The organism is Nocardia elegans NBRC 108235 (assembly GCF_001612845.1).
Taxonomy (GTDB): domain Bacteria; phylum Actinomycetota; class Actinomycetes; order Mycobacteriales; family Mycobacteriaceae; genus Nocardia; species Nocardia nova.
This window is the reverse complement of sequence record NZ_BDBF01000051.1, coordinates 1-55,336: the sequence shown is the minus strand read 5'-3', so window position 1 is coordinate 55,336 and position 55,336 is coordinate 1. Positions and strand designations below refer to the sequence as shown.

At 67.3% G+C, this 55,336-nt stretch carries 56 protein-coding genes and 2 pseudogenes (1 of these 58 cut by a window edge); 28 read left to right on the top strand and 30 right to left on the bottom strand.

Annotated features, from left to right (window positions below; translation table 11 throughout):
- Positions 1–663, bottom strand: the 5' portion of a protein-coding gene (locus tag NE2_RS28830) for a transglycosylase domain-containing protein (RefSeq protein WP_063031159.1). 1,635 nt of this gene lie to the left of the window's left edge; the window shows 663 of its 2,298 coding nt (coding positions 1–663); it begins with the start codon at positions 661–663; its stop codon lies beyond the left edge, outside the window.
- Between the two features lie 520 nt (positions 664–1,183).
- Here NE2_RS28830 and NE2_RS28825 point away from each other — a divergent pair.
- Together NE2_RS28825 and NE2_RS28820 are read left to right on the top strand one after the other, a co-directional pair.
- Complete coding sequence (locus NE2_RS28825; RefSeq protein ID WP_218018685.1) at positions 1,184–2,362, top strand: MFS transporter; 1,179 nt, start codon at positions 1,184–1,186, stop codon at positions 2,360–2,362.
- Complete coding sequence (locus NE2_RS28820) at positions 2,356–3,012, top strand: HAD family hydrolase (RefSeq protein ID WP_233429902.1); 657 nt, start codon at positions 2,356–2,358, stop codon at positions 3,010–3,012. The genes NE2_RS28825 and NE2_RS28820 overlap by 7 nt, the downstream gene beginning before the upstream one ends.
- On the opposite strand, the gene NE2_RS28815 is transcribed toward NE2_RS28820, so the two are convergent.
- The 3 genes from NE2_RS28815 to NE2_RS28805 form a co-directional block, all read right to left on the bottom strand.
- Positions 3,002–3,853, bottom strand: coding sequence for a carbohydrate ABC transporter permease (locus NE2_RS28815; protein ID WP_063031157.1), 852 nt, complete (start codon positions 3,851–3,853; stop codon positions 3,002–3,004). The genes NE2_RS28820 and NE2_RS28815 overlap by 11 nt on opposite strands.
- Positions 3,853–4,836, bottom strand: a complete 984-nt coding sequence (locus NE2_RS28810) for a carbohydrate ABC transporter permease (protein ID WP_051043442.1) — start codon at positions 4,834–4,836, stop codon at positions 3,853–3,855. Before NE2_RS28810 ends, NE2_RS28815 begins: the two co-directional genes overlap by 1 nt.
- Before the next feature lie 86 nt (positions 4,837–4,922).
- On the bottom strand, positions 4,923–6,185 hold the full coding sequence (locus NE2_RS28805) for an ABC transporter substrate-binding protein (RefSeq protein ID WP_373862288.1): 1,263 nt from the start codon (positions 6,183–6,185) through the stop codon (positions 4,923–4,925).
- A 357-nt stretch (positions 6,186–6,542) separates the two neighbouring features.
- Here NE2_RS28805 and NE2_RS28800 point away from each other — a divergent pair, with 357 nt between their 5' ends.
- Both NE2_RS28800 and NE2_RS28795 read left to right on the top strand, forming a co-directional pair.
- Positions 6,543–7,382 (top strand): DUF2786 domain-containing protein, encoded by an 840-nt coding sequence (locus NE2_RS28800; protein ID WP_063031179.1) that lies wholly within the window; start codon positions 6,543–6,545, stop codon positions 7,380–7,382.
- A gap of 64 nt (positions 7,383–7,446) precedes the next feature.
- Positions 7,447–7,959 carry a TIGR04338 family metallohydrolase gene (locus NE2_RS28795; protein ID WP_063031153.1) on the top strand — a complete coding sequence of 171 codons (513 nt, stop codon included), beginning with the start codon at positions 7,447–7,449 and terminating at the stop codon, positions 7,957–7,959.
- A 42-nt stretch (positions 7,960–8,001) separates the two neighbouring features.
- On the opposite strand, the gene NE2_RS28790 is transcribed toward NE2_RS28795, so the two are convergent.
- Together NE2_RS28790 and NE2_RS28785 are read right to left on the bottom strand one after the other, a co-directional pair.
- The gene (locus NE2_RS28790; protein ID WP_063031150.1) at positions 8,002–8,799 is read right to left on the bottom strand and encodes a VOC family protein; all 798 of its coding nucleotides are present in this window, start codon (positions 8,797–8,799) and stop codon (positions 8,002–8,004) included.
- Positions 8,800–8,921: 122 nt separating this feature from the next.
- The gene (locus NE2_RS28785; RefSeq protein WP_063031148.1) at positions 8,922–9,893 is read right to left on the bottom strand and encodes an o-succinylbenzoate synthase; all 972 of its coding nucleotides are present in this window, start codon (positions 9,891–9,893) and stop codon (positions 8,922–8,924) included.
- Positions 9,894–9,986: 93 nt separating this feature from the next.
- Between NE2_RS28785 and NE2_RS28780 the strand changes: the two genes are divergently transcribed.
- Complete coding sequence (locus tag NE2_RS28780; RefSeq protein WP_063031146.1) at positions 9,987–10,331, top strand: hypothetical protein; 345 nt, start codon at positions 9,987–9,989, stop codon at positions 10,329–10,331.
- A gap of 3 nt (positions 10,332–10,334) precedes the next feature.
- Here NE2_RS28780 and NE2_RS28775 read toward each other — a convergent pair whose 3' ends face one another.
- Positions 10,335–11,504, bottom strand: a complete 1,170-nt coding sequence (locus NE2_RS28775) for a thiolase family protein (protein ID WP_063031177.1) — start codon at positions 11,502–11,504, stop codon at positions 10,335–10,337.
- 108 nt (positions 11,505–11,612) lie between these two features.
- On the opposite strand from NE2_RS28775, the gene NE2_RS28770 reads away from it, so the two are divergent.
- Complete coding sequence (locus NE2_RS28770; RefSeq protein ID WP_063031175.1) at positions 11,613–12,131, top strand: winged helix-turn-helix transcriptional regulator; 519 nt, start codon at positions 11,613–11,615, stop codon at positions 12,129–12,131.
- A gap of 97 nt (positions 12,132–12,228) precedes the next feature.
- Here the strand turns inward: NE2_RS28770 and NE2_RS28765 are convergent, their stop codons facing one another.
- Positions 12,229–13,308 (bottom strand): ABC transporter ATP-binding protein, encoded by a 1,080-nt coding sequence (locus NE2_RS28765; protein ID WP_063031144.1) that lies wholly within the window; start codon positions 13,306–13,308, stop codon positions 12,229–12,231.
- Positions 13,309–14,114: 806 nt separating this feature from the next.
- On the opposite strand from NE2_RS28765, the gene NE2_RS28755 reads away from it, so the two are divergent.
- Both NE2_RS28755 and NE2_RS28750 read left to right on the top strand, forming a co-directional pair.
- Complete coding sequence (locus tag NE2_RS28755; RefSeq protein ID WP_146165230.1) at positions 14,115–15,569, top strand: deaminase domain-containing protein; 1,455 nt, start codon at positions 14,115–14,117, stop codon at positions 15,567–15,569.
- Positions 15,559–16,053 carry an SMI1/KNR4 family protein gene (locus tag NE2_RS28750; protein WP_084494396.1) on the top strand — a complete coding sequence of 165 codons (495 nt, stop codon included), beginning with the start codon at positions 15,559–15,561 and terminating at the stop codon, positions 16,051–16,053. The genes NE2_RS28755 and NE2_RS28750 overlap by 11 nt, the downstream gene beginning before the upstream one ends.
- 9 nt (positions 16,054–16,062) lie before the next feature.
- Here the strand turns inward: NE2_RS28750 and NE2_RS28745 are convergent, their stop codons facing one another.
- Together NE2_RS28745 and NE2_RS28740 are read right to left on the bottom strand one after the other, a co-directional pair.
- Positions 16,063–16,365 (bottom strand): WXG100 family type VII secretion target, encoded by a 303-nt coding sequence (locus NE2_RS28745; RefSeq protein WP_063031136.1) that lies wholly within the window; start codon positions 16,363–16,365, stop codon positions 16,063–16,065.
- Positions 16,365–16,703: a WXG100 family type VII secretion target gene (locus NE2_RS28740; RefSeq protein ID WP_167356793.1), complete on the bottom strand. Its 339-nt coding sequence runs from the start codon at positions 16,701–16,703 to the stop codon at positions 16,365–16,367. The genes NE2_RS28745 and NE2_RS28740 overlap by 1 nt, the downstream gene beginning before the upstream one ends.
- A 245-nt stretch (positions 16,704–16,948) precedes the next feature.
- Here NE2_RS28740 and NE2_RS28735 point away from each other — a divergent pair, with 245 nt between their 5' ends.
- The 3 genes from NE2_RS28735 to NE2_RS28725 all read left to right on the top strand — a co-directional run bounded on the left by NE2_RS28735 (position 16,949) and on the right by NE2_RS28725 (position 20,454).
- Positions 16,949–17,743 carry an LLM class F420-dependent oxidoreductase gene (locus NE2_RS28735; RefSeq protein ID WP_063031132.1) on the top strand — a complete coding sequence of 265 codons (795 nt, stop codon included), beginning with the start codon at positions 16,949–16,951 and terminating at the stop codon, positions 17,741–17,743.
- Between the two features lie 138 nt (positions 17,744–17,881).
- The gene (locus NE2_RS28730; RefSeq protein WP_063031130.1) at positions 17,882–19,678 is read left to right on the top strand and encodes an ABC transporter substrate-binding protein/permease; all 1,797 of its coding nucleotides are present in this window, start codon (positions 17,882–17,884) and stop codon (positions 19,676–19,678) included.
- A 44-nt stretch (positions 19,679–19,722) separates the two neighbouring features.
- Positions 19,723–20,454 carry an amino acid ABC transporter ATP-binding protein gene (locus tag NE2_RS28725; RefSeq protein WP_106958503.1) on the top strand — a complete coding sequence of 244 codons (732 nt, stop codon included), beginning with the start codon at positions 19,723–19,725 and terminating at the stop codon, positions 20,452–20,454.
- Here NE2_RS28725 and NE2_RS28720 read toward each other — a convergent pair.
- Together NE2_RS28720 and ggh are read right to left on the bottom strand one after the other, a co-directional pair.
- Complete coding sequence (locus NE2_RS28720) at positions 20,451–21,209, bottom strand: glycoside hydrolase family 25 protein (protein WP_030514185.1); 759 nt, start codon at positions 21,207–21,209, stop codon at positions 20,451–20,453. The two genes, NE2_RS28725 and NE2_RS28720, sit on opposite strands and share 4 nt — an antisense overlap.
- Before the next feature lie 51 nt (positions 21,210–21,260).
- Entirely contained in the window at positions 21,261–22,595 is a 1,335-nt protein-coding gene (gene ggh, locus NE2_RS28715) for a glucosylglycerate hydrolase (protein ID WP_030514186.1), read from the bottom strand.
- Positions 22,596–22,929: 334 nt separating this feature from the next.
- On the opposite strand from ggh, the gene NE2_RS28710 reads away from it, so the two are divergent.
- Together NE2_RS28710 and NE2_RS28705 are read left to right on the top strand one after the other, a co-directional pair.
- A complete protein-coding gene (locus NE2_RS28710; protein ID WP_063031128.1) occupies positions 22,930–23,640 on the top strand; it encodes an SDR family oxidoreductase in 711 nt (236 codons plus the stop codon).
- 134 nt (positions 23,641–23,774) lie between these two features.
- Entirely contained in the window at positions 23,775–24,596 is an 822-nt protein-coding gene (locus NE2_RS28705; protein WP_063031126.1) for a polysaccharide deacetylase family protein, read from the top strand.
- A 21-nt stretch (positions 24,597–24,617) separates the two neighbouring features.
- On the opposite strand, the gene leuS is transcribed toward NE2_RS28705, so the two are convergent.
- On the bottom strand, positions 24,618–27,521 hold the full coding sequence (leuS, locus tag NE2_RS28700; RefSeq protein ID WP_063031171.1) for a leucine--tRNA ligase: 2,904 nt from the start codon (positions 27,519–27,521) through the stop codon (positions 24,618–24,620).
- Positions 27,522–27,758: 237 nt separating this feature from the next.
- Here leuS and NE2_RS28695 point away from each other — a divergent pair, with 237 nt between their 5' ends.
- Positions 27,759–28,163: an SdpI family protein gene (locus NE2_RS28695; RefSeq protein WP_063031124.1), complete on the top strand. Its 405-nt coding sequence runs from the start codon at positions 27,759–27,761 to the stop codon at positions 28,161–28,163.
- 25 nt (positions 28,164–28,188) lie between these two features.
- A complete protein-coding gene (locus NE2_RS28690) occupies positions 28,189–28,800 on the top strand; it encodes an HAD family hydrolase (protein ID WP_063031122.1) in 612 nt (203 codons plus the stop codon).
- Positions 28,801–28,819: 19 nt separating this feature from the next.
- Here the strand turns inward: NE2_RS28690 and NE2_RS28685 are convergent, their stop codons facing one another.
- From NE2_RS28685 to NE2_RS28665, 5 genes are all read right to left on the bottom strand, one after another.
- Positions 28,820–29,209 (bottom strand): cupin domain-containing protein, encoded by a 390-nt coding sequence (locus tag NE2_RS28685; protein WP_063031119.1) that lies wholly within the window; start codon positions 29,207–29,209, stop codon positions 28,820–28,822.
- A 55-nt stretch (positions 29,210–29,264) separates the two neighbouring features.
- Positions 29,265–30,614 (bottom strand): NADP-specific glutamate dehydrogenase, encoded by a 1,350-nt coding sequence (gene gdhA / locus NE2_RS28680; RefSeq protein ID WP_063031117.1) that lies wholly within the window; start codon positions 30,612–30,614, stop codon positions 29,265–29,267.
- Positions 30,615–30,757: 143 nt separating this feature from the next.
- On the bottom strand, positions 30,758–31,522 hold the full coding sequence (locus tag NE2_RS28675; RefSeq protein WP_030514194.1) for an ABC transporter permease: 765 nt from the start codon (positions 31,520–31,522) through the stop codon (positions 30,758–30,760).
- A complete protein-coding gene (locus NE2_RS28670) occupies positions 31,519–32,457 on the bottom strand; it encodes an ATP-binding cassette domain-containing protein (protein ID WP_063031115.1) in 939 nt (312 codons plus the stop codon). The genes NE2_RS28675 and NE2_RS28670 overlap by 4 nt, the downstream gene beginning before the upstream one ends.
- A 132-nt stretch (positions 32,458–32,589) precedes the next feature.
- The gene (locus NE2_RS28665; RefSeq protein ID WP_030514196.1) at positions 32,590–33,105 is read right to left on the bottom strand and encodes an EXLDI protein; all 516 of its coding nucleotides are present in this window, start codon (positions 33,103–33,105) and stop codon (positions 32,590–32,592) included.
- Positions 33,106–33,264: 159 nt separating this feature from the next.
- On the opposite strand from NE2_RS28665, the gene NE2_RS28660 reads away from it, so the two are divergent.
- From NE2_RS28660 to NE2_RS28640, 5 genes are all read left to right on the top strand, one after another.
- Positions 33,265–34,947, top strand: a complete 1,683-nt coding sequence (locus NE2_RS28660; protein WP_063031113.1) for a thiamine pyrophosphate-binding protein — start codon at positions 33,265–33,267, stop codon at positions 34,945–34,947.
- Positions 34,944–35,612 carry a hypothetical protein gene (locus NE2_RS28655; protein WP_063031111.1) on the top strand — a complete coding sequence of 223 codons (669 nt, stop codon included), beginning with the start codon at positions 34,944–34,946 and terminating at the stop codon, positions 35,610–35,612. The genes NE2_RS28660 and NE2_RS28655 overlap by 4 nt, the downstream gene beginning before the upstream one ends.
- Before the next feature lie 12 nt (positions 35,613–35,624).
- Positions 35,625–36,662 carry a 3-oxoacyl-ACP synthase III family protein gene (locus NE2_RS28650; RefSeq protein WP_051755528.1) on the top strand — a complete coding sequence of 346 codons (1,038 nt, stop codon included), beginning with the start codon at positions 35,625–35,627 and terminating at the stop codon, positions 36,660–36,662.
- Complete coding sequence (locus NE2_RS28645) at positions 36,662–37,762, top strand: aminotransferase class I/II-fold pyridoxal phosphate-dependent enzyme (RefSeq protein ID WP_063031109.1); 1,101 nt, start codon at positions 36,662–36,664, stop codon at positions 37,760–37,762. Before NE2_RS28650 ends, NE2_RS28645 begins: the two co-directional genes overlap by 1 nt.
- An 88-nt stretch (positions 37,763–37,850) precedes the next feature.
- A complete protein-coding gene (locus tag NE2_RS28640) occupies positions 37,851–38,327 on the top strand; it encodes a hypothetical protein (RefSeq protein WP_063031107.1) in 477 nt (158 codons plus the stop codon).
- A 364-nt stretch (positions 38,328–38,691) separates the two neighbouring features.
- Here NE2_RS28640 and NE2_RS36775 read toward each other — a convergent pair whose 3' ends face one another.
- The 4 genes from NE2_RS36775 to NE2_RS28620 all read right to left on the bottom strand — a co-directional run bounded on the left by NE2_RS36775 (position 38,692) and on the right by NE2_RS28620 (position 41,246).
- Entirely contained in the window at positions 38,692–39,600 is a 909-nt protein-coding gene (locus NE2_RS36775; RefSeq protein ID WP_063031105.1) for an anti-sigma factor family protein, read from the bottom strand.
- Positions 39,597–40,133 carry a sigma-70 family RNA polymerase sigma factor gene (locus NE2_RS28630; RefSeq protein ID WP_063031103.1) on the bottom strand — a complete coding sequence of 179 codons (537 nt, stop codon included), beginning with the start codon at positions 40,131–40,133 and terminating at the stop codon, positions 39,597–39,599. The genes NE2_RS36775 and NE2_RS28630 overlap by 4 nt, the downstream gene beginning before the upstream one ends.
- 72 nt (positions 40,134–40,205) lie before the next feature.
- The gene (locus NE2_RS28625) at positions 40,206–40,829 is read right to left on the bottom strand and encodes a YqgE/AlgH family protein (protein WP_081879338.1); all 624 of its coding nucleotides are present in this window, start codon (positions 40,827–40,829) and stop codon (positions 40,206–40,208) included.
- Positions 40,830–40,916: 87 nt separating this feature from the next.
- The gene (locus NE2_RS28620; protein WP_063031101.1) at positions 40,917–41,246 is read right to left on the bottom strand and encodes a GNAT family N-acetyltransferase; all 330 of its coding nucleotides are present in this window, start codon (positions 41,244–41,246) and stop codon (positions 40,917–40,919) included.
- A gap of 200 nt (positions 41,247–41,446) precedes the next feature.
- Between NE2_RS28620 and NE2_RS28615 the strand changes: the two genes are divergently transcribed.
- Together NE2_RS28615 and NE2_RS28610 are read left to right on the top strand one after the other, a co-directional pair.
- Positions 41,447–42,985, top strand: a complete 1,539-nt coding sequence (locus tag NE2_RS28615) for an alpha/beta hydrolase (protein ID WP_233429901.1) — start codon at positions 41,447–41,449, stop codon at positions 42,983–42,985.
- A 98-nt stretch (positions 42,986–43,083) separates the two neighbouring features.
- Entirely contained in the window at positions 43,084–44,235 is a 1,152-nt protein-coding gene (locus NE2_RS28610) for a glycerate kinase (RefSeq protein WP_063031099.1), read from the top strand.
- Positions 44,236–44,242: 7 nt separating this feature from the next.
- Here NE2_RS28610 and NE2_RS28605 read toward each other — a convergent pair whose 3' ends face one another.
- Positions 44,243–44,590, bottom strand: a complete 348-nt coding sequence (locus NE2_RS28605; protein ID WP_063031097.1) for a winged helix-turn-helix transcriptional regulator — start codon at positions 44,588–44,590, stop codon at positions 44,243–44,245.
- A 92-nt stretch (positions 44,591–44,682) separates the two neighbouring features.
- Between NE2_RS28605 and NE2_RS28600 the strand changes: the two genes are divergently transcribed.
- A complete protein-coding gene (locus tag NE2_RS28600) occupies positions 44,683–45,585 on the top strand; it encodes an NAD(P)-dependent oxidoreductase (protein WP_267888198.1) in 903 nt (300 codons plus the stop codon).
- An 8-nt stretch (positions 45,586–45,593) separates the two neighbouring features.
- Here the strand turns inward: NE2_RS28600 and aroQ are convergent, their stop codons facing one another.
- On the bottom strand, positions 45,594–46,022 hold the full coding sequence (aroQ, locus tag NE2_RS28595) for a type II 3-dehydroquinate dehydratase (RefSeq protein ID WP_062966518.1): 429 nt from the start codon (positions 46,020–46,022) through the stop codon (positions 45,594–45,596).
- Positions 46,023–46,041: 19 nt separating this feature from the next.
- A complete protein-coding gene (gene abmR, locus NE2_RS28590) occupies positions 46,042–46,626 on the bottom strand; it encodes an ATP-binding transcription factor AbmR (protein ID WP_030514211.1) in 585 nt (194 codons plus the stop codon).
- Positions 46,627–46,895: 269 nt separating this feature from the next.
- On the opposite strand from abmR, the gene NE2_RS28585 reads away from it, so the two are divergent.
- Positions 46,896–48,578 (top strand): NTF2-like N-terminal transpeptidase domain-containing protein, encoded by a 1,683-nt coding sequence (locus tag NE2_RS28585; protein WP_063031167.1) that lies wholly within the window; start codon positions 46,896–46,898, stop codon positions 48,576–48,578.
- 12 nt (positions 48,579–48,590) lie between these two features.
- Here NE2_RS28585 and NE2_RS28580 read toward each other — a convergent pair whose 3' ends face one another.
- From NE2_RS28580 to NE2_RS28570, 3 genes are read right to left on the bottom strand one after another with little or no spacing between them, the layout of a single operon-like run.
- Positions 48,591–49,001, bottom strand: a complete 411-nt coding sequence (locus tag NE2_RS28580; protein WP_063031095.1) for a DUF3054 domain-containing protein — start codon at positions 48,999–49,001, stop codon at positions 48,591–48,593.
- Positions 49,002–49,049: 48 nt separating this feature from the next.
- Complete coding sequence (locus tag NE2_RS28575; protein WP_063031093.1) at positions 49,050–50,222, bottom strand: lysylphosphatidylglycerol synthase transmembrane domain-containing protein; 1,173 nt, start codon at positions 50,220–50,222, stop codon at positions 49,050–49,052.
- 42 nt (positions 50,223–50,264) lie between these two features.
- The gene (locus NE2_RS28570; protein WP_063031165.1) at positions 50,265–51,740 is read right to left on the bottom strand and encodes an adenylate/guanylate cyclase domain-containing protein; all 1,476 of its coding nucleotides are present in this window, start codon (positions 51,738–51,740) and stop codon (positions 50,265–50,267) included.
- Between the two features lie 244 nt (positions 51,741–51,984).
- Here NE2_RS28570 and NE2_RS28565 point away from each other — a divergent pair, with 244 nt between their 5' ends.
- The 4 genes and pseudogenes from NE2_RS28565 (at position 51,985) to NE2_RS28550 (ending at position 54,518) form a co-directional block, all read left to right on the top strand.
- Positions 51,985–53,154 carry an AI-2E family transporter gene (locus tag NE2_RS28565; protein WP_063031163.1) on the top strand — a complete coding sequence of 390 codons (1,170 nt, stop codon included), beginning with the start codon at positions 51,985–51,987 and terminating at the stop codon, positions 53,152–53,154.
- Entirely contained in the window at positions 53,123–53,440 is a 318-nt protein-coding gene (locus NE2_RS37570; RefSeq protein WP_063031091.1) for a DUF5931 domain-containing protein, read from the top strand. Before NE2_RS28565 ends, NE2_RS37570 begins: the two co-directional genes overlap by 32 nt.
- 81 nt (positions 53,441–53,521) lie before the next feature.
- Positions 53,522–53,763: pseudogene (locus NE2_RS28555) on the top strand (response regulator transcription factor); the annotation flags it as partial.
- 110 nt (positions 53,764–53,873) lie between these two features.
- Entirely contained in the window at positions 53,874–54,518 is a 645-nt protein-coding gene (locus NE2_RS28550; protein ID WP_106958489.1) for a DUF1707 SHOCT-like domain-containing protein, read from the top strand.
- A 3-nt stretch (positions 54,519–54,521) separates the two neighbouring features.
- Here NE2_RS28550 and NE2_RS28545 read toward each other — a convergent pair whose 3' ends face one another.
- Positions 54,522–54,665, bottom strand: a complete 144-nt coding sequence (locus tag NE2_RS28545; protein WP_218018683.1) for a hypothetical protein — start codon at positions 54,663–54,665, stop codon at positions 54,522–54,524.
- Between the two features lie 114 nt (positions 54,666–54,779).
- Positions 54,780–55,336: pseudogene (locus tag NE2_RS28540) on the bottom strand (hypothetical protein); the annotation flags it as partial.

Sequence of the window (55,336 nt, the reverse complement as noted above, 5' to 3'; positions counted from 1 at the left end):
GGTGTTGAGATATGCCGCGAGAATGTCGTCCTTACTCCACTGCCGCGCCATCTTCGCCGAGATCACCAGCTCCCGCATCTTGCGCGACAGGGTGCGCTCCGAGCTGAGGAAGGCGTTCTTGACGTACTGCTGGGTGATGGTGGATCCACCGCCCGCGTCGTCGCGGCCGAGCAGATTGTCGCGCGCCGCGCGCAGGAAGGCCGGCGCCGAGAATCCGGGATTGCGGTAGAAGTCGCGATCCTCGGCCGAAAGCATGGCGTCGCGCATGGTCTGCGGCACCTCCGACAGCGGCACCGGCGTGCGATTGCCTTCGGGGGGAATGATTTTCGCCAGGACGGTCGTTCCGTCGGCGGCGGTGACGGTGGCTATCTGATTGGTCTGCACGGCACTCGGATCGGGTATCTCGGCGCTCCAGTACGCGAGCACCAACAGCAACGACGGAATCGCGACGAAGATCAGGAACAGGGCCAGCAGCAGACGCCGAATCCGCTGACCGCGTGTGCGCGGCGGGCGTTCGCGGGCGCCGGCCGGTTTCTCGCGGCGGCGGGGCCTCCCGGTGTTCGGCCGGGACACACCGTCGAGCTGCTTCCACCCGGCAATCGAGGCATAAGGCGCCGTTTCCGGGCGGCCGCGCCGCGGTTTGCGGGTCGAGCTCACGATCATCTCCTCCCGGAGCGTCGGCGAACCAGCGAGAAACAACGATCCCGTCCAGCCTACGGGGCCGGTCGGTCGTCAACCAGAACAGCTAATACCCAGTAAATCGTGATCTCATTCGAAAACCGGTCACGACCGGCCGACGGCGCATCGGTGTGAGCCGAATAACCACGTCGGCAACCGGACTCACCGCCATGAAGCAGAGGCGGAACGCAACGGATATCCGACGCCGTGTCGACCGCCCGGTTGCCCGGACCGAAACGGATGAATTAGACATCCGACATGGATTTTGTGAAGTGAGGCACGAGCGGTCGTTCCGAATGGTAGCTCGACAAACTGCCTGGTAGCTTCCGTTTTGCCCACGTGCAACGTCGCGCATCGCATTCGATCTCTCACTCGCCGAACGTCTTTCTCCCGCCGTCCGTGTGCCTCTGCCCTGGCACGAGGCGGGAATCGTCATATCCGTCCACCGCCGATCGCGCGGGTCGTCGTCGACCCCGAAATCGGTGGCGGCACTGATGGAGCCTTCATGACACGCACCATCGCGATGCCTCCGAATCGCGTACTCGACATACCCGACGACGTCGTCCGGAGCCGTGGCCTGCTGACGGGTTACTTCGCCGGTCTCGGCGTGGTGATGGCCGTCTGGGGAACGCGGATCCCCGCGGTCCAGGAATCCGCCGGACTCGGCACCGCCGGGCTGGCCGGGGTCCTGCTCGCCGCCGCGGTCGGCATGGTCGCCGGCCTCCAGGTCGGCGGTCGCCTCGCCCGGCCTGCTCGATTGCCCCAGCTGTTGACCGTCGGCGGAGTCGGTCTGGCCCTGTGTCTCGCGCTGGTCGGCAGCTGCCGGATGCCGATCGCGCTCGTCGCCGCGGCGCTGTGCTTCGGCGCCGCGCACGGGGTACTCGACGTCGCGGCGAATGCCGCCGCAGTACGCTGCCAGAACGCCTACGGCCGGCCGATCATGTCCGGCCTGCACGCGGCCTACAGCCTCGGCGCGCTGGGCGGAGCGGTGATAGCCGTTGTCGCCGCGCATATTTCGCACACTTACGTCTTCGGTCTCACCGCGGCCGCGGTCGTCCTCGCGACGATCGCCGCGGCGCCCGCCACGCGCTGTGTCGGCTCGCCGGTTGCCTACCCGGGGGCAGTGGTTGGTGAGCGTGCGCCCGGACTGTCGCGGTCCCGGATCTGGTTGCTGGGCGGACTGGCCGCGGCGTGTCTGCTCGGCGAGGGCGCGGCGGCCGATTGGTCGGCGGTCCACCTGACCGGCCTGCACGCCTCGGCCGCGGTCGGCGCCGGCGCATACGCCGCGTACAGCGCCGCGATGGCGGCCGGACGTCTCGTCGGCGATCGGCTCACCGCTCGCTTCGGAGCGCCGAAAGTCGTTCGGGCAGGCGCGATTCTGGCGTCGGCCGGACTTCTCACCGGTGTGTCGGTCAACGATGTGCCCTTCGCGTTGGCCGGCTGGGCCGTCTTCGGCCTCGGCCTAGCCGTCACGATTCCTTCCCTGTTCAGCACGGCCGGCACGGGAGGTCCGCGCGCCGTCGCCGCCGTGGCCGTCGCCGGATATCTCGGACTACTCGCGGGACCGGCCCTCATCGGGGCCGTGGCCACCGTCACGACCCTGCCCGTCGCCCTCGTGCTGCCCGCCTTGCTCGCCGCGGGCGTGGCCGCTCTGTCTCATCGAGCATTGGAGAACCAGTGGTAAGCGCTCTGTCTCACTCATCCACGGACCTCGACGCGGTCATCTTCGACTACAACGGCGTCATCGGCCTGCAGCCGACCACTCCCATGTGGAGCGGTCTCGCCGAACTCGCCGGATGGCGCACCGAGGACCTCACTCACTTCCAGACCGCCTTCTGGAGCGCTCGCGAACCCTACGATTCCGGCGAGTTCGACGACACGGACTTCTGGACCGCGGTGCTCGGCCGCCGGCCCGAACCGGCATTGCTCACCCGCTTACGTGCCGTCGACACCGCGTTGTGGACGCGGACCGATCACCGCGTCGTCAGCCTCCTGCACCAGGCCCGCCAGGCGGATCTGCCGATGGTGTTGCTGTCCAACGCGCCCCACCCGGTCGGCGACGCGCTCGACGCCTCCGACTGGCGCGGCCTGATGACCGATGCCCTCTACTCGGCCCGGCTCGGCATGAACAAACCGCACCTCGACACCTACCGAAATGCCTTGGCCGCCACCGGAGTCGGTGATCCGGGTCGTGTGATGTTCATCGACGACCGACCCGACAACTGCGAAGCGGCGGCACGACTCGGCCTGCGAACCCTCCACTACACCGGCTCACCCGCCGATATCGAAAGGCAGCTCGGGACGAAATCGGCCGCCGCCTGCCCTAGCTCTTGACGCCGCCCGCGGTGAGGCCGGAGATGATGCGGCGCTGGAACAGCAACACCATGATCACCAGCGGCACGGTGACGATGATGCCCGCCGCCATGATCGCCGCATACGGCTGCACCAGCGGATCGTTACCGGAGAACCGCGCGATCGCGACCGTCACGGGTTCTGTCCGGTCGACCGAGAGCAGACTGGCCAGCAGGTACTCGTTCACCGCGGCGATGAACGCGAGGATCGCCGTGGTGAACACCGCGGGCGCGGCCAGCGGCAGCATCACCAGCCGGAACGCCTGGAACCGGCTCGCGCCGTCGATCCGGGCCGCTTCCTCGAGCTCCCAGGGCAGCTCGCCGAAGAACGAGGCCAGGACGTAGACCGTCATCGGCAGCACGAACGAGATGTTCGGGATGATCATCGCCTGGTAGTGCCCGATCCAGCCGATGTTGGTGAACAGCTGGAACAGCGGCGTCACCAGGACGACCACCGGGAACATCGAGGCGCTCAGGATCAAGCCGGCCACGAGGGTCTTACCGCGAAAGGCCATGCGCGCCAAGGCGTAGGCGGCCATCATGCCGATCAGCAGTGCGATCACGGTGGTGGCCGCGCCGATGACGACGCTGTTGGTCAGCGCCCGCCCGAAGTCGTTGCCGCGGCTGGTGTCGAACGCGTTGCGGAAGTTCTCGAAGGTCAGGTGGGTGGGCCACGGGGTGTTGTCGAAGGTGTAGTCCGGATCGCGGAAGGCGGTCACCGCCATCCAGTAGAACGGGGCCAGGCCCCAGATCAGCACGATCAACGCACCGACGTACACCCGCGCGGACCGCCACGGTTTGCGCCCAGAGGTAGCAGTGGTCATCAATGTGCCTTCCGCTGTTCTTCCTGCGTCGCCACCGCATTGGCGCCCAGTATCTTCACCAGCACGAATGCCACCGCGAAAATCATCAGGAAGGTGAGCACCGACAGCGCGGCCGCGCTGTTGGAGCCCTGCCGCACCTGATCGACCACGAGGATCGAAATGGTCCGGGTCGCCGGGTTGCCCTGCATCATGATGGCCGGCAGGTCGTAGAGGCGCAGCGCGTCCATGGTCCGGAACAGCACCGCGACCAGCAGCGCCGGCTTCAGCAGCGGCAGCGTGATGTGGGTGAAGCGCTGCCACGCCGAGGCGCCGTCGACCTTGGCCGCCTCGTACACGTCGTTCGGGATCACCTGCAGTCCGGCGAGAATCAGCAACGCCATGAACGGGGTGGTCTTCCAGACGTCGGCGATGATCACCGCGAATCGCGACCACCACGGATCGGTCTGCCACAGGATGTGCGTGTGCAGCACCCGGTTGACCACGCCGTTGTACTGGAACATGAACTCCCACAACCGGGCGGTCACCGCGGTCGGGATGGCCCAGGGGATCAGCACCGCGGCACGCAGCAGCGCGCGGCCGCGGAAGGTCTTGCCCATCACGGTCGCCATGCCGAGGCCGATGGTCGCCTCCAGCGTCACGGTGATCACCGTGAACAGCAGGGTGATCCCGATGGCCGCCCAGAACTGCGACCCCAGGTTGCCGGTGGGGCACGGCTCGGTTCCGCCGCCGGGCAGGGTGCACTGCTGCAGCAGCCAGTGCGTGTAGTTGCTGAACCCGGCGCTGCCGCCCTCGACGAACATGCCGGTGGCGGGGTCGAGCCCGGCGTCCTTCTGGAACGACATCCACACCGCGCGCACCACCGGATAGCCGATGACGACCGCGAGCGCCACCAGCACCGGTGCGACGAACAACCACGCGCGCCCCGACCCCTGCGGGAGCCGTAAGCCCCGGGAGTTACTGTCGCGCTTCGGTTTCGGGCTCACCGGCAGATCGTCGGGTGGCGCGAGATCGGTCGCACCCGAAGGACTCGACACGTTCAACTCTCCTACGGGGCAGACTGCGGACAGGGTCAGGAGCCGGCGGCTTCGATGCCCTTCTGCATGCCGATGATCGCGTCATCGACTGATTTCTTACCGGTCAACGCAGCATATGCGTTGTCCTGGATGGCCTTCGACACCGCCGGGTAGAAGGGGGTCACCGGGCGCGGCACAGCGCTGGCGATCGAATCCTTCAGCGCGGGCAGATACGGGAACTTCGCGATCAGCGCCGGATCGTCGTACATCGACGACCGGACCGACGGGAACGCGCCCTCGGCGACGATGCGCTGGGCATCCTCGCTGATCAGGAAGCGCAGGAAGTCCAGCGCGGTGGCCTTGTGCTTGGAGTAGGCGCTGATGGCGGCGTTGTAACCACCGAGCGTGGAGGCGCCGATGCCGTCCTTACCGGGCAGCGGGGAGACGCCGAAATTGCCCTTCACCGCGGAGGAGTCGGCCTGGGCCACACCGTAGAAGTTGGGCCAGGTGCGCAGGAACAGCAGCTTGCCCGAGGCGAAGGCGTTCTGGCTCTCCGGCTCCTTGAAGGAGATGGCCTCCTTGGGGATGTCGCCGTTCTTGTAGGCGTCGGTGAGCACCTGCAGGCCGGCGCGCGACTGCGGGGAGTTCACGGTCGCGGTCTTGCCGTCCGGGCCGACGAACGAGCCGCCGTAGGCGTTGATCACCTCGGCCGCGTTCACGGTCAGACCTTCGTAGGGCGCGAACTGCCCTGCGTAGCAGCCGATTCCGTGATCACGCGCGATATTGCAGTCGGCCAGCAGTTCCGGCCAGGTCTTCGGCGGATTCGGTACCAGATCCTTGCGGTAGTACAGCAGGCCGCCGTTGGTGTTGCGCGGCGCGGCGTAGAGGGTGCCCTGGTAGGTCGCGCTGGCGACGGTCGGCGAGAGCAGCGTGGAGGTGTCGAGGGCGAAGGAGTCCTTCAGCGGCTGAATCCAGCCCTTGGCCGCGAACTCGGCGGTCCACGGCACGTCCAGCGCCATCACGTCGTAGTCGGACTGTTTGGCCCGCATGTGCTGGGCCAGGTCGTCGTACTGCTGGGACGCGTCGTTGGACTGCTCTTTGAACGTCACCTGCTCGTTCGGATGGGCGGCGTTCCACCGGTCGATGAGCTGCTTGACCGCACCCGTCTCGGTGGTGTCCTTACCCTCGACATAGGTGATCGGACCGCGCCCGCCCAGGTTCTGGCCAGTCGGGTTGCTGCCGTCGCCGCTCGAACAGGCGCTCGTCAACCCGGCGGTGAGCAGTGCCACCGACGCGGTGGCCAGTGCGGCGCGGGACACGAGGGACGAGCGTCGTGACGCGGCGCGCGCGCGAACCTTACGCGCCTTGTTCGAGGACGCCTTGTTCAAAGCCATCGATACTCCAGGGTCGTAACGAACACAGGTGCCAGGCGTGAGCGCCCGCACACTGCGCCGGTTGCACAAGGCAAGATACATTGTTCGGCTGCTCCGTGGGATTCGGCGTCCGCCCCCGCCCTCCGTGGTTACGCGAGCTGCCGCCTCCGGGCGGGTGCTACCTCCGGGTGGGATTCGGCGTCCGCCCCCGCCCTCCGTGGTTACGCGAGCTGCCGCCTTCCCCCGGCGATCGTATGGGGATGTCGGTGCGTTCTCGTATCCTGGCGCTCGATGTCGACCCAGATGCCCCAGGACAAGTTGCTCACCCGGATCGGTGGGCTGTTGCGTCAGGCCGAGTCGACCGACAACGAGCACGAGGCCGAGGCGTTCATGGCGGCTGCCCAGCGCCTGGCGACCCGTTCGTCGATCGACCTGGCGGTGGCCCGTGCCCATATCGCCGGCCGCGAACGCCGCCCGACACCGATGCAGAAGGTCGTCCCGATCGGCGAGGCGGGGAAGAAAGGGCTGCGCACCTACGTGCAGTTGTTCGTGGCGATCGCCGCGGCCAACGATGTGCGCTGCGATGTGACCCGCACGTCCACGCAGGTGTACGCCTACGGCTTCGACACCGATATCGCGACCTGCGAGGCGCTGTACACGAGCCTGCTGGTGCAGATGGTGCGGGCGTCGGACCACTACATCAAATCCGGCGCCTACAAATCGGCGACCGTGGAGAAGGTCGTGGTGGAGACGCGCTGGGGTCGCAGGGTGCAGCGTCGCATACAGGCCCCTGTCGCAGCGGTGACGGCTCGGCTGAATTTCCAGATGGCCTTCGCCGACCGGATCGGCCGCCGGCTCGCGCAGGTGAAGGCGGATGTGGAGGCCGAGGCGGTGCGCGACGATCCCGGCTCCGCGGAATCGGCCGCGGGCACCGCGCTGGCCCTGCGCAACAAGGACCTCGAGCTCACCGATTTCTACTCCCGCACCTCCGACGCCCGCGGCACCTGGCGCGGCCCGCAGGAATCCACGGGGTACTCGCCGGCCGCGCGACGTGCCGGGGATCGTGCCGGCCGAAGCGCACGGCTGGGTTTATCCCCCGAATTGTCCACCGGGCGAGGGCGTCTCGAAGCGCCCGGAGCATGAGCCGCACGAGAGCGGCGCAGTGCGGCGCCGTCCTGATGTGCCCGTCGCACCGCGAGCCGCAGTTGTGACGAAGCGAGATTCGCAGCGCAGCCGCGTTTACGATGCCGAGGGTCTGGTGCGGCGGATGTTCGAACGAGCCGAGGAATTCGGGGCTCGCACGGTCGACTTGCACGGCTCGCAGCTCACGCTGCCGATCGAGCGGAAGTTCGCCTCGGTCGAGTCGGTCCAGAGCTATGTGGACCGGATACTGGCATTGAATTGGGTACGCGCGCAATGGCTTCGGGCCGATATGCCGCTCGCGGTGCGTGCCCGCGCGGGCACCGCCGCGGCGCACTACGAAACCGGCCGCGCCGTCCTTGCCGTCCCCCTACACACCGGCGGAACCGCGTGGGCGCTGCGCGAACTGGTCATACTCCACGAAATCGCCCACCACTTGGAGCCGCCCGGCGCCGACCTCGCCCCGCACGGCCCGGAATTCTGTACGCGCTACCTCGAGTTGGTCGACGGGATCATCGGCCCGGAAGCCGCCCTTCTTCTGCGCGCCACTCTGCACGACTGTGGCGCCCGAGTGGGATGAACCGATGTCCCGGGCCGTACCGCACGGCCCGGGACACGAGCGCTACTGCCCGGGCGCCTGCGCCCGCACCGTAGGGTCGATGAGGCCGAAGATCTCGCCCTGCGGAGCCTGGACGACGGCGGAGCGGCCGAACGGCGTGTCGTCCGGTCCCATCAGTGCCGTGGCACCGAGTTCGGTTGCGCGGGAGAGTCTTTCGTCCGTCCCGGCGACCTGGAACCAGGTGAGCCAGTAGGGCGGGTTGTCGCCGGGTGCGCTGCCGGCGTCCATGACGCCGCCGGCGACGTCCGCGCCGGGCGGGGAGAAGGTGGAATAGACGAAGTTCTCACCGTCGCCGATTTCGTCGAAGGTCCAGCCGAAGACGCGGCGGTAGAACTCCTGTGCGGTGGCGTAGTCGCCGGTGTGCAGTTCGTTCCAGCAATAGGAGCCGGGTTCGTTGTAAATACCGGCGCCGGTGTGGGCTTTGGCCTGCCAGACGCCGAAGATGCCGCCGGTCGGGTCGGAGGCCACGCACATGCGGCCCACGTCCATGACATCGAAGGGCGGGACGAACACGGTTCCCCCGGCCGCGCCGATGGCCTCGGCGACCGCGTCGACGTCGTCGGCGGCGAGGTAGGTGGTCCACACCGAGGGCATCGGCGCCTCGCCCATCTTGGGGCCGATTCCGGCGGCCGGTTTACCGTTCAGCATCGCCATCAGATATCCCCCGGCCTCGGGCGGGCTGTCCATGATCTCCCACCCCAGCAAACCGGAGTAGAAGTCGCGGGCAGCCTGCGGATTGTCGACCGAACAGTCGATCCAGCAGGGCGTACCCTGCGGCCACGCAGAATCACGAGTGGGCATTGCGGAACTCCTATCGTGTGTTCGAGCACGTGAGAACTGCCGATGGCACACGATCAGCTAATCACAGACGGGCGGATGGGAAAACCCTCGTCCCGCACCCGCCGAGGCGTGAGAGGCCGCGATCAATCCAGGAGCCGCAGCACCCGCTCCAGCCGGCTTCGCCACCACGCCGTGCGCTCCGGATCGGGATGGCGGAAGCGTTCCAGCAGTGCGGGATCCGGGATGGGCGGGGTGCGCGGAACGCTCAGATATCCGTCGACGGGGCGTAGTGACTCCGCGACCACGTCGCCGGTGAACAGGTCGACGGTGCCCAGCCCGCAGGCGTGGTCGAGTTCCGGCAGGGCGCCGGCCAGCGCGAGCTGGGCCGACAGTCCGACGCTCGTCTCCAGTGCCGAGGAGATCACGCACGGCAGTCCCGCCGCCTGCGCCACCCGCAGTGCCCGCCGCACCCCGCCGAGCGGCGTGCATTTCAGTACGGCGATATCGGCCGCTCCCGCCACCGCGACCCGCAGCGGATCCTCGGCACGCCGGATGGATTCGTCCGCGGCGACGGGAATGTCGACCCGCCGCCGCACCGCCGCCAGCTCCTCGATTGTCCGGCACGGTTGCTCGGCGTATTCCAAACCCTGTGCGGCACGGTCGATCTGACGCAAGTTGGTGACCGCGGTATCGACATCCCAGACCGCGTTGGCATCGACCCGGACGGCGCCGTCGCGGCCCAGCGCATCGCGGACGGCCGCCACCCGCTCGATATCCTCGGCGAGCGAGTCGGGATGATCGGCGATCTTGACTTTCGCGGTGTGGCAACCGGATTCGGCGACGATGGAATACGCGCGCTCGGGTCCGACCGCGGGAACGGTGCAATTGACCGGAATGCGATCCCGGACCGGTTCCGGCCAGCCTTCCTCGATCTGCTCGACCGTGGTGGCGAGCCAGTTCGCGGCCTCGCGGTCGTCGTATTCGACGAACGGGCAGAACTCACCCCAGCCGCGCGGTCCTTCGAGCAGCATTCCCTCACGGACGGTGATGCCGCGGAAGCGAGTACGCAGCGGAATCGCGTAAACCAGGGCCGCCGCCGGATCCAGATCGCTCACCCGGGCCAGCCTAACCCTGCGAAACGGCGACGGACCGGCGGCCGACCAGTGGTGCTTGCGAGCACCGGCCGGAGGGAGTTTCCATAAGTAGCCATGGAGTTCTGGCCGGCTCGCCCGCCGCTGCGGCGCGGCGATGCCGTGCTGAGTGCCGCGGTCTATCTGGCCGGTTGCGGTGTGGCGTGGGTGATCTGGCGGTACGGCCTGCCGTACCGGGATATGGCGCGGCAGCGCACTCGGCCGGGGGACAGTCATCTGCCGCTGGCCTACGCCGTGGCGTTCCTGTCCCTGGTCGGTGCGCTGCTGCTGGCCGGGCGGTGGACCCTGCGGGCGTTACGGGAACGCCGCCCGGCCTGGCCTTACGCGCTGCTCACCCTGCCGCTGCTGGCCGAGGCATGGCTGCTCGGTTTCGCGGCGGCGCTGGTCGTGGTGTCGGTCTGAGACTCAGAGCCGCTCGTAGATGGTCGCGTTCGCCAAACCGCCTGCCTCGCACATGGTTTGCAGTCCGAAGCGGGCCCCGCGTTCGTGCAGTGCGTGGACCAGCGTGGTCGCCAGCCGCGCACCGGAGGCGCCGAGCGGATGCCCCAGCGCGATCGCGCCGCCGTTGACGTTCACCCGGGACAGATCCGCGCCGGTATCGGCGGCCCAGGCCAGGACCACCGAGGCGAAGGCCTCGTTGACCTCGAACAGGTCGATATCGGCCAACGACAGGCCCGAGCGCTGCAACACCTTCCGCGTCGCCGGGATCACCGCGGTGAGCATCAGCAGCGGATCGTCGCCCGCGACCGCGAAACTGTGCAGCCGGGCCAGTGGCCGCAGGCCCAGTTGCGCCGCCTTCTCACTGGTCATGATCAGCACCGCCGCGCTGCCGTCGTTGATCTGACTCGCATTGGCGGCGGTCACGTTCCAGCCGATCTCGGGGAATCGGGTGGCGTAGGCCTCGCTGTAGTAGGCCGGCCGTAGCCCGGCCAGGGTTTCCAGGGTGCTGCCGACGCGAATGCCCTCGTCGGTGCTCAACCCGGCCAACGGCGCCAGTTGGGCCTCGAAGGTTCCGTTCTTCGTTGCGGTGGCGGCCTTTTCGTGACTGGCGAGCGAGAATTCGTCCATGGCGGCGCGCGCTATGCCCCAGCGCGCCGCGATCAGTTCCGCGCTGATCCCCTGCGGTACCAGCTCGTCCGGATACCGCTCGGCGAAGGCCACGCCGTTGATATCGGTGGCGCCCGCCACGCTCGACCCCATCGGCACCCGGCTCATCGACTCCAGACCGCCGGCGACGACGATGTCGTAGGCCCCGGCCAGCACGCCCTGCGCGGCGAAGTGGATGGCCTGCTGGCTGCTACCGCACTGCCGGTCGACCGTGGTGGCCGGAACGGATTCCGGATATCCGGCCGCGAGCGCGGCCCGGCGGGTGATGTTGACCGACTGCTCGCCGACCTGGGTGACCACACCGCCGATGACGTCGTCGATCAGCACCGGATCGATCCCGCTTCGCCGCACGACCTCGCGCAGGCTGTGGGCGAACAGGTCGACCGGATGCAGTTCGTGCAGCGCTCCGGTGGCTTTGCCCTTACCGATCGGGGTGCGTACGGCCTCGACGATCACTGCGTCTCTCATGGCGATTCCTCCGGTATCGCGCCGTTGCGACATCTGACTCAGTCGCTCTAAAGCCAGCCTAGGAGCTGGCATTAGTTGTGACAAGTCAGAGTTGGTATGATCGTCGCCATGCCCGTGAAGTTGGAAGGACCCCTGCGTGATCTGAATTCGTGGAAGCCGGACGGCTGTTCCATCGTGAAGGCGCTGGATATCGTCGGCGCACGCTCGACGATGCTGATTCTGCGCGAATCCATCTACGGCACCACCCGCTTCGACGGTTTCGCGGCGCGGGTGGGTATCACCGATGCCGCCGCGGCCGCCGCGCTGCGCAAACTGACCGACGCGGGACTGCTGCGCAAACAGCCGTATCGGGAAGAGGGTAAGCGCACCCGCAACGAGTACGTGCTCACCGAGATGGGCCGGGATCTGCTGCCGGCGATCTTCGCGCTGTGGCAGTGGGGGGACAAATATCTGCAGGGCGGAGTGCCGCCGCTGGAGCGGATCGAGGACACCACCGGTGAACCGGTGCGGGTGGAGTTGCGCGGCGCCGGCGGTGACGAGGTCGCGCTCGAGGACATCCGGGTCCGGGTCAACCAGGACTGGCGCCGGGCGCGCGTCGGAGCCCGCGATGTGACCGCACAGCGATGAGACGATCGGCACGGGTCTTCGGGCGGACCGGTGCGTGGGCTGTGACGATCGTGCCCTCGAGCACCCGGAAGCGCTCGAGGGCAACGATATTCGAATCCTAGGTCAGCCGCGCACCGCTGGCCGGGTCGAAGAAATAGGTGTGCTCCGCATCGCTGGTGAGCGTCAGCTTGTCGCCCTTCTGCGGCGGATTGCGCCAGTCGGCGCGGGCGACGATCGTCTGATCTCCGCCGGCCTCGCCCAGGGTGCGGCCGTAGATGTAGGCGTCCGAACCCAGCTCCTCGACCACATCGATCTCCATGGCGATGCCGTCGGAACCGCCGGCCGGATCGAAATGCTCCGGCCGGATGCCGACCACCACGGTCTCGCCCGCGGCGTCGGCCACCGTGCGCGGGAGCGTGATCGAATGTCCGCCGAGGGTCACCGAACCGTCCGACACCGGCAGGGTGAACAGGTTCATCGCCGGGGAGCCCATGAAGCCCGCGACGAACAGATTCGCCGGATCCCGATACAGATCCCGCGGTGAGGCGCACTGCTGCAGCAGTCCGTCCTTGAGCACCGCCACCCGGTCGCCCATGGTCATCGCCTCCACCTGGTCGTGGGTGACGTAGACCGTGGTGGTGCCGAGCCGGCGCTGCAGCTGGGCGATCTGCGTGCGGGTCTGCACGCGCAGTTTCGCATCCAGATTCGACAGCGGTTCGTCCATCAGGAATACCTGCGGCTGCCGCACGATCGCGCGTCCCATCGCGACCCGCTGACGCTGACCGCCGGACAGCGCCTTGGGCTTGCGGTCCAGGAAGTCCTCGAGGTCGAGCAGTTTCGCCGCCTCCAGCACGCGCTGCGTGCGCTCGGCCTTACCGACCTTGGCCATCTTCAGCGCGAAACCCATGTTCTCCGCGACCGTCATATGCGGGTACAGCGCGTAGTTCTGGAAGACCATCGCGATATCGCGCTGTTTGGGTTCGGCGTCGGTGACATCCTTCTCGCCGATCAGAATGCGGCCGTCGTCGACCTCCTCGAGTCCGGCCAGCATGCGCAGCGAGGTGGATTTGCCGCATCCGGACGGTCCGACCAGTACCAGGAATTCGCCGTCGGCGATCTCGAGATTCAGCTTGTCGACGGCGGGTTTGGTCCCACCCGGGTAGAGCCGGGTGGCGTGGTCGAAGGTGACCGTGGCCATGGTGAATCAATCCCTTCACCGGCAGGAACGTGCCGGACGATCCGAGTAGAGGGGGGCGGTGCGCGCCCCACAGTAACCCAGCGGACCAAACTCGAGTTCTGTGTCCGCCAGACTCGAGAGCCAGCGCGGAAATCGTTCCCGCGCCGTAGGCGTAGCCGGCGCCCTGGATATCCTGGTCCGGAACGACGGCGCCACAGTGTGCAGTGCGAAGGTCACGCTTTCGTTCACATCCGAGGAATGAGGTGCGTTCGTGAAGGGCGTCGCGGACGGCTGAGGAAATCCCGCGGAAGGTCGCCGAGGATGAGGCCTATCGGAACGCGCAGCGCAACAACGATCCTGCCAACGCGCGAATCGAAAGCGATCGCCCGCCTTGCCCGATGTGATGCTCGGCCTGGTCGCCGAACAGACGCAGATGTTCAAGGAGTTCAGCGACAACGAGACGATCTGCTCTGCCTGTTGGGAAGTCGACGACGAACGCGTCGCGCTTGGCCGAGTGCGCTCGGTTCAGTCGCGACAACGTCTATACCGTGAGCACTCCGGAAATGTGCAGCAGTGGTTCGTCGTATCCGGGGCTGAGATTTGTTCGCACAGACTCCCCCTCAGGAACAACAGTTGAACTCGGCCCAATCGAAACCCTACGGGCGCAAACCAGATCGACCCTACGCTGTTGCGTTCCGTACCCGACTGTCGCTATGTTGATGTCGAGATACACAGAAGGGGGCTCGCGTGTCGACTGAGTTTGGCACGCCCGGAACACATTTCGCGATGGTTCCAGGCGTAGTGAGAATGAGCGGTGGCTGAACTCGGTGGGAACAATCTCGCCGCAGTCCTATGAGAGCGCGGCAAAGAACTGCTACGACTTGTCGGAAAAATTCCAGACCGTATACAATTCGTTGCAAAGCGTACTTTTGGAAACCAGCGCGATGGCCGGTGGCTATCAGGCGGTCAAGCCATGGTCCAAAGCTTACGACGACCGCTCCGCCGCAGTGACGCTCGTGGCGACCAACTTCGCGCGGGCACTGCAACACTTCGGGGACGTATTGACGGCGGCCGGCTATAACTGGAAGTGCGCGGAGTATAAAGCGAACCACAATCCCAACAAGGGAGACCCGCCATCGTTGCCCAGCGGTTTCCCTTCGGAACTGCCCTACGGCTCAGGGATAGTTACCGGTGTCGCGTCATCCGGGACCCAAAGCCGTGGACTGGAGACAGACTGGACCGAACTGCAAAACAAGGTGACCGCGCTCGTCTCAGGCGGAGAAGTCCCTGACGGGGACACGGAAAAGCTCGCAAGCGCGGCAACCGCATGGAAGACATTCGCTGAGTCAGACCCTGTATATGGCGGGACGGGACGACTATTAACGGTCGCCGCGGGCCTGCAGCGCGGCTATGGAGCCAACCCCCCAGCCGATATACCCAACCACGTAGACCACCTACACACGCTCGCGCAGAGCCTCCGCGAGATCGAAGCCGCTGCCCGCGACATCGCGACCGCAGTCGATACCCACAAGACGGCTTTGACCACGATGCGTTCGGATATGAACACCCAATTCGCCATGGTGGTGGTCGTCACCTCCATCCAGATCGGGCGTTCGATGGTACGGGTCAAAGCGCCACCAACGAAGCAAAAGAAGCCGAGTGAGAAACCGACACCCAGCGATAGCCAAGAAGAGAACGACTTCCTGGACCAGGCTGCCGGAGCTTTGGCCGGCCCCGCCAATACATTTCTCACAGCGCTCGAGGGTTTCGTCTTTACGGTCGCTGTCCTGACGACGGGCGGATTACCGGCCATTGCCGGACTACCGGTATTGTTGACCGAAATAGACCCCAATAAGAAGGATGGTACTGATCGGGGTCGGCCCGCATTCAACGGAGCAGATGAAGCCCAAAAAGTCCGAGATCGCCTGGGCGCAAGCGGAGAGGCAATCGGGAAGAAGCGCAATGTCGCAGTCGCTCGGGGCGAGGTCGACGGCCAGGAAGTTAGCCTGGACGCGGTCAGTGGCACAAACTCGCCGACGAGCACCGTTCCTACGCCGGATAACCCGATCCTCAAGCCGCAGTCGGAGGACGGGTCTGTCGCCCGGCCTACTGATTCCGAGTTCAAGATCCTCGATAACCTGGCACAACAACTCCGCCCGGGCGCCAAGGGTACTATCAACCTGTATACCGAGCGTCCGCCCTGCGACTCTTGCCTCAATGTTATCGAGCAATTCAAGCAGAAATATCCCGGAGTAGAGGTTGTGGTTACCTATGGTGAGTGATGCTAGCAGGCAAGATATAGAATCGTTCGGTAGAGAGCTGATGGCATCCGGGTTTGCGACCCAGGAATCGATCATCGGATGTAACACTGAAGAGATAGCGCAAGTGTACGCGGTCGCCCCCGTTGGGTTCTCTGTTCCGGGCGAGTATCATGCCTTTCTCGAACATATGGGCAAGAAGGCCGGTACCCTTTTCAGAGGAACTGACTTATTCTTTCCGCAGATGCTTGACTCCAGAGATGCGGCGGTAGACATCTCCGGCGAGGGCCTGTCTTTGGACGATCGCTTCTTCTTCGGCGACCACCAAGGTTATAAAGTCTATTTCTTCAAGCTGGGGTCGGAGGCTGTTTATACCTACCAAGAGGGGGATCCCGAGGAAACGAAGCTTGCAGACGGGTTCATCGCATTCCTGCGGCAGTCCTGGAACGTCCAGCGGAAACTTCGCGAGTCCACGACGGCGATGCGCAATCAGAGCGAGCGACCGTGACCATGGGGGTTACCCGCCGCTCATCCTGAGATTGATGTCCTGCGCTTCCTGGTAGGCGGTGCGGGCGGTTCGGATGGCGGCGTGCATGGTGGTGAGGCCCTCGACGACTTCGGCGGCTCCCAGGGCCCATTCCTGGTAGGCCTGGTGCTGGGCGTCGGCGGCTTTGCCATGCCAGGTTTGCTGGATGGCCGCGATGCGCTGGTCGATGCCGTCGAGGCTATCGGTGAGGAAACCGATGAATCCGTCGGCGCGAGAGGCGAGTTGGTCGAGGTCGTCGAGGTCGAAGCTGAAGTCGCGGGAATAGTCGGTCATCACATATTCAGGATCGGTAGGTCGAGGCTGTGAAAGGTAGACGCGCCTGCGGTGTCCTGGTGGGCGATGATTTTGCTGGTGACCCCGAGCAGGGCAGCCATGGCGGCGAGAGCATCGAGAACATCGGCGGCACCTTCTTTCGTTTCGGTCCACCCGCTATCGAAGGACTCCGCGGCGGTGCCAGTCCAGGTGGTGAGGGCGGCGGCGACTTCGCGATCGAGGGTGTTCAGCCCATTGATGAGTGATTCGGCAACTTGCTGGATGTAGCTGCCGGCATCGGTGACCTCGTCCGGCACCATTGCGAAAACCTGTTCAGGCGAACTCGATTCAACAGACACATAGCCCCCTCTTCTTGGCATACTATCACCCGACGCTAGCTAGCGGGGCTTTTCCAGACAGAGGGTGTAGAGGCGGACGGCGGTGGCGGTGGCGCCGTGGCTGCCTGCGACCTTGCGATGATTCGGTCCTGGACTGTCCGGATAGCAGGTCCTTCAGAGTGAAGCCGGACGTGTTGTAGACGAGTAGCCTCGTCAAGGGCCGCTGACCGGCCGCGAGAGCAGCTCACGAGACGAAGGAGCATCGGATGACTCGACCGGTTCGCATCGGAGTTCAGCTACAGCCGCAACATGCTCCCGACTACGGGTTGATCCGGGATGCCGTGCGCCGGGCCGAGGATGCGGGCGTGGACATCGTCTTCAACTGGGACCACTTCTATCCGCTCTACGGCGATCCCGACGGCGCTCACTTCGAATGCTGGACCATGCTCGGCGCGATCGCCGAGCAGACCGAACGAGTCGAACTCGGCGCCCTGGTGACGGGCGGCGGATATCGCAATCCCGATCTGCTCGCCGATATGGCCCGCACTGTCGACCACATCTCCGGCGGCCGGCTGATCCTCGGCATCGGCGCCGGCTGGTTCCAGAAGGACTACGACGAGTACGGCTACGAATTCGGCACGCCCGGAACACGTCTGGCGTTGCTGAAGGAATATCTCGCCCGCATCGACGCCCGGCTGCCGAAACTGAATCCGCAGCCGACGCGCCACATTCCGATCCTGATCGGCGGCGGTGGTGAGCGAAAGACGTTGCGACTGGTCGCCGAATACGCCGACATCTGGCACAGTTTCGCCGATATCGAAGCGCTGGAACGGAAGTCGAAGATTCTGGCCGAGCACTGCGCCGAGGTCGGCACCGACGCGAACCGGATCGAGCGGTCGGTGTCCTGGCCCGGCGCCGAACAGGCCGAGCGGCTGGTGCAGGCCGGCGCGACCCTGTTCACCGTGGGCGTCGGCGGGCCCGACTACGACCTGAGCGTGGTGGAGCAGGCCGTCGCATGGCGGGACAACTTCAATCCGGAGTCGGTGACCGGTATCGCCTGACCGAACACCGCCTGATCGAACACCGCCTGATCGAATCAGTGGGATTCGATTTCCGCCGGGCGATGTGGCAGGGGCGGCGGCCCGTGGACCCGCGCCGCCGCCCTCAGGGCCCTACCGGCCCGGCTAGGGTTCTCGGCTATGGCCCGTTTGCCCGTCTCGCGCCCGCGTGCGCTGATCGCGCTGATGGCGGCGATGATGCTGCTGTTCGCCGTCGCCTGCAGCTCCGATGGCGGCAGTTCGTCGCAGGCCTCGAACCTGTGCGCACCCCCCGGACCGTCGGCCGCCTCCCCCGCGCCGACGAAACTGGCGAGCGGTGCGACGGCCGGCACCGATCGATACACCACCGCGACCACCGCGCCGCTGAGTTCGATCGACATCACCAAGCTCGGTTTGTCCCAGCCCGGGGTGCTCAGCGTGGGCACGCTCTCGGACGCGCCGCCGAGTATCTGCGTGGATCCGTCGGGGACCTTCACCGGATTCGACAACGAACTGCTGAAGGCGATAGGCGCGAAACTCGGACTCCGGGTGCAGTTCTCCGGCACCGAATTCGCCTCGCTGCTCTCGCTGGTCGCCACCGGCCGGTTCGACGTGGGATCGTCGAGCATCACTACGACCGATGCCCGGCGGCAGCAGGTCGGCTTCACCAACGGCTACGATTTCGGCTATTTCTCGCTCGCGGTGCCCAACGGCAGTGCGATCCAGGGGTTTTCGGATCTGAAACCGGGCGTGCGGATCGGCGTGGTACAGGGCACCGTGCAGGACGAATACGTCACCGGCACCTTGCATCTGGACGCGGTGAAATTCCCCGACTACAACACCGCCTACGCGAATCTGAAGACCGGGCAGATCGACGCCTGGGTCGCGCCCTCGCAGCAGGCCACCGGTGCGATCAAACCGGGTGATCCCGCCTCTATCGTGCAGAACACCTTCAGCCTGGACAATTTCACCGCCTGGGCGGTGCGCAAGAACAACCAGCCGCTGATCGACGCACTGAATTCCGGCCTGGACGCGGTGATCGCCGACGGGACCTACGCCAAGCTCTACTCCGACTGGGTGCCGCGGCCGCTGCCGCCGGGCTGGAAACCGGGCTCCAAATCGGCTCCGATGCCGCAACTTCCGGACTTCGAGAAGATCGCGGCCGAACATCGGCACAGCGATCAGCAGAACGCGCCGAAATCGACCCTCGCACAATTGAAGGACACGTTCTTCGATTGGTCGTTGTACCGCAAGGCATTTCCCGATCTCTTCACAACCGGCCTGCCGAATACGCTGATTCTGGCGCTGGTTTCGGGCGTGCTCGGCACGCTCATCGGCATTCTGCTCGCGGTGGCCGGTATTTCTCGCACCCGCTGGTTGCGCTGGCCTGCCCGGGTCTACACCGACATCTTCCGCGGTTTGCCGGCGGTGGTGATCATCCTGTTGATCGGCCTGGGCATCGGCCCGGTGGTGAAGGGGATCACCGGGAACAATCCGTACTGGCTGGGCGCGGTGGCGCTGGCGCTGCTGGCCTCGGCCTATATCGGCGAGATCTTCCGCTCGGGCATTCAATCGGTGGAGCCGGGACAGTTGGAGGCCGCCCGGGCCATCGGATTCGGCTATCGGCAGTCGATGACGCTGGTGGTGATTCCCCAGGGCGTGCGGCGAGTGCTGCCGGCGCTGATGAACCAGTTCATCGCGCTGATCAAGGATTCCTCGCTGATCTACTTCCTCGGCCTGCTCGCCTCCCAGCGGGAACTGTTCGCCGTCGGCCGCGACCTGAATTCGCAGACCGGAAATCTGTCACCGCTGGTCGCGGCGGGCCTGGTCTATCTGCTGCTCACCATCCCGCTCACCCATCTGGTGAACTACATCGACCGCCGATTGCGCACCGGCCGCGCCGAAGCCGCCGCCGACGAAATCGACCAGGCTGTCATCACGGAAGGACGCGGAGCGTGAGCGACCAGGATGCGAGAGGCGTGAGCGACCAGGATGCCAACGGCGTGCGCACCAGTTCCTCGCTGACCGGCGTCGATCTGCATCTGACCCTGGGCAACAATCAGGTGCTGCGCGGCGTCGACATTCACGTCGAGGCCGGGCACACCACCACGGTCATCGGCCCGTCCGGTTCGGGAAAATCCACCCTGTTGCGGGTGCTGAACCGGCTGCACGAACCCGATTCCGGCGATGTGCTGATCGACGGGGTTTCGGTGCTGGGGGAAAATCCGGATCGGCTGCGCCAGCGCATCGGAATGGTCTTTCAGCATTTCAACCTGTTTCCGCACAAGACGGTGGCGGAGAACGTGGCCCTGGGACCGCGGAAATTGCGCGGCCTGAGCAAGGAAGCGGCCCGGGCGCTGGCCCTGGAACAGCTCGAGGCGGTCGGATTGGCGGCGCGCGCCGATACCCGCCCGGCGAATCTGTCCGGCGGACAGCAGCAGCGTGTCGCCATCGCCCGCGCACTGGCGATGAAGCCGGAATTGATGCTGTTCGACGAGGCGACCTCGGCCCTGGATCCGGAATTGGTCAAGGGTGTGCTCTCGTTGATGGCGGATCTGGCCGCCGGCGGTATGACGATGATCGTGGTGACCCACGAAATGGGTTTCGCCCGTTCGGTTTCCGACAGCGTGGTGTTCATGGACCAGGGCAAGGTGGTGGAGTCGGGGTCTCCGGACCGCCTCTTCGACGATCCGGAAACCCCACGCCTGCAACAGTTTCTGTCCCAGATCCTCTAACTGCCCGAACTGCTGCCGCTGAACGGCATATTGGCGAACTGCGCGAAATTGCCCTGCGCTCCGCTGTAGACGTTGAGGTCGGTATTGCCCGCGATACCCGGCACACTGCCGGAATCGGTGGTCTGCCAGAAGGTCCATGCCGGCCAGCCGCCGGGCACCTCGGGCTGGGCGTTGCCGCGATAGTCGGCGATCCACAGCGGGTACTGGTGGAACTGATCGGAATCGGCCATCGCCGTCTGCCAGAACCGGGGATAGGTGTAGATGATCGGCACCCGGCCGGTCAATGCCTGCACCGTGGTCAGATAGCGATGGGTCCAATCGATCAGCTCCGCCGGGGGTAGCCCGCCGGAATTCTCCATATCGAGGACCGGCGGCAGATCCAGCGGGCCGTTCTGGCCGAGGACGACCGCGGCGTAGAGGGCGGCCTGTGGTTCCGGCGGCAGATCCGGATGGGCGTAGTGATAGGTCCCGCGTGCCACCCCGGCCGCGCGCATCAGCAGGCTGTCGGGGACGAAATAGGGATTGACGTAGTTCAGCCCCTCGGTGGCCTTCACCATGGCGAAGTTGTGCCCGGAGGCCCGGACCGCGAACCAGTCGATCAGACGGCCGTCGATGTGCTGCCAGGACGACACATCCGGCCCGGTGGGTCCGGCGGAGGCGATACCGGTTGCCGAGAATATGCCGGCAACGGCGAGCAGCGGCAGGGCTGCGGTGAAGCGACGGACTTTCGGACGAGCCACGGTGCGTCGATACATGGCTACGAGAGTAGGCAGCCGAGGCGCTTGTGACCAGTGTTTACGCGTGACTCATCCGAGCCAGTCGAGGACCGCGGCGGCCGTCCACGACTGTTGCATGCTCCCCAGCGGATCCCCGGTGAACGGGTCGTAGTACTCCGCGAAGCTGCCGTCGCCCGCTTGCCGCAAACCTTCCGCACGCAGCATGAAGGACCGTTCGGCCCAGCCGCGGCGGGCGAAGACCCAGGAGAACAGCCAGCTCATCACCGGCCACACCGGCCCGCGCCAATATTCGCGCGGGCGGAAATCCTTCGACACCGGCGAGGTCGAGGGCGGCAGCGCGTAGCGCAGATCGGGGTGGCCGCAGAAGCGTGGCCCCTCGAACAGGCGCAGCAGACTGCGTTCGGTGGCGCGCGGCAGGCCGCCGCACAGCAGCGGCGCGAACATGGCCAGCGTTTCGGTGCCGATCCATTCGTCGGTGCGCAGGTCGAAGTCGCGCGCGGCGCCGGAGCGCGGATCGGCGGTGGCGATCACGCCGGCGCGGAAATAGTCGGCCCACTCGTAGAGCTCGCGCACATCGGCGTGCGGCATGCGGTAGTCCTCCCCGATTCCGGCCAGCACCTCACACGCCAGTGCGAAGACGGCGGTGACGAAGACGTCCTCCACGGCGAAGCTCATCGTCGAGGCCAGTTGGAAATCGTCGTAGCCACACCGACGCATTTGCTCCACAAGCCACAGGTAGCGGTCGTATTCGCGATCGGTGGGACGCTGCGCCGGGTCGACCACGTCGATATCGGCGCGCCGATACGGCGGCAGGTCGCCGACCACCACATTGGCGTAGGCGCGATCCCACCGCGGCGAATTGTCCATTCCGGACTCCCAGCCGTGATACAGGGTGATCCGGCCGTGCTGTTTGGGGTCGCGGGCATGCGCCAGCCAGCGATGCCAGCGCATCAGATCGACCCAGCGCCGATCCAGGAATTCCGCGGCGACCGCCCGGGTGGTGCGGCCGTGGCGCCGGGAGTGGTCGAGAATCCGCTGGACCGCGATCGCGTGCACCGGTGGCTGGGTGATGCCCGACGTGTCGACGCCAGCGGGGGCGTTCGCCGCCAGCCGACGGCACTCCCACCGGCTCGGTCCCGGGAAATAGCCGTCCACGCCGTTGGCGAACACGATGTGCGGGATCATCCCGTTGCGCCATTGCGCGGAGAGCAGGGTGTCGAGTTCGACGACAGCGCGCTCCACACTCAGCGGGGCCAGGCCGACCGCGACGAAGGCGGCGTCCCAGCTCCACATATGGGGGTAGAGCTTGGGCGCCGCGCTGGTCATGGTCCCCAGATCGTTGCCGCGGAGCAGATAGGCGGCCCGGGCAGCCAGCTGGGTGGGGGTGAAGCCGGGACCGTTCATTTCCCTATTCTGCGACGTCACCTTCAGATATGCGCGGCGCCCGGGCGTCGCGTGCCGCACAGCGGCCGCCGCGGGGGCATGGTCCGGTCCGGTCACCTGTTCGGCAGTGTCCACCCTCATCGCCTCGTTCTGTGTCATGCGCGGTGTCCGTCCCCCGCCCGCCGCTGTGAACCGGTTGCTCGAGTCTGGATTACACCCATCGGCATCGGCTCGCCACCGATGGACGGCAGATGTCCGGTCGCGGCGGTGCAATTGTCCGGACCCGCCCGTGTGATCGTCCGCCCGGCCCGGGTGCGTAGCGCTGCGGCAGGCGCGCGGGGTTTACGGTGAGCACATGGCCGCACCTTCGGAAAGCACTGCCGCGCAGGATCTACCGACCGCGCTGATCACCGGCGCCAGCCGGGGACTGGGAGCCGCGATCGCGCGGGAGCTCGCGGGGACGCATCGACTGCTGCTGGGCGCGCGTTCGGCGGAATCGCTGGCGAAGATCCGGACGGAACTTCCCGATGCCGAACCGTGGCCGGTTGATCTGACCGATTACGCCGCACTGCCCGCGGCGACGGCGCCGATCGGCCGTCTGGATGTGCTGGTGCACAACGCGGGCGTCGCCGAACTGGGGTCGATCGCCGACTCCTCGGTCGAGCTGTGGCGAAATACGCTGGAAGCCAATCTGATTGCCGTCGCCGAGCTGACCCGGCTGCTGCTGCCCGCCCTGCGCGCCGCCGGCGGCCACGTGGTGCTGATCAATTCGGGTGCCGGGCTGCGCGCCAATCCGGACTGGGGTGTATACGCCGCGAGCAAATTCGGTCTGCGCGCGTTCGGTGACGCGCTGCGGCTCGAGGAACCGCACCTGCGTGTCACCTCCGTCCACCCGGGACGCATCGACACCGAGATGCAGCGCGCGATCGTCGCCTCCGAACAGCGGGATTACAACCCCGACAAGTTCTTGACCGCGGCGACGGTCGCCCGGGCCGTCCGCAACGCCGTCGAGATGCCACGCGACGCGCACCCGACCGAGATCGTGCTGCGCCCGATCGCCCGCTGAGTCGGTGCTGTCGGCCGGGCTGAACGGGCGCTGAGTCGGTGCTGTCGGCCGACGCGCCGGAACGACCGGTCCCCGGCTGGCGAGGGTGCGGTAGCTTAGGGCAGAAATGACCTCCTACCAGGGGCGACACCGGCATGGGTGACGCGCGACCGAATCGGCGGCAGCTGCTCACGCTGCTCGCCGCGGGCACGGCGGTCGCCTTGACCGGCTGTACGACGGCCCACAGTGCGACCGGGGAGAGGGCGAAACCTGTCGCCGCGGCGGTCACCCCACCCCTGCCCCCGGCGCCTCCGTCCCCGCTGTTACCCCCGCCGCCAACCGGGCCGAAGACCGTGGCGCCCTCGGGCACGATGACCGCTCTGCCGGGCGCCGGCGCGAATCTCGCGCTCACCGTGGACGACGGCGCGAGCCCCGAGGTGGTCGGCGCCTATATCCGCTTCGCGCGCGATACCGGCGCTCGCTTCACGTGCTTCGTGACCGCCGCCTACGACTCGTGGACCGTGCACCGGGACGCGCTGCGCCCGCTGGTGGAGTCCGGGCAGATCCAGCTGGGCAACCACACCTGGGATCATCCCGCGCTCACCAAGATCTCCGCCGGCGCCGTCGCCGACCAGCTCCGTCGCACGAAAACGTTCCTGCACAACAACTTCGGCGTGGACGGAACGCCCTATTACCGACCGCCCTACGGGTACCGCAACGCCGCGGTGGACCGGGTCGCCGCCGACCTCGGATATACGGTGCCGACGCTGTGGTTCGGTTCGCTGTCGGACTCCTCGATCGTCACCGAGGACTTTCTGATGCAGATGGCCGCGAAGTACTTCAACCCGCAGGCGATCGTCATCGGTCATGCCAACCATCCGGCCGTCACACATTGCTACGGCCGGTTGGTAGACGTCATCCGCGAGCGCCACCTCTCGATGGTCACCCTCGACGACGTGCTGCTGCCACCGCGCTGAAACGCCCAGCGCGGGAAGGACTTACGCGACCACGTTGACCAGCTTGCCGGGGACCACGATGACCTTGCGCGGGGTCTTGCCGGCCAGGAATTCCAGCAGCTTCTCGTCGGCGAGCGCCGCCGCCTCCACCGCCTTCGCGTCGGCGTCCGCCGGTACGCTGACCCGGCTGCGGACCTTGCCGTTGACCTGGATCGGATATTCGACCGAATCCTCCACCAGCAGTGCCGGATCCGCGATCGGGAAGGGCCCGTGCGCCAGCGCCGTGGTGTGGCCCAGGCGTTCCCACAGTTCCTCGGCGATATGCGGGGCCATCGGGGCCAGCATCAGCACCAGCGGTTCCACCACCGTGCGCGGGGCGCCCTGCGGGTACTGCTTGGTCAGATGGTTGGTCAGCTCGATCAGCTTCGCGCCGGCGGTGTTGTCGCGCAGGGCGGCGTAGTCGGCGTCGACACCGTCGATCGTCTTGTGCAGCAGGCGAAGGGTGGCATCGGCCGGCTCGGCGTCGGTGACCCGCGCGGCCCCCGACTCCTCGTCGACCACCAGGCGCCACACCCGCTGCAGGAAGCGGTGCGCGCCGACGACATCCTTGGTCGCCCAGGGACGCGAGGTGTCCAGCGGGCCCATCGACATCTCGTACAGCCGGAAGGTGTCCGCGCCGTACAGATCGCACATCTCGTCGGGGGAGATGGCGTTCTTCAGCGATTTGCCGATCTTGCCGTACTCCTGGAAGACCTCGATCTCCACGCCGGAGGTGTTCGTCCAGAAGAACTTGCCGTCGCGCTCGACCACCTCGGCGGCTGGTATGTAGGTGCCGCGCTCGTCGGTGTAGGCGAAGGCCTGGATGTAACCCTGGTTGAACAGGCGCCGGTACGGTTCCGGGCCGGACACCTCACCCAGATCGAACAGCACCTTCTGCCAGAACCGCGCGTACAGCAGATGCAGTACCGCGTGTTCCACGCCGCCGACGTACAGATCCACGCCGCCGGGGTCGTTCGCACCGTGTTCGGCCGGGCGTGGGCCCAGCCAGTAGCGCTCGTTCTCCGGCGCGCAGAACGCCTCCGTATTGGTCGGGTCGGTGTAGCGCAGCTGGTACCAGGAGCTTCCGGCCCACTGCGGCATCACGTTGGTGTCGCGGCGATAGGTCTTCACCCCGTCGCCCAGATCCAGTTCGACGGTCACCCAATCGGTGGCCTTGGCCAGCGGCGGCGACGGTTCGGAATCGGCGTCGTCCGGATCGAAGGTGACCGGCGCGAAGTCGCGCACCTCCGGAAGTTCCACCGGCAGCATGGATTCCGGCAGCGGATGCGCCGCGCCCTGCTCGTCGTAGACGATCGGGAACGGCTCGCCCCAGTAACGCTGGCGGGCGAACAGCCAGTCGCGCAGTTTGTACTGGATGGTGCCCTTGCCGTGGCCGTCGCGTTCCAGGCGCTCGACGACGGTGGCCTTGGCGGTCTCGACGTCCAGCCCGTTCAGGTAGTCGGAGTTCACCAGCAGGCCGTCGCCCGAATACGCGGACTCCGAGATGTCGCCTCCGGCAATGACTTCCACGATCGGCAGGCCGAACGCCCGCGCGAACTCCCAGTCGCGCTGGTCGTGGCCGGGTACCGCCATGATCGCGCCGGTGCCGTAGCCCAACAGCACATAGTCGGCGATGAAGATCGGCAGCTGCGCCCCGTTGACCGGGTTGGTGGCGTAGGCGCCCAGGAAGACGCCGGTCTTCTCCTTGTTCTCCTGCCGCTCCAGATCGGACTTTGCGGCGATCGACTTGCGGTAGGCCGCAACGGCTTCGGCCGGCGAGGCGGCGTCGAAGGTCCACCGGGGGTCGACGTCGGCGGGCCACTGCGCGACGGCCAGCCGGTCCACCAGTTCGTGTTCCGGGGCCAGCACCACATAGCTCGCCCCGAACAGCGTGTCGGGCCGGGTGGTGAAGACCTCGATGTTCGCTGTATCGACGGTGGCGCTCCCGGGGCGCTCCGTGGTTACGCCGGCTGCCTCCTCCGCGCCCGTCGCTCGCGCCACGGCGAACGAGACCTCGGCACCACGCGAGCGTCCGATCCAGTTGCGCTGCATGGCCTTCACGTTGTCCGGCCAGTCCAGCAGGTCCAGATCGTCGACCAGGCGGTCGGAGTAGGCGGTGATGCGCATCATCCACTGCCGCAGGCGTTTCCGGAACACCGGGAAGTTGCCGCGCTCACTGCGGCCGTCGGCGGTGACCTCCTCGTTGGCCAGCACGGTGCCCAGTCCGGGGCACCAGTTGACCATCGAATCCGATTGGTACACCAGGCGATACGAGTCCAGCACCTCGCCCTGTTCGGCGGGCGACAACTCGGCCCACGCGCGACCGTCCGGGGTGGGTCGCTCACCCGCGGCGAATTCGGCCACCAGATCCGCGATCGGGCGGGCCTTGTTCGCCGAGGTGTCGTACCAGGCGTTGTAGATGCGCAGGAAGATCCACTGCGTCCACTTGTAGAACTCGGGGTCGGTGGTCGCGAACGAGCGGCGCCGGTCGTGGCCCAGGCCCAGCCGGTCCAGTTGGCGCTGCATGGTCGCGATATTGGATTCCGTGGTCACCCGCGGATGCGCGCCGGTCTGTACCGCGTACTGCTCGGCGGGCAGGCCGAAGGCGTCGTAACCCAGCGCATGCAGCACGTTGCGGCCGTGCATGCGGTGGTAGCGCGCGAACACATCGGTGGCGATGTAGCCCAGCGGATGGCCGACGTGCAGACCCGCACCCGAGGGATACGGGAACATGTCCTGGATGAACAGCTTGTCCGCCGGGGTCTCGCCGGCCAGCGGGCCGACCGGATTCGGCGCCTGGAAGGTGCCGCGCTCCGCCCACACCCGCTGCCATTTGCTCTCCAGGGCTCCGGCCAGTCCCGCGTTGTAGCGGTGCGCGGGCACATCGGTTCCGGGGAGCGTGGGCAGGCTGCTTTCGGGCCCGTCACCCCGGCCGGTCGATGCGCCGGCTGTATCGGTTGCACGAGTGTCCTGCACGGTCCTGCCTTCTTGTCGCCGAGTTCCCCTGGTGAACGTCTGTGGACAACGTCGTCACTCAGGGTAGAGCGTGCGCACGTCAGCACCCAAAAAGGGGTGAGCGGGTCGTTCGCGGCGGCGGCGAGCCCCGCGGGCGCCCGGTTTTGATACCGGAGTACCGTATTCCGGGTGTTCGTGGTCGCGCTCCTCCTGTTTCTGCCGGCGGCCGTGGCCGTTGTCACGGGTGTGCTCGGGCTGACCGGCACCCTGCCACCCAATCGGTTCTTCGGTGTGCACACCGAAGAAGCCCTCCGCACCGAAGAGGCGTATCGCGTGGCCAACCGCGTCGCCGGGCCCACCTCGGTCGGTGCGGGTCTGCTGCTGGCCGCCGCCGGTGCGATCGCGCTGGTGGCGCCGGTATGGGTGGGCTTGGCTGCCGCCGCGGTGGCACTGGTCGTGGCCCTGTTCACGCTGGGCGCTGGGGTCAACGCGGCCAACGACGCGATCGCGGGGCTCGCGCCCGCCGAGGTCGGCGGCTGTGGCAACTCCTGCGGCGCGTGCTCACTGCGCGACGCCTGCCAGCCCGCCAATTGATCCGTCCGGCGTCCGGCCGTCCGGTATGACAGGTCCGCTCACGGTCGGCTTCGACCTCGATATGACCTTGATCGACTCGCGTCCCGGCATCCGCGCCTGCTACCGGGAGCTGTCGAGGCGCACCGGCACCCCCATCGACAGCGATCTGGTCGTCACCCGCCTCGGGCCGCCGCTGGAGCACGAACTGGCCAACTGGTTCCCCGCCGACCGCGTTCCGGCCGTGGCCGATATGTACCGGGAGATGTATCCGGATTTCGCGATCACCGGCACGGTGGAATTGCCGGGCGCCCGCGCGGCGACCGCGGCGGTCCGGGCGCTGGGCGGCCGCGTGATCGTGGTCACCGGCAAATACGAACCCAATGCCAAATTGCACCTCACTCACCTCGACATTCCGAACGACGCCGTGATCGGGGACCTGTGGGCCGAACAGAAGGCCCAGGCCCTGCGCGACCACGAGGCGAGTGTGTACGTCGGTGACCACATCGGCGATATGCGCGGCGCCCGCACGGCGTCGGCGTATGCGGTCGGCGTGACCAGCGGTCCGTGCGACGCGGCGCAGCTGCGGGCCGCCGGCGCCGATGTCGTCCTGCGCGATCTCACCGAATTCCCCGGCCTGCTGCGCGAGCTCGCGAGCTGATACCGGGCAGGCACACGTCCTATCGTCGGTCCGGGTCGCACTCCGGTGCGGGGATCGAGCGGGAGAGCGGACTACCGGCCGGGAGCACGTAGAACACCGTGAGCCGCAAGGGTTTTCGCGTGCGGTTGCGGGCGGCGTGGGCGTGGGCGGCGCCGGCGGGCTCGCGGAATATCCGCCCCGGGCGATAGGCGACCGGGACGCAGTCGGTGCCGGGATGGTCGAGAGTGCTGCCGGTGACCAGGACGAACAGCGTGCCGTCGTGATAGTGCCAACCACTGTCACCGCCCGGTTCGACGATCGTCTGCCGGAGCAGGAACTGCCACCGCGCCACCCGCAGCCGCATCAGCACCCGGCTGCGCGTACCGACGGACGGCGGCGGATTGGGCCGAAACGTTCCGAGAACGGGCATGGCACCGATGATGCCGGAATGAGCATCCGGCCGGCGCGTTCCGGCCGGCCGAGTCCTAGACGATCCCCAGTGCCAGCATCGCGTCGGCGACCTGGGTGAAACCGGCGATGTTCGCACCGGCGACGTAATCGCCCGGGGTCCCGTACTCTTCGGCGGTCTCGAGGCAGCGGTCGTGGATGCCTCGCATGATCGTCTCGAGGCGCTGTTCGGTGTGTTCGAAGCTCCACGAATCGCGGGAAGCGTTCTGTTGCATCTCGAGTGCGCTGGTGGCCACCCCGCCCGCATTGGCGGCCTTGCCCGGTGCGAAGGTCACGCCCGCGTCGACCAGCAACCGGGATGCCTCGGGGGTGCAGGGCATATTGGCGCCTTCGGCCACGATGGCGCAGCCGTTCTCGATCAGCCGGCGGGCATCGCTGCCGTTGAGTTCGTTCTGCGTCGCACAGGGCAGCGCGATATCGCAGGGCACCGCCCAGATCGAGCCGGAATCCACGAAATACGCCGAGCCACGGGCGATGTCGGGATATTCGTGGATGCGCCCGCGCCGGTCGTGCTTGATCTCCTTGAGCAGTTCGAGATCGATACCCTTGTCGTCGACGATGTAGCCCGAGGAGTCCGAACAGGCGACGACGGTGCCGCCCAGTTGGTGCACCTTCTCCACGGCGTAGATGGCGACATTGCCCGAGCCGGAGATCACCACGCGTTTGCCCTCGAAGCTGTCGCCGCGCCGGTCGAGGATCTGCTCGGTGAAGAAGACGGTGCCGTATCCGGTCGCCTCAGGGCGTACCTGCGAGCCACCCCAGCTCAGCCCCTTGCCGGTGAGCACGCCGGATTCGTAGCGGTTGGTGATGCGTTTGTACTGGCCGAACAGATAGCCGATCTCGCGACCGCCCACGCCGATATCACCGGCCGGAACGTCGGTGTGCTCGCCGATATGCCGGTAGAGCTCGGTCATGAAGGACTGGCAGAAGCGCATCACCTCCGCGTCCGACCGCCCCTTCGGGTCGAAATCCGAACCACCCTTAGCGCCGCCGATCGGCATTCCGGTGAGCGCGTTCTTGAAGATCTGCTCGAATCCCAGGAATTTGACGATGCCCAGATAGACCGACGGATGGAACCGCAGACCGCCTTTGTAGGGGCCGAGCGCGGAGTTGAACTCGACCCGGAAACCGCGGTTGATCTGCACCGTGCCGCTGTCGTCGACCCACGGCACGCGGAAGATGATCTGCCGCTCGGGCTCGCACAACCGCCGGATCACCGCCGCGTCGACGTACTGGGGATGTTTGGCGACGACCGGTCCGAGGCTGTCTAGCACTTCGCGCACGGCTTGATGGAATTCCGATTCACCGGGGTTGCGCTGCAGTACCTCGGCATAGATGTCCTGCAGCTTCTCGTCCAGGGCGGCCATGGACGCACTCCTTCCGGTCGTCGACTGCGCCGACGGCCCGGGCCGGATGGCACCGGCCCGGGCCCGATCGGCCTCGTTCCTACGTTCTCACGCGAGGACGGCGGGGTTTCGACCGGTATGTCCGTTAATCACTGGGTGGTAGCTCAGTTGGTCTTGCGGCGGAACAGTGAGCGCGACCAGAGATAGCCGACCACCGCGAAGCCGACGCACCAGGCCACCGCCGCGATGCCGTTGCCTCCGATGGCCGTGCCCATGAGCAGTCCGCGCAGTGTTTCGGTCAGGGGCGTGAAGGGCTGATACTCGGCGAATTGCCGGACACCGGCGGGCATGGTGTCGGTGGGAGCCAGGCCGCTGCCGAGAAAGGGGAGGAAGATCAGCGGAGTCGGGGTATTGCTCGCGCTCTCCGGTGTTTTGGCGGCCAATCCGAAACCCACTCCGAGCCATGCCAATCCGAAGATCACCAGGGCGATGAGGCCGAAGGCGGCGAGCCATTCCACGACGGTGGCGTCGGGACGGAAGCCGATCAGCGCCGCGACTGCGACCATCAGGCCGACACCCAGCACGCCTTGGATCACGGTCCCGGCGACCTGGCCGGTGAGGATCGAGGAATGTGCCATGGGCATGGTCCGGAACCGGTTCACGATGCCCTTGGTCATATCCGAGGCTATGGCCACCGCGACCCCGACCACCAGATAGGCCGGAATGATCAACATCATGCCGGGGACCAGGTAGTCGATGTAACTGCCGCCGGTGGCCTTCTCCAGTGCGCCACCGAAGATGTAATTGAACATCAGCAACATCACCAGCGGCATGATGAACATGCTGATCGTCATGCCGGGATAACGCTTGGCGTGCACCAGGTTCCGGCGCAGCATCGTGCGGGAGTCGGCGAGGGTGTGCGTGGTCATCGTGCGGATTCCTTCTCGGGTGCGGTGCGGCCGGTGAGGGTGAGGAAGACGTCGTCGAGATCGGGGGTGTGCAAAGACAGGCTTTCGGGCTCGATGCGGGCGCGGCCGAGCCGGTCCAGAACGTCGCGCAGCGAGGCGACGCCGCCGTCGCTGGGCACCGCCAGGGTCGAGTCCGTGGTCGTTCCGCCGAGTAGTTCGGCGGCGCTGCGCAGCTGTTCCTCGTCGCCGAAGGTCAGGCGGATATGTCCGCCCGGCACAAGGCGTTTCAGCTGTTCGGGCGTGCCTTCGGCGACGATGTGGCCGTGGTCGAGCACCGCGATCCGATGCGCGAGCTGGTCGGCCTCCTCCAGATACTGGGTGGTGAGGAAGATGGTGACGCCGTCGGCGACCAGTTCGCGGATGATGTCCCACATCCCGCGTCGGCTGCGTGGATCGAGGCCGACCGTGGGTTCGTCGAGGAAGATGATGCGCGGCTCGCCGACCAGGGTCATCGCCAGGTCGAGCCGGCGCGTCATACCGCCGGAGTAGCTCCCGGCCACCTTGTCGGCGGCGTCCAGCAGGTCGAAGCGGGTCAGCAGGTCGTCGGCGATGCGCCGGCCCTCGCCACGGGGCAGATGGTGCAGATCCGCCATCAGCAGCAGGTTCTCGCGGCCGGTGAGCAGTTCGTCGACCGCCGAGAACTGCCCGGTCACGCCGATGGCGGTGCGGACGGCGTCGGGTTCGGTGACCGGGTCATGGCCCCCGACGCGCAGGTTGCCGTCGTCGGGCCGGGTCAGGGTGGCGAGGATGTGGACGGTGGTGGTCTTGCCGGCGCCGTTGGGGCCGAGCAGCGCGAAGATCCTGCCCTCCGGGACAGTGAGGTCGATACCGTCCAGCACCACGTGGTCGGCGAACGATTTCCGCAGACCGGTGACCGATATGGCCGGTGAACTCATGGTCGTCCTTTCATAATAAGATTGCGATGAATGCATGCGTCGACCGAGCCGTGTCCGCAGGATTTCGGCGGACAAGGTGGGTCGATATCGAGTTGTCGTGCGGCCGAGGCTAATTCGGCTCGAAGTGGTCGATCAGATGTCGAGATCCTCGATCTGCGGATGCTCGGTCAGATCGCTGATGCGGTTGTACAGCTTGTCGGGAACCCTGCCTTTCAGGTCGGCCGGTGAGTCGTAGATGTCCATGGTGAATTCGCCCCAGTCCGGATCGGTGACGCCGAGCATCCGCCGCCAATTGGTCAGATCCTTCAGCCAGTTCGTGTCGGTCGGGTAGTCGGTCCATTCCGAACGCTGCCGGTGCAGCACGAATTTGCCCTTGCGCGTGCGGAATACGCGAATGCGCTCGAAACGCTCGTCGCCCATATCGCTCGACTCGGTGAGCAGCACTCCCGAGAATCGCACCTGCCGGGCGCCGTTGTGGCCGACGCGCAGGACGATCTCGTCGAATCCCTGCAGCCGCCCCTCCTCCAGCTCGATGTATCGGCGCAGTGCCGTCACGATCGCACCCGAGAGATTGCCGCCGACCAGCTCCTGCGCGCGCTGGAACAGGGGGAGATCGTCATCGGAGACATATACGGTCTTGTTCGGCATGGCCCAACTATACGTAGATGTATACATACACACAAGAGGGTCTTTTTGCGAAGGCGCGCGAGAACGGTGAACCGGTCGGGTGCGTGCTTCGTATCCCCGCTGAGTGCGTTCGTTCCGGCAGCGCGGCCGGCTTCGGAACCCATACGGGAAGGAGCGGCGATGCCGTCACGACTGGTCGACTACCTGGTGCGGGCCGTATCGGACATGGGAGTGCGACACATCTTCGGCGTCGACGGCGCCAACATCGAAGATCTCTACGACGCGGCCTACGACGCCTCGGACCGGATCACGGCGGTGGTGGCCAAACACGAATTCGCCGCCGCCACCATGGCCGACGGTTATGCCCGTTCCACCGCGGGTCTCGGCGTCGTCTGCGCGACCTCCGGTGGTGGAGCGATGAATCTCGTTGCCGGATTGGCGGAATCGCACGCCTCCCGGGTCCCCGTGCTCGCGTTGGTGGGGCAGGCGCCGACCGGCCTCGAAGGTAAAGGCGCCTTCCAGGATTCCAGCGGCCGAGCCGGAACCTTCGACGCCGCCGAACTTTTCGACACGATCGCGCTGTATTGCGCACGGGTGGAGACGCCCGCCTCGCTTCCGGACCATCTCTCGCGCGCCGTCGCGGCCGCCCGAGCGGGCGGACCGGCGGTTCTGCTGCTGCCCAAGGATGTTCAGCAGGCCGAACTTCGCGCCGGCCCGTTCGTCGCACCGCGTCCGGTACACGGCCGGGACGACGCCGGTATCGAGCGGCTCCTGGAGGGGCTGCGGGCGGCCCGGGCGGTCGGCAAGGTCGTGATCATCGCGGGAGCCCAGGTCGCCCGCGACGATGCTCGTGCCGAACTGCGTGATCTGGCAGCGGTTCTCGACGCCGGGGTCGGCGTCGCGCCGGACGCCAAGGATGTGTACGACTGCACCGAACAAGGATTTCTCGGTGTCGCCGGAAGTATGGGCCATACCGAACTGGCCGACGCCCTGCACGGCAGCGCCCTGTGCCTGCTGGTCGGCACCCGGATGCCGGTCACCGCGCGCGCCGGACTGGAATCGGTGCTGGGCGCGTCGACGGCGTCGGTCGGCAGTGAGCCGCCCTACCTCCCCGCGGTTCACGCCACCAGTACCGATCTGGCCGCCACACTCCGCGAACTCACGTCGGCGCTGAGTGCCGGCGCGGGCCGGGTGCACCGGGTGGATCCCCGGAGCCAGCGGATGCCGGACCCGCTGCCGGTGCCGCCCGCGAACGGACCGGGCCTGCGCTATCGCGACATTGTCGAAACACTCAACGGCACACTGCATTCCGATACCGATGTCTTCGCCGACGCGGGCAATACCGGGGCATCGGTGGTGCATCATCTCCGCCCGCCGCGCGACGGCCGCTTCGTCGTCGCCCTCGGTATGGGCGGTATGGGCTACGCCTTCGGCGCCGCCATCGGGTCCTGTTTCGCCCGCCGGCACCGCGAGGACGGGACCGAGCGGCGCACCGTGGTGGTGGCCGGTGACGGCGCCTTCTACATGCACGGCATGGAGATTCACACCGCGATCCAGTACGGGCTGCCGGTGACCTTCGTCGTACTCGACAATTCCGCGCATGCCATGTGCGTGACCCGGGAGCAACTGTTCTACGGAGATCGCTACAGCTTCAACAGATTCCACAAAGCACATCTGGGAGCCGGCATGGCGGCGATGTTCCCGGATCTGCCCTCCTTCTCGCCGGCGACGCCGGCCGAGCTCGCGACAGTGCTGTCGTACTGCCTGGAAACGCCCGGGCCCTCGTTCGTTTCGATCGATTGCGATCCCGACGAGATACCGCCGTTCATCCCCTTCCTGTCCGCACCGAGGAGGAATCCGTGACCACCAGCACCGCACCCGCTCTCAGCGATATTCCCGATCTTCCGCACCGCGCAATTCCCGGGTTGTTGCGCATCGAGAATTCCGATCGCGAGGAGACCACGCCGATCATCATGGATATGCTGCGCTCGGTCTATCCCCACGACCAGATCTTCGGCCAATTCTGCCCGGTGCAGGACTATATCGCCGCACCCCCGCGCGAACTGTACGAATACCTCTCGCACACACAGAGTTTGGAGGAGTGGACCTACAGTCTGCGCGGATTCACCGAAACCGCCACCCCGGGGTTGTGGGAATCCTACGACCGGCTGGGCAAGGACACCCGGATCTTCACGCGCACCGAGGCCAATCCGGATGCGATGACCGTGGATTACCACTGTGCGTGGGATCAGGGTGAACACCTGTGGATGGTCTATCTGATGCGGGTCGTCGACGCCCAGGTGGTGTTGAACAAGCCCGGATCGGTGGTGCTGTGGACCAATTGCAGGCACCCGTTCTACGACGCGAATCCCTATCCCGACAAGGCCCCGGCGGGCCGCAAGGTCTGGGTCGGCGATTTCTGGGAGATGTTCTCCGCCGGACACCGGCTGGAGCTGGACAACCTGAAAGCGATCGCCGAATACCGTGCCGCGCACGGACTTCCGATCACCCCCGAGTGGATGAAGTGAGGATACGCCGAGATGGATTTCACCGATCCCGCCCTGCGGCTGGCACCGGTCAGTCTGGTCGATGTGGCCTGCTATCTGCCGGGTGAGCCGGTAGGTACCGAATACTTCACGCAATTCTCGCGTTCGGAGCGGATGGCGAAGAACGTCATGTTCCGCGCGCCGCACGGTCGCCATCACAAGGGCCGCGACGAAACCGCCGTGGATATGGTCGAACGCGCGGTCGCGCCGCTGATCGAACGGCACGGCGCCGGCACGCTCGCCGATATCGACGTGCTGCTCACCCATACCCAGCTCCCCGACAATCCGGTCATGGGCGCCGGGCCGGAGGTGGCGCGGCGGCTGGGGATGAATCCGAAATGGGTGTTCGACGTGCACAACGGCGGCTGCGCGGCATTCATCCACATGATGATGCTGGCCCGGATGATTCTGCAGACGACCGACGCCCGCACCGCCCTGATCGCGACGACGCAGAACACCGCGGGTCCGGTCTTCACCCAGACCGAGATTCGCAAGCTCGCGCAGGCGCCGGTGCCGGGGGACGGCTGCGGGGTGGGATTGCTGGTCAAGGACAACAGTGCGCCGATCCTCGATATCGAATGCCGCACCTTCCCGGAATTCGCCGGGGATATGGATTTCTCCACCGGCTCCGAACGCAAGTACTGGGAGCCCGGGGAAGGACAGGGCTGCGTGAGTTTCACCGAATCGAAGGTGACGAAGGTCTTCGCGCGCGGCAACCGGCTGGTCCCGGAACTCGCCCTCGCGGTATGCGACCGCATCGGGGTGAAAGGCCGCGATATCGACACCTTCGTCACCAATCAGCCGAATCGGCTGTTCCTGCGGAACTGGCACGATGCGCTGGAACTGCCCGCGGAACGGCATCCGGATTCCTTCGATCGGTGCGGAAATCTGTTCGCCGCCGGCATTCCGGTGACCCTGGATATCGAGAACCGGGCCGGCCGGTTGCGCAACGGGTCGGTGGTGCTCCTGGCGGCCTTCGCCCATGCCGGGGATTTCGCGGCCGCGGCCGCGGTGCGATGGGGTGCGGCGTGATGGATTCGTCCGCCCGTGAAACCGCGGTGACGCAGCCGATACCGCCGCCGCGGTTCGATCTGACGCTCAGCGAAAACCCCTTTCCGCCACTGCCTTCGGTGCTCGCGGTGGTGAACGAGGCGATTCGCGGCGCCAATCGGTATCCGGAATTTCTGCCCCGGCGGCTGCCGGCCGTGATCGCCGCGCACCTCGGCGTCGACCCCGATCAGGTGGTCGTCGGTGCGGGGGCGACCGGTGTGGTGCTGCAGATCATGCAGGCGGTCTCGGGGCCGGGGCGGCGCATGGTGTTCGCGACTCCGACCTTCGACGGCTATCCGATCATGGCCGCCATGGCGGGTCTGGACGTCGTGGGAGTTCCCCTGGATGCGAGCGGACGGCAGCGGCTGACGGCGATGGCCCGGGCGGTGGACGAGCGCACGGCACTGGTCGCGATCTGCCGCCCCCACAATCCGACCGGGACCGTGGCGCCCGCCGCGGAGCTGAAGGCTTTCCTGTTCGGTGTGCCGCGGCATGTTCCGGTGATACTGGACGAGGCCTACGTGGAATTCCTGGCCGACGCCGAAACGATCGACCCCTGCGAACTCGTCGCGCACTATCCCAACCTCCTTGTGTTGCGCACCTTTTCGAAGGCGTACGGCCTGGCAGGACTGCGTATCGGCTATGCGTTCGGCGCGCCGGAACTGATCGCGCGGGTGCGGCGACTGCAACTTCCGTTCGGCATGCCCGACTACGCCGTCGCCGCCGTGCGCGCCTGCTATGCCGCCTCGGCGGAGCTCGCCGAACGGATCGCCGATATCACCGCCGAGCGCGAACTGCTGCGAACCGCTTTGCGGCACAGGGGTTTCGCCGTGCCGTGCAGCCGCGGCAACTTTCTCTACCTGCCGGGGTCCGCGGCTCACGCGACGCTGGCGGGCGCGGGGATCGCGGCCAAGGGTTACCCCGACGGCAGTGCGCGGATCGCGGTCGGTGATCCGCGTGCCGATGCCGCGGTGCTGCACGCCTTCGACGGTCGTGCCGAGCCGGTGCCTCGGCCGCGCCCGGCGCCCGTGCACGCCGCAGGTGATCGGTGCGCCGAGCTTCCGGTCAGAGCGGGGCGGTAAATTTTCTAGCAGTGCTAGACAAGCTAGTCGAACTCATCTACTGTTGCCATAGAAGCTAGCAACGCTAGATGATGACTAGGAGTCTTCCATGCTGACCACATCCGCGCAGGTGCTCACCGTGCTGGCCGTTCTCACCAACGCCATCGTCTACGGCACCGATGTCGCCGCCACCCTCATCTTCCGACCCGTCTATCGCAAACTCGACGACGCGACGATGACCGTCTCGGCCGGATGGGGGCACTACTACGGCGACCGGCGAATGCCGTTCGCCGGCGCCGGTGGGGTGATCAGCACCGTACTCGCCGTCGTCATCGCGGTCGTGGCGGGAGCCGCCGGTGCCGCGGTCGCGGCCGGGATCGCGCTGCTGGCGCTGCTGAGCTGGCTCGGCCTCTACGCGCGAATCGCCAAGCCGATCAACACCGCCCAGACGCACGCGGCGCAGACCGGCGTCATCCCCGCCGATGCCCGTGCGCTGCAGGACAAATGGGAGAGCATCCTCGGTTACCGGGTCGGCCTGCAGGCGCTCGCCCTCGCCGCCCTGTGCACCACCCTCGTCCTGCTGTGAAGCCGAGCCGCGGCGCGCAACAGCGCGCCGCGGCTCGCGCAATCTCTCGTGAGATCAGCGGTACCCGTACTTGTGCCAGTTCGACAGCACACGCTGCTGGATCTCGGCGGGCCAGCCGTTGTCGAAACTGCCTTTGACCGGCTGCCTGCCACCGGGATATAGATCGGCGAGCAGACAGTTGTAGACAACCTTGCCCGCCTTGAAGCTTTGCGACTCCTCTTCGGACAGATAGACGGCCAGCTGATCGGATACCGCAGGCGGGTAATGGAATTCGCCGCCGCGCGCCGGTGGAAATCCGATATCGCCGGCGAAATCGCGGTGGACGGTGATATCGATTCCCGGCGGATCGGCTGACGGCGGCCGCTCACACCGTTCCGCGCAGGAACACCTGGTTGGTTGTGCTCGAACGTATTTCGACCGATCGGATCTTGTCCGCCGGGGCCGAGGTGATGCCGTCCGCGGTCACCGTCTGGCCGGGATGAGCCGACCACTGCGCCACCATCGACTGCGTGCCGTCGGTGTGCACCACCCACAGCGCGCCGTCCCAGGTGTAATCGGTATCCGACGGCGCGTAGTTGCACGACATGTTCACCCGTGTACCGGAATTCAGCTGTGTGAGAGTGAAGTTCGCGGTGATCGGAGACGGAATCACCTGATCCATCTGCCGCTCCGTGACCACCTGCTCGGCGGTGGGGGGATTGTTGTGCTGGGTGTGCGCGACGGTGATCGGGATGGTGATGGCGACCGCGGCCGCGGCGGCGGCCACCGCACCGGCCAGGGCGAGCCACGGACCGCTGCGGCTACGCTTGCGCTCGCGCGCCGCTGCCAGCGAGGCGGGGGGCTGCTCCGGCTCGGTGCGCCGGGTTTCGGCGGGGGTTTCGCGGGCCGCCGAAGTGCCCGCGTCGGGTTCGGTCGTGCCCGTCTCGGTGGCCGGGCCGGTGCCATGAGCTTCGAAAGGCAGTATCCCGCCGCCGTCGGTGGTGGCTTCGCTCGCGCGCACCCGGTTCAGCAGGGCGTCGAACCCGGCGTCGCCGAAACTGCCGGCGTGGTCCGCGGCGGACCCGTCGTCGATCAGCGAGAGAGCGACGTCACCGGGAATGTGGCTGAGCAGTCCCGGCAAGCCCGACAGGTCCGCGATGGCGAGCCTGCATTCGGCGCATTCGGACAGATGCGCCTCGTATTCGAGCCGCTGGTCGGGAGCGAGGGCGCCGAGCACATACGGTGCATCCCAGGTCGCATAGTCGTCGTGTGACGCGGTGTCGGCCGATGTCATTTCGTCACCCCCATCTCCTGTAGGGCCGAACGCAACGCTCGCATCCCGTAGTGCATCCGGGATTTGACGGTGCCCTCGGGGATCGCCAATTCGTTCGCTATCTGGTGTGTCGACAGTCCGCGATAGTAGGCCCGCACGATCACCTCGCGATGATCGGAGCTGAGCCGAGCCAGCGCGTCGGTGATCACCCAACTGTCCACTGCGCGTTCCGCCTCGTCCGGAGCCGCCTGTTCGGGCGGCGTGTCGGTGCCGTACTCGCGCCGATGCCGCGCACTGCGGAATTCGTCGACCGCGAGATGCCTGGCCACGGTGAACAACCACGCCCGCGCCGAGGCCGTCGACTGGTCGAGGACCTGCGGACGCTGCCAGGCCCGCAACAACGTCTCCTGCACGATGTCCTCGGCCCGTCCGGCATCGCCGACCAGGCTGTAGGTGTACCGCCACAGCGTCGGTGCGTGTTCGTCGTAGAGCACCCGCAGCAAATGCGCCCGGGAGGGCGCCGCGTCGACGGGGGGGATCGCGGGGTCAGACATGGGTGCCGACCGGGCGTATCCGCCGCCTCGGTCGAGGCGAGCGTTGGGGGACCACACTCCGTGAATACGTAATCAATTGCGTTCTAGTTCGATGGGGTGTGTCGCCAGTAGCGACAGCGGCAGCGGCTGCCGGCGCAACACGTGCGCCCACAGATCGGTGCGTCCCGCCAACGGATCCGACGGCAACGCCGACAACACGATCCAGTCCCCGCGTTCCAGTTCGCCCTCCAGCTGACCGAAGGTCCATCCGGCATAGCCGGCGAAGATGCGGATGCCCTCGACCAGCGGTGCGATCGAATCGGGGTCGGAGTCCAGATCGAGCAGCGCCACGCGACCGTCCACGCGGCGCAGCCCGCGGATGCCCTCGATCGAGGCACCGACGCGGACCGTGGTCAGACACAATGCCGAATCGCGCTTCACCGGCCCGCCCACGTACAGCGTGCGGGGCCCGGCCGCGAGATCGGCCCAGCGTGGTAGCACGTCCTGCACCGCGGTTTCGCTCGGGCGGTTCAGGACGACACCGAGACTGCCCGCATCGTTGTGTTCGACGATGTAGATCACGGTGCGCCGGAAAGTGGGCTCGACCAGCTCCGTTGCCGAGACCAGCAAGGTGCCGGGCCGCACCGCCTGTTCCTCGTACCGGGATTCACGTCTCGGGCGGTCGCCGTGTTCCTCTGCGCGTGCCACGCTAGTCATCATCGCACCGTCGCGGGGCGCGCGCTGTGTTTAGTGGTGCGTGATTCGCGGTTGGGCTCCGACGCGGCCATCCCGATGCGCCGCCGGCTACTGCGGCAGGCCGAATCGTTCCCGCGCCCATTGCGGCACCGTCGCCAGATAGCGCGGCCGGGATTCGACGAAGTGATGCACCATCGCGCACAGCGGCAGGATGCCGAAGCCCTGCTCCACGGTCCGGTCGAGCGCACCCTGCACCAGCAGACGGCCGTAGCCCTGGCCCTCGAACTGCGGATAGATCTCGGTGTGCACGAAGGCTCGCTCGGAGGCGGTGTCCTGATAGGCGGCCACCCCGGCGTGCTGTCCGTCGACATACAGTTCGAATCGGTCGAGCCGTGAGTTGTCTCGAATTTCGATGTTCTGCTGCGCACCCTGCGTCATTCGCTGAGCCTAGAGCGTGTCGATCGCCGACTGTGCGCGGCTACGCCGACATCCTTCCCCGTGTCGGGCGTGGTTCGAGTTGTCGCACCCGGCGCGGCTGGCGACAATGCAGGGGCTCGAGCGGTCGGATGCTCGATGCGACGACGGCCGTCGACCGGCCGGACGGGGAGACGGCGCGGATGGGACGACGGGGACTACCTGTGGCGGCGCGATCGGCCACCGTCGCGGTACTGACGGCGGTGCTCGCCGCGCTGGCGCCGGCGACCGCCCATGCCGAGCCGGATTTCGGGACGTGCCCGGCCGGCTCCGTCGGCGACGGGCGGCCGACGCGCTGCGCGTCGATCTCGGTGCCGAGGGACTACGCCGCACCGGACGGTTCGCAAATCGAGGTGACCGTCAGCCGAATTCGCGCGAGCGGGCAGCGCTACGGCACTCTCTTCGCCAATCCGGGCGGGCCCGGTGCGGACGCCCTCGACTACTGGGGCGTCCGGCTGGCCCAACTGCCGAAGGACCTGGTCGAGCACTACGACCTGGTGGCCGTACAGCCGCGCGGACTGCGCTGGTCGACCCCGCTGACCTGCGGGGCCGAGATCGCGCAGGACGGCGACCGCGAGCGCGAGTCACTGCGCAAGGCATGTGACGCCGCCCAGCCCGGCTACCTGCGGACCATCACCACCGAGACCACGGCCCGCGATATGGATGCGGTGCGCGCGGCGCTGGGGCTGGAGCGCATCGACTTCCTCGGCATCTCCTACGGGACCTATCTGGGCGCGGTCTACGCGTCGCTGTTCCCGCAGCATGTCGACCGGATGGTGCTGGACTCGAATGTCGACCCGCAGTGGGTGTGGACCGAACAGTTCGCACAGCAGCAGCTCGCGGGGAAACAGCGGCTCGACGACCTGTTCGGCTGGATCGCCCAGCACGACAACGTCTATCACCTCGGCGATTCGGCGCTGCGGGTGTACGAGACCTGGGTGCGGCTGGTGTCGGCACAGGGCGGCGGCTGGTACGCCAACCTGACCCCGCCCCCGGTGTCGGCGGCCGACCTGCCGCGCGAGCTGCCCGCACCGCTGCCGGCCGTGGCACGCGCGGGCGTGAACGCCGGCGCGGAGGAGATGGGCAAGGCCCAGAATCTGGTGCGCGCGTTGACCTCCGGCGGCATGTCGGCCCAGGTGCCGTTGGTATCGGCGACCACCGTGGCCGCCTACGCCCGCGGCTTCTGGCCGAGTCTGGCGCAGGCGATGGCCGAGGCGAATGCGCAACCCGGCGATCTGCGGCGGATGCGCGCGATCGCGGGCGTGGCGACCACCGACCCGACCGGCCAGGCGGTGTTCTCCGCGATCACCTGCAACGAGAACGCGGTGCCGGCTCGGTGGGACGCCATCGGTTCGGCGGCCGCCATCGTCGCCTCCGGCGGCAACGCCCTCGACGCCCGCGCCGATCTGGTACGCAGCGGATTGGCCTGTGCCGACTGGGATCCCGTGACCACGCCGACGCCGATCGCCGACCACGGCCTGGCCACCGCGCCGCTGGTACTGCAGAGTCGCAACGACGCGGTGACCGCGTATCCCGGCGGGCCCGCGATGGCGACGGCCCTGCACGGACATCTGATCAGCGTCGACGGTGGCGACCACGGCACCTTCGGTCGCGGTAACGCTCCGCTCGACGACGCCGTGGTCCGGTACCTGCGTACCGGCGAGGTGAACATCGATCACGTGGATCAGGCGCCCATGCCGTGACGCCACGGTCACCGGTGTGGCGGCCGGGGCGTCGGCCCCCGGGTGAGCGGCGCAGTACGGTGACCGGAGTTCGATCTCGCCGGAGGAATGGGGTTGCGATGGCGCGGCGGGTAGTGGTGGCGCCGGACAAGTTCAAAGGGTCGCTGGCGGCGCCTGAGGTGGCCGCGGCGCTCGCGGCCGGAATCGCGCGCGTGGCGCCGGACGCCGAGGTTCGGCAGGTGCCGGTGGCCGATGGCGGCGACGGTACCGTCGACGCCTTCGTCGCCGCCGGGTGGGAGCGGGTACCGGTCGACACCGTCGGGCCGACGGGTGCGCCGCATTCGGCGAGCTACGCGGTGCGCGGGAATACGGCCGTGGTCGAATTGGCCGCAGCGGTCGGATTGGTCGAATTGCCCAGCGGCCGAACCGATCCGATGGGTGCGGGCACGTACGGGCTCGGGGTGCTGATCCGCCACGCCCTGGACCACGGCATTCGCGAGGTCGTGCTCGGACTGGGCGGCAGCGCGTCCACCGATGGCGGCGCGGGCATGCTGCAAGCGCTCGGCCTGCACATCCTCGACGAGGACGGCGTCGAAATCGGTTCGGGGGCAGCGGAACTGGCGCGAGCACGACGCCTCGACCACTCCGATCTGCACCCGGCCGTTCGGGATGCGGCCTTCGTACTCGCCGGTGACGTCGACAACCCGCTGCTCGGACCGGACGGCGCCGCAGCGGTTTTCGCGCCGCAGAAGGGTGCCTCCCTCCGGCAGTGCGCCGAACTCGAAGCGATCCTGGCGCATTGGGCGCATCTGGTCGACGCGAGCGGTTATCCCTTCGGGACGGGGGATGGGCATCAGCGCGGCGCCGACCTGGCCGGGCATCCCGGGGCGGGCGCCGCGGGTGGTACCGGATTCGGGGCCATGGCGATGCTCGGGGCGCGGCAGCGGTCCGGGATCGAGGTGATTCTCGAGCTGATCGATTTCGCCGGTCGGGTCCGGGACGCGGAGTTGGTGGTCACCGGCGAGGGGGCGGTGGACGAGCAGACGTTGCGCGGGAAGGCGCCCGCCGGAGTCGCGGCGGCCGCCGTGGGTGTGCCGGTGGTCGCCGTCGCCGGACGCTGCGCGCTGAGTCCGGAGCGACTGCGCGCCGCGGGCTTCGCCCGCTGCTATCCGCTGAGCGACCTCGAATCCGATCCGGTTCGATCGATCGCCGAGGCCGCGCGCCTGCTCGAAGAAGTCGGTGCCCGGATAGCGCGCGACTACCTGGGCTGACCCGCCCTCATGCCGTCGCCGTGTCGAGCAGTCCGTCGCGGCGCCGTTCACCCCACTGCTCGAGCGGGCGCAGGGCCGCGGCCAAGTCGATCCCCGAGGGAGTAAGCGAATATTCCACGCGCGGAGGGATTTCGGGGAACACCTCCCGGCGGACCACGCCGTGGGATTCCAGATGGCGGAGATTCTCGGTGAGCACCTTCTCGCTCACCCCGGGCAGCAGGGCACGAATGCGGCCGAAACGCTGCGGGCCCTCGCCCAGAACCCACATCAGGTGGAGTTTCCACTTGCCGCCGACCACATCGATGGCCACCGACATCCCACATACCGAGTGTTCTGCATCACTGTCGTTCGCCATCTCGGCCTCCTGACCATTTTTCGAACTTCGAGGTAAGCAACCGCACGTCGACGTGCGTTATTGCCCCGGACGCGGATCCCGGTGACGATCGAATCCGGCGCCGATCGGAAGAACTTCGAAACAGCAAGGAGTACACCATGTCCGAACGTTCCTCCGTCACGGTGATCGGGCTGGGCCCGATGGGCCGGGCGATCGTGCGCGTGCTGCTGGCCGCCGGCACCGAGGTGACGGTCTGGAATCGCAGCGCCGACAAAGCCGAGGCCATGGCGGAACTGGGCGCCCGGCGCGCCGAGTCGGTGGCCGACGCGCTCGAGCGCAACGAGGTGATCATCCTGAGCCTCACCGACTACGCCGCCATGTACGACGTCCTGGGCCGGGCTCCGGAACGGTTGCGGGACAGGGTGATCGTGAACCTGTCCTCCGATTCGCCGGAGCGCACCCGCGCGGGCGCCCGATGGGTGCGCTCGCACGGGGCGCGGTTCCTGTCCGGCGGGTTCATGTCGGCCGGCGACAACATCACCCATCCGGCGTCCTACATCTTCTACAGCGGTCCGCGCGAGGTCTTCGACGCCCATGCCGACCTGCTGCGCCCTCTCAGCGCACCGGAGTACCTCGGCGCCGACGACGGGCTGGCGCAGTTGTTCTACCAGGCTCTGCTCACGCTGTTCCACCCCTGGCTGATCGGCTACAACCAGGCCCTGGCCGTCGTCGAACGCGCCGGGCACGACATCGACCGCTTCCTGCCCTTCGCGCAACGCTCCGCCGAGGCGTTCCCCTTCTTCATGGCCGAATACGCCACCGCCGCGAAGTCCGGCGGCTGGGGTGACGACGCCGCCGCCCGGATGATGGTGGCGGGTGCGGCCCACGTCGTCGAGACCAGCGCGGAGGTGGGTGTGGACGCCACGCTGTCGCATACCGTGCGGGAGCTGTGGGAGAAGGTGGTCGCCGCCGGCGCCGGACTGCCGATGTACCGGCTACTGCGCGACGGAGCCTGAGCGGAAGTTCAACGGGTGCAGAGGAATTCGATCGCCGCCGCGTATCCCCGGATCCCCATCCCGGCGATCACCGCGGTGGCGATCGGCGAAATGTAGGAATGGTGCCGGAATTCCTCGCGTGCGTGCACATTCGAGATGTGCACCTCCACGATCGGCACCTCGGGAATCACCAGGGCGTCGCGCAGGGCGACCGAGGTGTGGGTCAGGCCGCCGGGATTGATCACGATCCCGGCTTCCACCCCGCGCGCGGCGTGGATCCGATCGATCAGCGCCCCTTCGGAATTGGACTGATAGGCGGTGATCTCGCGATCGAAGCGGGCGGCGGTCTCCCGGCACAGCTCGACCACGTCGTCGAGGGTGTCCGAGCCGTAGACCTCGGGCTGGCGGGTGCCGAGCATATTCAGATTCGGGCCGTTGAGCACGAGAATCGGTGCCATGACCGGTACCCTAGCCCGGTCACAGGCCGCGCGGCCCCTCGGCTCGCAGGTCGTCCACCTTGCGCATCGCCGACCGCAGTTCCGCCAACCACTCCTCGGCGTGCTTACCGGCCAATTTCACCGTCCAGGCGAGCGCATCGGCGCGGGAGCGGGCGACCCCGGCGTCGACGAGCGTATCGAGCACCTTGCGTTCGGGCTGGCGCAGCCGCGTCATCACCGGCACCGAGAGATGGGTGAACAGGGTGCGTTCCCCGTTGACCGAGACGCCCCACGCCACATTGCGGCCGTAGCGCGCCTGAGCCTCCTGAGCGATCTGCATGCGCGCCGGCCGGGTCGATTCGCGGAAGCGTGCGATCAGGCCGTCCACCGTCGCGGGAGACGGTTCGGATCCGGCTTCCTCGTCCTCGCTCGATTCGGGTGCCGGCAGCGCCAGTTCCCCGATCACCACGATCTCGTCGCGGTCGATCTCGATGGTCGCCGGACCGCTGAACCACTCGCTCGGCAACCTTCCGGCGAACCAGTCCGGAGCGTCGGCGGCGTCCGGAAGATCCGCTTGTTGCCAGCCGCCGGGCCGCCCGAATCCACGTCCGTGTCCGTGTCTCATGATGTTTCCTCACTGCGAAAGTTCTGTGTAACTGTGATTACAAGATTACGCCGCATAAGGGCACGGCGGGTTTCGCTGTCGGAGGAAAGGGGAAGCTTCCGAACACGTCCGCCGATTTCGCCGACCGGCTGCAACGGATGTCGGTGATCGGGCACTATTGTGGTCGCTGAGCATGGAAGATGCGGTCGGTGCCTAGGTGGGACCGCGGGCAACTCCTTCGGGTACCGTTGGTCTTGTTGCTGGAGTGACAAGAGTGAAGAGTGGGCGACATGGATGTGTGGGGATCCCGCCGCTTTCGCGTTCGGGGCGCAGTGGCACTGGCCGCAATTGCTGCCGTAGCGATCGTGATGGGGTCGTGCGATTTTCACAGCACGCCGAGTGGACCCGAAGCGGTCGTCGAGCATTTCACCCAGCTAATGGACGATCGCGATGCCGCCGGCGCCGCCGCACTGACCTCGTACCCCTCCGGTGCCGAGAGCACTCTGAAGTCGATGTTCGACGGACTCCAGCCCGGTAAGCCCGATTACAAGCTGGTTCAGTTCATCAGCCTCGACGGCGATTCGGCGATGTTCAACCTGAAGGCCGCCTGGAACTTCGGGCCGGGTAAGGACTGGAGTTACGACCTGCAGGGCAATATCCGCAAGCTGGCTATCGGCTGGCGGATTTCCTGGGACCCCACCGTCGTCATGCCGCAACTGGATTACAAGCGGTCGGTGAAGCTCGTCCGCACCGAGGCGACGCCGGCGCCGAAGGTCAACGACAACGACGGCCAGCCGTTGCTGACCCAGCAGACCATCAACGTCATCAAGGTGGATCCCACCAAGACGGGTGATCCGGTCGGCACCACCAATGCCCTGGCCGATGCCATCGCGCCGGTCGCGCCGCTGATCACCGGTGCCTCGCTGATGCAGCAGCTGGCGGGCTCGCAGGGCAAGCCGATCACCGCGGTGAGCCTGCGCGAGGACGATTTCGCGATTCTCGAGCCTCGGATGGCCTCGATTCCGGGCGTGGTGATGGAGAAGCAGCCGAGGCTGATCGTCGCCGACCGCCGGGTGTGGTCGCCCATGACCGATGCGCTGCAGAAGGTGTGGCAGGAGAACCGGGATCAGCACGCCGGCTGGGGTGTGCAGCTGTTCGAGCCCGACGGCCGGATGGTCACCCAACTGGCCGGATATCAGGGTCCGCCGGGACCGGACATCGCCTCCACGATGGACCAGAAGTTGCAGCGTGCGGCCGAGGACGCCGTGGTCAGTGTCGGTACGGCGGCATCGATCGTGGCGATACAGCCCTCGACGGGTGCGGTGGTCGCGGCGGCCCAGAACAACTACGCCAGCGCCCAGGGCGCGCCCGCATTCACCGCCACCTATCCGGTCGGTGGTGCGATGGACCTGTTCAAGGCGGTTGCCTCGATCGTGAAGAAGAAGGCGCCGCAGGACGTTTCGGTGCAGGATGCGGCCGAGGCGGCGGCCATGCTGGGCGTGGGCATCGGGTTCAAGGTGCCCGGACTCGACGAGACCACGGGCCGGCTGCCGATCGGCGGTCGCGGCGTCGAGCAGGTCAAACAGGGCACCAACGATCCGATTCTGGCCAGCCCGTTCGGGATGGCGATCGCCGCGGCCACGATCGCGCGGGGATCGGTGGCCCCGCCGATGATCGAGATCGGCCGGCCCGGCACCACCGAGGCCAAGCTGGAACCGCTGCCCGGCGATGTGGTCGACAAGCTGCGCGGCATGCTGCGCGACGCGACCGGAAGTCCGCAGGAGGTGACGGTCGCCCGCTATGCCGGGGTCACCGCCTTCACCGCGAATGCCGGCTCGGACGGATGGCTGCTCGCCAATGCCGGCGACCTGGCCTTCGCCATCCACATCGACGATATCGACAGCGGCGATGCCACCTCCCGGATGGCCGCGCGGATGCTGCAGTCGCTCGCCACGCCGGACGACAACAAGTAGCGGTCGCGGGCGTCAGTTCACGGATGCGCCGGTGACTCGAATGCGCCGGGCGGCGAGCATCCACACCGCACGCCAGCCCAGCAGGAAGAGCGCGAGGACGGTCGCCGCGACGATGACGAAGCTGACCGCGGTGCCCTGACCGCTGATCACTCGCAGCACCATGCCGCCGATCAGCGTCGACAACCACACCACCACGCCGGTCGGCCACACCGCCGATCCGTCGAATCGTGCGAGCGCGGCGGACAGTCGCCCGCGGCCGGCGATCGCCGGAGCAATCACCCAGCCGATCAGCAGACCGGCGCCGAACGGCCAGACCGTGCGCAGCAGACCCGCCGCCACCGCTTCGTCGTGGCTGCGCCGGCCGATCGCGCAGAACACGATCACCAGCACGATATCGATCAGCAGCGGCAGCCATTTCCTCACGGTCGCCAGGGTAGTGACAGCCGTGCGGCAGCCGGATTCCGGGACCGCTCAGGGCTGCGGTTCGCCGTCGGGTTCGGCCGGTCCGGGCGAGTCGCCCTCCCGAAGGGGCCGGTTCGCGCCGCTGTCGGCGCGGCGGGGTTCGGCGAGCAGGGCCGAGCGCTGTTCGAATTCCTGCTCGAACTGCGCATCACCGAGCTGCGGATTGCGGAAGCGGAAGACGAAGACGATCCAGCCGATGATCGCGACGAGAATGAAACTCACCATGCGGTAGACGAAGGCGGCGGCCACCGCCTGCGCCGCCGGCAGTCCCGCGGCGGCGGTGAGGCTGTAGATCAGGGTGGCATCGACGTAGACGATGCCACCGGGTGCGAACGGAATGGTGCCGACCGCTTTGCCCACACTGAAGGCGATCAGCAGGCCCGCCCAGCGCGGATCGGCGCCGACCGCGTAGCAGGCCGCACCCAGGCAGGCCACATCGCCGAGCCGATGCACGACCGCCCAGAACGCCACCCACGCGGCATCCCGCCGGTGCACATCCACCGATTCCAGCTGTCGCAGCACCTCGTCGACGTGCGCCAGTCCGGCATCGGCCGGATGTCGCCGGATCCGGTTGACCAGCCGCACCCCGCGGCGCACCAGCGCCTGCAGCGCACCGGGGTTACCGGAGATGTATTTGCCCGCCCACACCAGCAGCGCCACCGCGCCCAGCGTGAGAACCAGCTTCCACGGACCGATGCGATTGCCGACCAGCAGCGCGCCGCCCACGCCGAGCAGCAGCATGCCGCTCGTCGCGACTACGCCCGACATCAGCAGCTGCCAGGACGCGACGATCGGGCTCGCACCCCAGCGGCGGGTCTGGCGATAGGTGAAGGCCGTGGAGAACACTTGGCCGGCGGGCAGCGACACCGACATCGCGGTGGCTCCGTAGACGACCGATACCGAGGCGCGCTGCGAGACGTCGACCCCGCCCGCGCGTAGCAGGCGTTTCTGGATGCGGCCGAATCCGCTCATCGACAACGCTTGCATCCAGACGCACAGGGCGACCCAGCCCCAGTGGATCTCCGTGAGGTTGCGCCAGGAATCGTGCAGGCGCGGCCACAGGTATACGCCCTCGGCGATCAGCAACGCCGACAGGGCAACGCCGAGGGCCCATTTCAACCAGCGGAACCTGCGCCGCGCGGGCCGCGCCGGTTCGCCGCCGGGTTCAGCGTGGGCCGTCACGACGCCCAGCCTAGTGGGGTCGGGCCCGAAGGCGGCAGTGGCTCATCCGAGAGCCTTCGGCCACGCGAGCCGGGTCTTGCGGCGGCGACCGCGCAATTGCACCTCGTCGCCGGAGATCCACTGCTTCTGTTCGTCGTCGTCGGCGAAGTACAGGGCGCTGCCCGAGGCCAGGACGCGGCCCGGATGTTCCTTCGCCAATTCGGTGAGGCGCGAGGCCTCGTTCACCGGATCGCCGATCACCGTGTACTCGAAGCGATTCGCGGCGCCGATGTTTCCGGCGACGGCTAGGCCGGCCGAGACACCGATGCCGATATCCAGGCCCGGCACCTCGCGCAGCGCCTCGCGCAGATCGCGGGCCGCGGCCAGCGCGGCGGTCGGCGCGTCCGGACGGTCCAGTGGCGCACCGAAGATCGCCAGCGCCGCATCGCCGACGAACTTGTTGATCAGGCCGTTGTGCCGGTCGACCACATCGACCACCACCCGGAAGAATTCGTTGAGCAGACTGACCACCTCGGTGGGCGGCCGCTCGGCGGCGGTGGCGGTGGAGCCGACCATATCCACGAACAACACGGCCACGAACCGAGTTTCACCACCCAGTTCCGTGCCGTACTCGAGCGCGCGGCGGGCCACTTCCTCGCCGACGTGCTGGCCGAACAGTTCCTGCAGTTCGCGGCGCTGCGCGGCCTCTTCCATCATGCGGTTGAAACCGACCTGCAGCAGGCCGATCTCACTGCCGTCGAACACCTCGACCTGGACATCGCGCGCACCTCCCTGCACCCGGTTGATCGCTCGGGAGAGCTGCCGCACCGGGTCGGAGATGCTCGACGCGGTGAGCATCGACAGCGCCAGCGCCTGCATGATCACCACACCGCACAGCAGCAGAATCGAGATGGCCAGCGACTGCGCCGAGAAATGCACCTGCGACGTGATCTGGGTGACGCACAGCAGCACGATAGCGATGGTCGGCGCGAATGTGCCCATGCCCCACGTCATCGCCATGCGCGTGCCGACACCGGGGGTGAGGGTGTGATCGAAGGTGCCGGTGGTCAGCGCGTGCGCGGCCACCGGGCGCAAAATTCGTTCACCCAGCATGTAGGTGAAGCCGAACACGATGGTGGCGGCCATACATTCGGTGACGATCACCGCACCCGCGAGCTCGGGTGTTTCCACGATGATCCGCGCGGCCAGCACCGCACCGCCCACCAGCCACAACAGCAGGTGGAGGATGGACTGCCGCAGCGGCGCGTGCAACGCCGCCATCTGTTCCTGGCGACTGGGCGGCCCGCCGCGCATCTGCCAGCGCATCACCGGGCGCAGCATCAACGCCGAGGCGGTGACGCTCAGGAATCCGCCGATCGCGAAGACCAGCGCCGGAAGCAGCAGGCCGGCGCGCCGCAACCCGTTCGGGGTGCCCTCGGGCGCGGGCAGCCCGTACTGAATGAACGCGTAGACCAAGACCGCACCGAAGGCATTGGCCGCCAGCATCGATGCGAGGTACAGCGGCCAGCGCGTTCGCATGGTCTGTTTGACCGCTTCCAGAGGCGCTGACACGATGACCAATCTAGCGGGGCGCGTCGTAGGTCACCGGATTCGGGCGGAGCGGACACGTGCCGGTTGCGTCCCCGGCCGATAGGCTCGCGGCGTGAGTGGGGACAGCAAGACCTCCGGGAATCCGGCCGAGCCTGCCCCGGCGGGCGTCGCATCGGCGGCTTCGAGCCGAAGCGCACCCGATCGCGGGCGCGAGCGCAGCGCGGCCGACTCGGTGCATCCACTGGTGCGTCAAGGCGCCGAATGGTGCTGGCGATTGTTGATCATCCTGGTGGCGGTGCTGGCGGTCGCCTACCTGGCGCACAAGCTGACCACGGTCGTCATTCCGGTCGCGATCGCCCTGCTCGCGGCGGCGCTGCTCTCGCCGCTGGTGGATCTGCTGCAACGCCTCGGAATGCCGCGCGGCATCGGCGTATTCGTGGCCCTGGTCGGATCGCTGGGCTTGCTGGCGGGAATCTTCACCTTCGTGATCGAGCAGTTCATCACCGGTGTGCCGCAGCTGACCGACGAATTCAAGACCAGCATCCACACCGTGCAGGACTGGCTGATCAACGGTCCGCTGCATCTGAGCAACGACCAGATCCGCAACGGCGGCAATACGATCATCAAAACCCTGGAGGCCAATCAGGATTCGCTGACCAGCGGCGCCCTGACCACCGCCGCGGCGATCGGCGAATTCTTGACCGGCGCCTTCCTGACGCTGTTCATCCTGATCTTCTTCCTCTACGGCGGCGACCAGATCTGGAACTTCGTGACCCGGATCGTGCCCACCCCGCAACGTGAACGCGTGCGCACCGCCGGGCGGCTCGGCTTCGGCACGCTGATCGGATTCGTGCGCGCCACCGTCGTGGTGGCGGCCGTCGACGCCATCGGCATCGGCGCCGGGCTGGCGATTCTCAGTGTGCCGCTCGCCCTTCCGCTGGCATCGCTGGTGTTCATCGGCGCCTTCGTCCCGATCGTCGGCTCCCTGCTCGCGGGTTTCATCGCGGTCTTCCTGGCCTTGATGACGAAGGGTTTCGTCACCGCGCTGATCGTGCTCGGCATCACGGTGGCGGTGATGCAGCTGGAGGGCCATGTGCTGCAACCGTTGTTGCTGGGCCGCGCGGTGCGCATCCATCCGCTGGCGGTGGTGCTGGCGATCACGGCGGGCGTGGTGCTGGCCGGTATCGCGGGTGGTCTGCTGGCGGTGCCGTTCGTCGCGGTGATGAACACCGCGATCCGTTCGTTGCTGGTCGGCAGCCCGGAAGAGCTGTATCAGGAACTCAATACCGGGGAACCGGGGGAGCCGATGTTCCACGCCGATCCCGACCGGCCCGAGCCGGATCGCTACCGCCGGGCCGAATCGCGGTCCGATGCGGACGGCGGTGATGCGGACGAGGGCTGAGTCCGCGGGCGTCACGCCGCCCGCCGGCTCGACCGCGCCGGGACCGACGGCCGCGACGGCGCCGCTGTGGCGGGCGGCGCAGGTGTTTCGCCTGGTCACAATGCTCTACGCGGTGGGCCAGCAGGTCGCCTCGGTGTCGTCGTACGAGCGGCGACCGCTGAGTTGGGTGCTGATCGGGATGCTGGTGCTCTGGTCCGTCGTCTCGGCGCCCGCGCGGACCTGCGTTCCCCGCTGCGGGCCTTGGCCGCGCCGGCGATCTCGGTCTCCGCGCCCGGTGAGCCGGTGACGATCGGGGCATGGACCGCCCGGGAGATCGCCGCCGCCGTCGGTGCCGCGCTGTCCAATACGCGCTGCACGACGGCGACGAGGCGAATTCCGTCGCATCGCCGGGGCGGGGCCGGTAGGAGCGCCGAGCGCCCGGTCCTCACCGACCGCGAAACCGAGGTGTTGCGGCTGGTGGCGAAGGGTTTGTCGGCGAAACAGATCGCGACCAGGCTGAGCGTCAGCCATCGCGCGGTGGAGAACCACGTGCAGGCGACGCTGTGCAAACTGCCGCTCGGCAACCGGGTCGAACTCACCCGGTACGCCATCGAACAGGGCCTCGAGTAGGGGCCGGATCAGGGATTGCCCTGATGTGCTGCGGCCGCGGCGTCGGTAGCCTCGTGAACATGGGTGGTGAGACCGTTTCCGCCCCGGGGTCCGCGGGAACCGGGGGAGCCGTGGGCGACCGTGACCTGCGAGTATCGGATGCCGAACGCGAACATGTCGGGAACCTGCTGCAGCGCGCGGTCGGGCTGGGCATGTTGTCGCTGGGCGAGTTCAGCGAGCGGATGGATACCGCGCTGGCGGCCAAGACGCGCGGCGAACTCAACGCCGTCCTGATCGACCTGCCCGGGATTCGCCTTGCGGGACAACCGAATCCCGCCCGGCCGACCGCCTCGCCCGGACCGGCGCAGACGTGGCGGTGGGGTGCCCCCGCCGGACGCACCGAGACCGAAACCGCGATTCGTCCGCGCCTGTCCGGCGTCACCCGCAAGGGACCGTGGCAGGTGCCGCCCTCGCTGTACGTCAACAGCTATCTGTCCGGCGTCACCCTGGATTTCACCCAGGCCGTGATGTCGACCCAGGTGGTCGAGATCCGGGTCGACGATTTCTGCAGCTCGTTGACCATGATCCTGCCCGGTGAGGCGACCGTCGACCTGAACGGCGTGGAGCTGATCGGTTCCAGCGCCAACAACAAGGTGCGTACCGGGCCGCCGATCGGACCGCTGCACATCATCGTGCACGGGCGCAGCCGGTTCAGCTCGATCACCGCGAAGCATCCGTTCGGCGTGCAATGGAAGAAGCTGATGTCGGGGTTCTGATCGCTATTCGACGACCTCGCCGAGTCCGATCATGTTTCCCTCGCTGTCGCGAAACCACGCACCCCGTTCCGCGCGTCCCTTGCTGGGGTAGTTTCCCTCGATCTCCATGATCCCGCCGACGGTGCCCGGGTACTCCTCGAAGACCACGCCGCGCCGGCCCCCTCGCGTGCCTCGATCCGCGCGGTGTTCAGCATGGGTGCATCGTAGAGCCGCGAGCTGCGGGCGCGGGCCGGTACGAAGCCACCGGCCCGCGCAGTTCGATCAGTCGCGGTTCTGGCGGCGCAGCAGTTCGTTGACGCTCACCGTGCGGCCGCTGGTGCGATGCTTACCCTCGTCGTCGGGATCGGCCGGTTCCGGCTCGGGGCGACGACGGGACGAGCGCAGGTCGGCCATCCACTGTTCGATGTTGTTGCGGTTGTCGTCACCCGGGGCGTCGGGGTGGTCGGCCGGGTTTCCGGACGCATCGGATTCGGTTGCGGCCGTGGAATTCCCGGGCTCGGGCGCCGTCGGACCTCCGGCTTCACCGGTGCCCATCGAGCCCGGACCGTGCGGCGAGCCGAGGTCGCCTCGGAGCCCCGGAGCCGGTGCGTTGTGGCCGCCGGCCGGTGGCCGGTGGCCCGGATTCGCCGGCTCGTGCAGCTCCTGGGTCGCATCGGTGTCCTTCGGCTCCCGGGGCATGGCGGGAGGCACGCTGCCGGGCCCGGATCCCGTTGTGCGCGTAGGCGAATGCCGCATGCCGTCGGGCGGGATGCGCCGCGGCGGCTGCACGGCCGGCGGGCGGCCTTCGGGGGCAACTCGCTGCGAGCGACCGGGCCCCT

What these genes read in the sequence shown, in the direction of transcription:
- NE2_RS28745 (WP_063031136.1), bottom strand. Translation starts at nt 16,365, where the DNA reads ATGACCGACTATTCCCGCGACTTCAGCTTCGACCTCGACGACCTCGAC.
- NE2_RS28670 (WP_063031115.1), bottom strand. Translation starts at nt 32,457, where the DNA reads ATGAGTTCACCGGCCATATCGGTCACCGGTCTGCGGAAATCGTTCGCC.
- NE2_RS28650 (WP_051755528.1), top strand. Translation starts at nt 35,625, where the DNA reads ATGGATTTCACCGATCCCGCCCTGCGGCTGGCACCGGTCAGTCTGGTC.
- NE2_RS28730 (WP_063031130.1), top strand. Translation starts at nt 17,882, where the DNA reads ATGGCCCGTTTGCCCGTCTCGCGCCCGCGTGCGCTGATCGCGCTGATG.
- NE2_RS28675 (WP_030514194.1), bottom strand. Translation starts at nt 31,522, where the DNA reads ATGACCACGCACACCCTCGCCGACTCCCGCACGATGCTGCGCCGGAAC.
- NE2_RS28705 (WP_063031126.1), top strand. Translation starts at nt 23,775, where the DNA reads ATGGGTGACGCGCGACCGAATCGGCGGCAGCTGCTCACGCTGCTCGCC.
- NE2_RS28665 (WP_030514196.1), bottom strand. Translation starts at nt 33,105, where the DNA reads ATGCCGAACAAGACCGTATATGTCTCCGATGACGATCTCCCCCTGTTC.
- NE2_RS37570 (WP_063031091.1), top strand. Translation starts at nt 53,123, where the DNA reads ATGCGGACGGCGGTGATGCGGACGAGGGCTGAGTCCGCGGGCGTCACG.
- NE2_RS28685 (WP_063031119.1), bottom strand. Translation starts at nt 29,209, where the DNA reads ATGCCCGTTCTCGGAACGTTTCGGCCCAATCCGCCGCCGTCCGTCGGT.
- NE2_RS28735 (WP_063031132.1), top strand. Translation starts at nt 16,949, where the DNA reads ATGACTCGACCGGTTCGCATCGGAGTTCAGCTACAGCCGCAACATGCT.
- NE2_RS28800 (WP_063031179.1), top strand. Translation starts at nt 6,543, where the DNA reads ATGCCCCAGGACAAGTTGCTCACCCGGATCGGTGGGCTGTTGCGTCAG.
- NE2_RS28765 (WP_063031144.1), bottom strand. Translation starts at nt 13,308, where the DNA reads ATGGCCACGGTCACCTTCGACCACGCCACCCGGCTCTACCCGGGTGGG.
- NE2_RS28780 (WP_063031146.1), top strand. Translation starts at nt 9,987, where the DNA reads ATGGAGTTCTGGCCGGCTCGCCCGCCGCTGCGGCGCGGCGATGCCGTG.
- NE2_RS28690 (WP_063031122.1), top strand. Translation starts at nt 28,189, where the DNA reads ATGACAGGTCCGCTCACGGTCGGCTTCGACCTCGATATGACCTTGATC.
- NE2_RS28825 (WP_218018685.1), top strand. Translation starts at nt 1,184, where the DNA reads ATGACACGCACCATCGCGATGCCTCCGAATCGCGTACTCGACATACCC.
- ggh (WP_030514186.1), bottom strand. Translation starts at nt 22,595, where the DNA reads ATGAACGGTCCCGGCTTCACCCCCACCCAGCTGGCTGCCCGGGCCGCC.
- NE2_RS28720 (WP_030514185.1), bottom strand. Translation starts at nt 21,209, where the DNA reads ATGTATCGACGCACCGTGGCTCGTCCGAAAGTCCGTCGCTTCACCGCA.
- NE2_RS28630 (WP_063031103.1), bottom strand. Translation starts at nt 40,133, where the DNA reads ATGTCTGACCCCGCGATCCCCCCCGTCGACGCGGCGCCCTCCCGGGCG.
- NE2_RS28570 (WP_063031165.1), bottom strand. Translation starts at nt 51,740, where the DNA reads ATGCGAACGCGCTGGCCGCTGTACCTCGCATCGATGCTGGCGGCCAAT.
- NE2_RS28585 (WP_063031167.1), top strand. Translation starts at nt 46,896, where the DNA reads ATGGATGTGTGGGGATCCCGCCGCTTTCGCGTTCGGGGCGCAGTGGCA.
- NE2_RS28775 (WP_063031177.1), bottom strand. Translation starts at nt 11,504, where the DNA reads ATGAGAGACGCAGTGATCGTCGAGGCCGTACGCACCCCGATCGGTAAG.
- NE2_RS28770 (WP_063031175.1), top strand. Translation starts at nt 11,613, where the DNA reads ATGCCCGTGAAGTTGGAAGGACCCCTGCGTGATCTGAATTCGTGGAAG.
- gdhA (WP_063031117.1), bottom strand. Translation starts at nt 30,614, where the DNA reads ATGGCCGCCCTGGACGAGAAGCTGCAGGACATCTATGCCGAGGTACTG.
- NE2_RS28660 (WP_063031113.1), top strand. Translation starts at nt 33,265, where the DNA reads ATGCCGTCACGACTGGTCGACTACCTGGTGCGGGCCGTATCGGACATG.
- NE2_RS28610 (WP_063031099.1), top strand. Translation starts at nt 43,084, where the DNA reads ATGGCGCGGCGGGTAGTGGTGGCGCCGGACAAGTTCAAAGGGTCGCTG.
- NE2_RS28605 (WP_063031097.1), bottom strand. Translation starts at nt 44,590, where the DNA reads ATGGCGAACGACAGTGATGCAGAACACTCGGTATGTGGGATGTCGGTG.
- NE2_RS28710 (WP_063031128.1), top strand. Translation starts at nt 22,930, where the DNA reads ATGGCCGCACCTTCGGAAAGCACTGCCGCGCAGGATCTACCGACCGCG.
- NE2_RS28620 (WP_063031101.1), bottom strand. Translation starts at nt 41,246, where the DNA reads ATGACGCAGGGTGCGCAGCAGAACATCGAAATTCGAGACAACTCACGG.
- NE2_RS28750 (WP_084494396.1), top strand. Translation starts at nt 15,559, where the DNA reads ATGGTGAGTGATGCTAGCAGGCAAGATATAGAATCGTTCGGTAGAGAG.
- NE2_RS28625 (WP_081879338.1), bottom strand. Translation starts at nt 40,829, where the DNA reads ATGACTAGCGTGGCACGCGCAGAGGAACACGGCGACCGCCCGAGACGT.
- NE2_RS28790 (WP_063031150.1), bottom strand. Translation starts at nt 8,799, where the DNA reads ATGCCCACTCGTGATTCTGCGTGGCCGCAGGGTACGCCCTGCTGGATC.
- NE2_RS36775 (WP_063031105.1), bottom strand. Translation starts at nt 39,600, where the DNA reads ATGACATCGGCCGACACCGCGTCACACGACGACTATGCGACCTGGGAT.
- NE2_RS28645 (WP_063031109.1), top strand. Translation starts at nt 36,662, where the DNA reads ATGGATTCGTCCGCCCGTGAAACCGCGGTGACGCAGCCGATACCGCCG.
- NE2_RS28815 (WP_063031157.1), bottom strand. Translation starts at nt 3,853, where the DNA reads ATGACCACTGCTACCTCTGGGCGCAAACCGTGGCGGTCCGCGCGGGTG.
- aroQ (WP_062966518.1), bottom strand. Translation starts at nt 46,022, where the DNA reads ATGGCACCGATTCTCGTGCTCAACGGCCCGAATCTGAATATGCTCGGC.
- NE2_RS28640 (WP_063031107.1), top strand. Translation starts at nt 37,851, where the DNA reads ATGCTGACCACATCCGCGCAGGTGCTCACCGTGCTGGCCGTTCTCACC.
- abmR (WP_030514211.1), bottom strand. Translation starts at nt 46,626, where the DNA reads ATGAGACACGGACACGGACGTGGATTCGGGCGGCCCGGCGGCTGGCAA.